The 56,600-nt window shown below is 44.3% G+C and carries 65 protein-coding genes and 2 riboswitches (2 of these 67 running past the window's edge); of the genes, 48 read left to right on the top strand and 17 right to left on the bottom strand.

All coding sequences use genetic code 11. The features are described from left to right. From BAA9072_RS09660 to BAA9072_RS09570, 19 genes are all read left to right on the top strand, one after another. Positions 1-851, top strand: partial view of an L-threonylcarbamoyladenylate synthase gene (locus BAA9072_RS09660; protein WP_230980813.1) — the 3' portion only. The gene continues 190 nt to the left of window position 1, outside the view; only the last 851 of its 1,041 coding nucleotides appear in the window; its start codon lies beyond the left edge, outside the window; the stop codon is at positions 849-851. Between the two features lie 114 nt (positions 852-965). Beyond that, a complete protein-coding gene (locus BAA9072_RS09655) occupies positions 966-1,520 on the top strand; it encodes a manganese efflux pump MntP (RefSeq protein WP_201714475.1) in 555 nt (184 codons plus the stop codon). 489 nt (positions 1,521-2,009) lie between these two features. Then, positions 2,010-2,447: a low molecular weight protein arginine phosphatase gene (locus BAA9072_RS09650; protein WP_201714474.1), complete on the top strand. Its 438-nt coding sequence runs from the start codon at positions 2,010-2,012 to the stop codon at positions 2,445-2,447. 18 nt (positions 2,448-2,465) lie between these two features. Continuing rightward, a complete protein-coding gene (locus BAA9072_RS09645; protein ID WP_201714473.1) occupies positions 2,466-3,755 on the top strand; it encodes a methyl-accepting chemotaxis protein in 1,290 nt (429 codons plus the stop codon). Between the two features lie 115 nt (positions 3,756-3,870). Further along, entirely contained in the window at positions 3,871-4,314 is a 444-nt protein-coding gene (gene rpiB, locus BAA9072_RS09640; RefSeq protein ID WP_201714472.1) for a ribose 5-phosphate isomerase B, read from the top strand. Positions 4,315-4,326: 12 nt separating this feature from the next. Next, entirely contained in the window at positions 4,327-4,869 is a 543-nt protein-coding gene (locus BAA9072_RS09635; protein WP_201714471.1) for a TIGR01440 family protein, read from the top strand. A gap of 418 nt (positions 4,870-5,287) precedes the next feature. After that, positions 5,288-6,529, top strand: coding sequence for a serine hydroxymethyltransferase (locus tag BAA9072_RS09630; RefSeq protein ID WP_201714470.1), 1,242 nt, complete (start codon positions 5,288-5,290; stop codon positions 6,527-6,529). A 407-nt stretch (positions 6,530-6,936) separates the two neighbouring features. Then, entirely contained in the window at positions 6,937-7,566 is a 630-nt protein-coding gene (gene upp / locus BAA9072_RS09625) for a uracil phosphoribosyltransferase (protein ID WP_034765147.1), read from the top strand. A gap of 18 nt (positions 7,567-7,584) precedes the next feature. After that, the gene (gene wecB, locus BAA9072_RS09620) at positions 7,585-8,736 is read left to right on the top strand and encodes a non-hydrolyzing UDP-N-acetylglucosamine 2-epimerase (protein ID WP_201714583.1); all 1,152 of its coding nucleotides are present in this window, start codon (positions 7,585-7,587) and stop codon (positions 8,734-8,736) included. Between the two features lie 943 nt (positions 8,737-9,679). Next, a complete protein-coding gene (locus BAA9072_RS09615; protein ID WP_201714469.1) occupies positions 9,680-9,901 on the top strand; it encodes an AtpZ/AtpI family protein in 222 nt (73 codons plus the stop codon). A 6-nt stretch (positions 9,902-9,907) separates the two neighbouring features. Then, the gene (locus BAA9072_RS09610; RefSeq protein ID WP_201714468.1) at positions 9,908-10,282 is read left to right on the top strand and encodes an ATP synthase subunit I; all 375 of its coding nucleotides are present in this window, start codon (positions 9,908-9,910) and stop codon (positions 10,280-10,282) included. Between the two features lie 22 nt (positions 10,283-10,304). Continuing rightward, the gene (gene atpB, locus BAA9072_RS09605; protein ID WP_201714467.1) at positions 10,305-11,018 is read left to right on the top strand and encodes a F0F1 ATP synthase subunit A; all 714 of its coding nucleotides are present in this window, start codon (positions 10,305-10,307) and stop codon (positions 11,016-11,018) included. 77 nt (positions 11,019-11,095) lie between these two features. Beyond that, positions 11,096-11,308, top strand: coding sequence for a F0F1 ATP synthase subunit C (gene atpE / locus BAA9072_RS09600; protein WP_032086923.1), 213 nt, complete (start codon positions 11,096-11,098; stop codon positions 11,306-11,308). 141 nt (positions 11,309-11,449) lie between these two features. Then, positions 11,450-11,977, top strand: coding sequence for a F0F1 ATP synthase subunit B (gene atpF / locus BAA9072_RS09595; RefSeq protein ID WP_201714466.1), 528 nt, complete (start codon positions 11,450-11,452; stop codon positions 11,975-11,977). After that, complete coding sequence (locus BAA9072_RS09590) at positions 11,974-12,510, top strand: F0F1 ATP synthase subunit delta (RefSeq protein WP_201714465.1); 537 nt, start codon at positions 11,974-11,976, stop codon at positions 12,508-12,510. The genes atpF and BAA9072_RS09590 overlap by 4 nt, the downstream gene beginning before the upstream one ends. A gap of 27 nt (positions 12,511-12,537) precedes the next feature. Next, entirely contained in the window at positions 12,538-14,046 is a 1,509-nt protein-coding gene (gene atpA, locus BAA9072_RS09585; protein ID WP_201714464.1) for a F0F1 ATP synthase subunit alpha, read from the top strand. A gap of 74 nt (positions 14,047-14,120) precedes the next feature. Beyond that, positions 14,121-14,978, top strand: a complete 858-nt coding sequence (locus tag BAA9072_RS09580; protein WP_201714463.1) for a F0F1 ATP synthase subunit gamma — start codon at positions 14,121-14,123, stop codon at positions 14,976-14,978. A 71-nt stretch (positions 14,979-15,049) separates the two neighbouring features. Then, positions 15,050-16,453, top strand: a complete 1,404-nt coding sequence (atpD, locus tag BAA9072_RS09575) for a F0F1 ATP synthase subunit beta (protein WP_201714462.1) — start codon at positions 15,050-15,052, stop codon at positions 16,451-16,453. Positions 16,454-16,475: 22 nt separating this feature from the next. Then, on the top strand, positions 16,476-16,880 hold the full coding sequence (locus tag BAA9072_RS09570) for a F0F1 ATP synthase subunit epsilon (RefSeq protein WP_201714461.1): 405 nt from the start codon (positions 16,476-16,478) through the stop codon (positions 16,878-16,880). A 40-nt stretch (positions 16,881-16,920) separates the two neighbouring features. Here the strand turns inward: BAA9072_RS09570 and BAA9072_RS09565 are convergent, their stop codons facing one another. The 5 genes from BAA9072_RS09565 to BAA9072_RS09545 all read right to left on the bottom strand — a co-directional run bounded on the left by BAA9072_RS09565 (position 16,921) and on the right by BAA9072_RS09545 (position 20,427). Further along, the gene (locus tag BAA9072_RS09565) at positions 16,921-17,592 is read right to left on the bottom strand and encodes a DUF2642 domain-containing protein (protein ID WP_201714460.1); all 672 of its coding nucleotides are present in this window, start codon (positions 17,590-17,592) and stop codon (positions 16,921-16,923) included. Positions 17,593-17,615: 23 nt separating this feature from the next. Continuing rightward, positions 17,616-18,968 carry an arsenic transporter gene (locus BAA9072_RS09560; protein WP_201714459.1) on the bottom strand — a complete coding sequence of 451 codons (1,353 nt, stop codon included), beginning with the start codon at positions 18,966-18,968 and terminating at the stop codon, positions 17,616-17,618. After that, positions 18,958-19,116: a hypothetical protein gene (locus BAA9072_RS09555; protein WP_201714458.1), complete on the bottom strand. Its 159-nt coding sequence runs from the start codon at positions 19,114-19,116 to the stop codon at positions 18,958-18,960. Before BAA9072_RS09555 ends, BAA9072_RS09560 begins: the two co-directional genes overlap by 11 nt. A gap of 161 nt (positions 19,117-19,277) precedes the next feature. Continuing rightward, positions 19,278-19,937 (bottom strand): hypothetical protein, encoded by a 660-nt coding sequence (locus tag BAA9072_RS09550; protein ID WP_201714457.1) that lies wholly within the window; start codon positions 19,935-19,937, stop codon positions 19,278-19,280. A gap of 28 nt (positions 19,938-19,965) precedes the next feature. Beyond that, positions 19,966-20,427 carry a hypothetical protein gene (locus BAA9072_RS09545; RefSeq protein ID WP_201714456.1) on the bottom strand — a complete coding sequence of 154 codons (462 nt, stop codon included), beginning with the start codon at positions 20,425-20,427 and terminating at the stop codon, positions 19,966-19,968. A 285-nt stretch (positions 20,428-20,712) separates the two neighbouring features. On the opposite strand from BAA9072_RS09545, the gene BAA9072_RS09540 reads away from it, so the two are divergent. The 5 genes from BAA9072_RS09540 (at position 20,713) to spoIID (ending at position 25,186) form a co-directional block, all read left to right on the top strand. Next, complete coding sequence (locus BAA9072_RS09540; protein WP_201714455.1) at positions 20,713-20,943, top strand: hypothetical protein; 231 nt, start codon at positions 20,713-20,715, stop codon at positions 20,941-20,943. A 437-nt stretch (positions 20,944-21,380) separates the two neighbouring features. Further along, on the top strand, positions 21,381-21,617 hold the full coding sequence (locus BAA9072_RS09535) for a DUF1146 family protein (protein WP_201714454.1): 237 nt from the start codon (positions 21,381-21,383) through the stop codon (positions 21,615-21,617). 222 nt (positions 21,618-21,839) lie between these two features. Further along, entirely contained in the window at positions 21,840-22,589 is a 750-nt protein-coding gene (locus tag BAA9072_RS09530; RefSeq protein WP_201714453.1) for a YwmB family TATA-box binding protein, read from the top strand. A gap of 32 nt (positions 22,590-22,621) precedes the next feature. Further along, positions 22,622-23,926 (top strand): UDP-N-acetylglucosamine 1-carboxyvinyltransferase, encoded by a 1,305-nt coding sequence (gene murA, locus BAA9072_RS09525; RefSeq protein WP_201714452.1) that lies wholly within the window; start codon positions 22,622-22,624, stop codon positions 23,924-23,926. Positions 23,927-24,172: 246 nt separating this feature from the next. Continuing rightward, on the top strand, positions 24,173-25,186 hold the full coding sequence (gene spoIID / locus BAA9072_RS09520) for a stage II sporulation protein D (RefSeq protein WP_201714451.1): 1,014 nt from the start codon (positions 24,173-24,175) through the stop codon (positions 25,184-25,186). A 33-nt stretch (positions 25,187-25,219) separates the two neighbouring features. Here the strand turns inward: spoIID and BAA9072_RS09515 are convergent, their stop codons facing one another. Beyond that, positions 25,220-25,657 (bottom strand): VanZ family protein, encoded by a 438-nt coding sequence (locus BAA9072_RS09515; protein ID WP_201714450.1) that lies wholly within the window; start codon positions 25,655-25,657, stop codon positions 25,220-25,222. Positions 25,658-25,953: 296 nt separating this feature from the next. Here BAA9072_RS09515 and BAA9072_RS09510 point away from each other — a divergent pair, with 296 nt between their 5' ends. From BAA9072_RS09510 to BAA9072_RS09460, 11 genes are all read left to right on the top strand, one after another. Continuing rightward, positions 25,954-26,868: a M23 family metallopeptidase gene (locus tag BAA9072_RS09510; RefSeq protein ID WP_201714449.1), complete on the top strand. Its 915-nt coding sequence runs from the start codon at positions 25,954-25,956 to the stop codon at positions 26,866-26,868. A 286-nt stretch (positions 26,869-27,154) separates the two neighbouring features. Beyond that, entirely contained in the window at positions 27,155-27,337 is a 183-nt protein-coding gene (locus tag BAA9072_RS09505; protein WP_201714448.1) for a hypothetical protein, read from the top strand. 24 nt (positions 27,338-27,361) lie between these two features. Next, positions 27,362-27,664, top strand: a complete 303-nt coding sequence (locus tag BAA9072_RS09500) for a DUF4212 domain-containing protein (protein WP_201714447.1) — start codon at positions 27,362-27,364, stop codon at positions 27,662-27,664. Positions 27,665-27,702: 38 nt separating this feature from the next. Beyond that, on the top strand, positions 27,703-29,370 hold the full coding sequence (locus tag BAA9072_RS09495) for a sodium:solute symporter family protein (protein WP_201714446.1): 1,668 nt from the start codon (positions 27,703-27,705) through the stop codon (positions 29,368-29,370). Between the two features lie 512 nt (positions 29,371-29,882). Continuing rightward, positions 29,883-30,143, top strand: a complete 261-nt coding sequence (spoIIID, locus tag BAA9072_RS09490; RefSeq protein ID WP_034765200.1) for a sporulation transcriptional regulator SpoIIID — start codon at positions 29,883-29,885, stop codon at positions 30,141-30,143. 544 nt (positions 30,144-30,687) lie between these two features. After that, positions 30,688-31,698 carry a rod shape-determining protein gene (gene mreB / locus BAA9072_RS09485; protein ID WP_098438738.1) on the top strand — a complete coding sequence of 337 codons (1,011 nt, stop codon included), beginning with the start codon at positions 30,688-30,690 and terminating at the stop codon, positions 31,696-31,698. A gap of 56 nt (positions 31,699-31,754) precedes the next feature. Further along, complete coding sequence (locus BAA9072_RS09480; RefSeq protein ID WP_201714445.1) at positions 31,755-32,597, top strand: flagellar hook-basal body protein; 843 nt, start codon at positions 31,755-31,757, stop codon at positions 32,595-32,597. Between the two features lie 56 nt (positions 32,598-32,653). Continuing rightward, positions 32,654-33,496: a flagellar hook-basal body protein gene (locus BAA9072_RS09475; protein WP_201714444.1), complete on the top strand. Its 843-nt coding sequence runs from the start codon at positions 32,654-32,656 to the stop codon at positions 33,494-33,496. 15 nt (positions 33,497-33,511) lie between these two features. Continuing rightward, entirely contained in the window at positions 33,512-33,787 is a 276-nt protein-coding gene (locus BAA9072_RS09470) for a DNA-directed RNA polymerase subunit beta (RefSeq protein ID WP_201714443.1), read from the top strand. Positions 33,788-34,107: 320 nt separating this feature from the next. After that, positions 34,108-34,542 (top strand): 3-hydroxyacyl-ACP dehydratase FabZ, encoded by a 435-nt coding sequence (gene fabZ / locus BAA9072_RS09465; RefSeq protein ID WP_060672841.1) that lies wholly within the window; start codon positions 34,108-34,110, stop codon positions 34,540-34,542. A 184-nt stretch (positions 34,543-34,726) separates the two neighbouring features. Further along, positions 34,727-35,023: a hypothetical protein gene (locus BAA9072_RS09460; protein ID WP_201714442.1), complete on the top strand. Its 297-nt coding sequence runs from the start codon at positions 34,727-34,729 to the stop codon at positions 35,021-35,023. Positions 35,024-35,053: 30 nt separating this feature from the next. On the opposite strand, the gene BAA9072_RS09455 is transcribed toward BAA9072_RS09460, so the two are convergent. Both BAA9072_RS09455 and BAA9072_RS09450 read right to left on the bottom strand, forming a co-directional pair. After that, positions 35,054-35,638 carry a class D sortase gene (locus tag BAA9072_RS09455; protein ID WP_201714582.1) on the bottom strand — a complete coding sequence of 195 codons (585 nt, stop codon included), beginning with the start codon at positions 35,636-35,638 and terminating at the stop codon, positions 35,054-35,056. Next, complete coding sequence (locus BAA9072_RS09450; protein WP_201714441.1) at positions 35,616-35,954, bottom strand: helix-turn-helix domain-containing protein; 339 nt, start codon at positions 35,952-35,954, stop codon at positions 35,616-35,618. The genes BAA9072_RS09455 and BAA9072_RS09450 overlap by 23 nt, the downstream gene beginning before the upstream one ends. A gap of 618 nt (positions 35,955-36,572) precedes the next feature. After that, positions 36,573-36,688, top strand: a riboswitch (cyclic di-GMP riboswitch). 31 nt (positions 36,689-36,719) lie between these two features. On the opposite strand from BAA9072_RS09450, the gene BAA9072_RS09445 reads away from it, so the two are divergent. Further along, a complete protein-coding gene (locus tag BAA9072_RS09445; protein WP_201714440.1) occupies positions 36,720-36,857 on the top strand; it encodes an anti-repressor SinI family protein in 138 nt (45 codons plus the stop codon). 34 nt (positions 36,858-36,891) lie between these two features. Here the strand turns inward: BAA9072_RS09445 and BAA9072_RS09440 are convergent, their stop codons facing one another. Continuing rightward, positions 36,892-37,212: a helix-turn-helix domain-containing protein gene (locus BAA9072_RS09440; protein WP_201714439.1), complete on the bottom strand. Its 321-nt coding sequence runs from the start codon at positions 37,210-37,212 to the stop codon at positions 36,892-36,894. A 118-nt stretch (positions 37,213-37,330) separates the two neighbouring features. Beyond that, positions 37,331-37,771 carry a YwpF-like family protein gene (locus BAA9072_RS09435; protein ID WP_201714438.1) on the bottom strand — a complete coding sequence of 147 codons (441 nt, stop codon included), beginning with the start codon at positions 37,769-37,771 and terminating at the stop codon, positions 37,331-37,333. 268 nt (positions 37,772-38,039) lie between these two features. On the opposite strand from BAA9072_RS09435, the gene BAA9072_RS09430 reads away from it, so the two are divergent. Further along, a complete protein-coding gene (locus BAA9072_RS09430; protein WP_201714437.1) occupies positions 38,040-38,417 on the top strand; it encodes a single-stranded DNA-binding protein in 378 nt (125 codons plus the stop codon). A 23-nt stretch (positions 38,418-38,440) separates the two neighbouring features. Continuing rightward, positions 38,441-38,614, top strand: coding sequence for a hypothetical protein (locus BAA9072_RS09425; protein WP_201714436.1), 174 nt, complete (start codon positions 38,441-38,443; stop codon positions 38,612-38,614). A gap of 596 nt (positions 38,615-39,210) precedes the next feature. On the opposite strand, the gene BAA9072_RS09420 is transcribed toward BAA9072_RS09425, so the two are convergent. The 3 genes from BAA9072_RS09420 to BAA9072_RS09410 all read right to left on the bottom strand — a co-directional run bounded on the left by BAA9072_RS09420 (position 39,211) and on the right by BAA9072_RS09410 (position 45,541). Continuing rightward, positions 39,211-42,036: a DEAD/DEAH box helicase gene (locus tag BAA9072_RS09420; RefSeq protein WP_201714435.1), complete on the bottom strand. Its 2,826-nt coding sequence runs from the start codon at positions 42,034-42,036 to the stop codon at positions 39,211-39,213. Continuing rightward, a complete protein-coding gene (locus BAA9072_RS09415) occupies positions 42,029-43,663 on the bottom strand; it encodes an SWIM zinc finger family protein (RefSeq protein WP_201714434.1) in 1,635 nt (544 codons plus the stop codon). The genes BAA9072_RS09420 and BAA9072_RS09415 overlap by 8 nt, the downstream gene beginning before the upstream one ends. Before the next feature lie 261 nt (positions 43,664-43,924). Beyond that, a complete protein-coding gene (locus tag BAA9072_RS09410) occupies positions 43,925-45,541 on the bottom strand; it encodes an alkaline phosphatase (protein ID WP_201714433.1) in 1,617 nt (538 codons plus the stop codon). A 167-nt stretch (positions 45,542-45,708) separates the two neighbouring features. Here BAA9072_RS09410 and BAA9072_RS09405 point away from each other — a divergent pair, with 167 nt between their 5' ends. Next, positions 45,709-46,215 (top strand): hypothetical protein, encoded by a 507-nt coding sequence (locus BAA9072_RS09405; protein WP_201714432.1) that lies wholly within the window; start codon positions 45,709-45,711, stop codon positions 46,213-46,215. Between the two features lie 60 nt (positions 46,216-46,275). On the opposite strand, the gene BAA9072_RS09400 is transcribed toward BAA9072_RS09405, so the two are convergent. The 3 genes from BAA9072_RS09400 to BAA9072_RS24485 form a co-directional block, all read right to left on the bottom strand. After that, positions 46,276-47,511, bottom strand: a complete 1,236-nt coding sequence (locus BAA9072_RS09400; protein WP_201714431.1) for an efflux RND transporter periplasmic adaptor subunit — start codon at positions 47,509-47,511, stop codon at positions 46,276-46,278. 23 nt (positions 47,512-47,534) lie between these two features. Next, positions 47,535-48,200 (bottom strand): hypothetical protein, encoded by a 666-nt coding sequence (locus BAA9072_RS09395; RefSeq protein ID WP_201714430.1) that lies wholly within the window; start codon positions 48,198-48,200, stop codon positions 47,535-47,537. A gap of 115 nt (positions 48,201-48,315) precedes the next feature. Then, positions 48,316-48,444, bottom strand: coding sequence for a hypothetical protein (locus BAA9072_RS24485; RefSeq protein ID WP_269139937.1), 129 nt, complete (start codon positions 48,442-48,444; stop codon positions 48,316-48,318). A gap of 16 nt (positions 48,445-48,460) precedes the next feature. Next, positions 48,461-48,535, bottom strand: a riboswitch (cyclic di-GMP riboswitch). Between the two features lie 203 nt (positions 48,536-48,738). On the opposite strand from BAA9072_RS24485, the gene BAA9072_RS09390 reads away from it, so the two are divergent. Further along, the gene (locus tag BAA9072_RS09390; RefSeq protein ID WP_201714429.1) at positions 48,739-48,900 is read left to right on the top strand and encodes a hypothetical protein; all 162 of its coding nucleotides are present in this window, start codon (positions 48,739-48,741) and stop codon (positions 48,898-48,900) included. A 151-nt stretch (positions 48,901-49,051) separates the two neighbouring features. Here BAA9072_RS09390 and BAA9072_RS09385 read toward each other — a convergent pair whose 3' ends face one another. Beyond that, positions 49,052-49,465 carry a helix-turn-helix domain-containing protein gene (locus BAA9072_RS09385; RefSeq protein WP_201714428.1) on the bottom strand — a complete coding sequence of 138 codons (414 nt, stop codon included), beginning with the start codon at positions 49,463-49,465 and terminating at the stop codon, positions 49,052-49,054. Between the two features lie 196 nt (positions 49,466-49,661). Here BAA9072_RS09385 and BAA9072_RS09380 point away from each other — a divergent pair, with 196 nt between their 5' ends. The 8 genes from BAA9072_RS09380 to hutG form a co-directional block, all read left to right on the top strand. Continuing rightward, complete coding sequence (locus BAA9072_RS09380) at positions 49,662-49,847, top strand: hypothetical protein (protein ID WP_201714427.1); 186 nt, start codon at positions 49,662-49,664, stop codon at positions 49,845-49,847. A 158-nt stretch (positions 49,848-50,005) separates the two neighbouring features. Further along, on the top strand, positions 50,006-50,578 hold the full coding sequence (locus tag BAA9072_RS09375; protein WP_201714426.1) for an REP-associated tyrosine transposase: 573 nt from the start codon (positions 50,006-50,008) through the stop codon (positions 50,576-50,578). A gap of 100 nt (positions 50,579-50,678) precedes the next feature. Then, the gene (locus BAA9072_RS09370) at positions 50,679-51,161 is read left to right on the top strand and encodes a hypothetical protein (protein ID WP_201714425.1); all 483 of its coding nucleotides are present in this window, start codon (positions 50,679-50,681) and stop codon (positions 51,159-51,161) included. A 226-nt stretch (positions 51,162-51,387) separates the two neighbouring features. After that, complete coding sequence (gene hutP / locus BAA9072_RS09365; protein ID WP_269139936.1) at positions 51,388-51,834, top strand: hut operon transcriptional regulator HutP; 447 nt, start codon at positions 51,388-51,390, stop codon at positions 51,832-51,834. 228 nt (positions 51,835-52,062) lie between these two features. Then, complete coding sequence (gene hutH / locus BAA9072_RS09360) at positions 52,063-53,595, top strand: histidine ammonia-lyase (protein WP_201714424.1); 1,533 nt, start codon at positions 52,063-52,065, stop codon at positions 53,593-53,595. Then, a complete protein-coding gene (hutU, locus tag BAA9072_RS09355; protein WP_201714423.1) occupies positions 53,588-55,258 on the top strand; it encodes a urocanate hydratase in 1,671 nt (556 codons plus the stop codon). The genes hutH and hutU overlap by 8 nt, the downstream gene beginning before the upstream one ends. Position 55,259: 1 nt before the next feature. Further along, positions 55,260-56,543 carry an imidazolonepropionase gene (gene hutI / locus BAA9072_RS09350; RefSeq protein WP_201714422.1) on the top strand — a complete coding sequence of 428 codons (1,284 nt, stop codon included), beginning with the start codon at positions 55,260-55,262 and terminating at the stop codon, positions 56,541-56,543. Beyond that, a protein-coding gene (hutG, locus tag BAA9072_RS09345; protein WP_201714421.1) for a formimidoylglutamase crosses the window boundary here: on the top strand, positions 56,521-56,600 show its 5' portion. The gene runs 868 nt beyond the window's last position; 80 of the gene's 948 nt are visible here — the first part of the coding sequence; the start codon lies at positions 56,521-56,523; the stop codon falls past the right edge of the window. Before hutI ends, hutG begins: the two co-directional genes overlap by 23 nt.

The raw sequence follows: 56,600 nt of genomic DNA, 5'->3' as shown, positions 1-56,600 counted from the left end.
CGGATAATCCACTGATTGTCCACATATCAAATAAAAATCAGTTAGACGGGCTTGTGGCAGGGATTCCATCCGATGCGGCGAAGCTCGTGGATGCGTATTGGCCGGGTCCATTGACGATCATTTTTAAAAATAAGGAAAACGTATTTTCTGAGAAGGTAACGGCTGGATTGCAGACGGTGGGGATACGGATGCCGGACCACCCCGTTGCTCTTTCAATTATTGAGGCTGCTGGAGTGCCGATTGCCGCCCCGAGTGCAAACCGGTCTGGGAAGCCAAGTCCGACAACGGCTCAGCATGTCATGGATGACCTGGATGATAAGATCGCAGGAGTGGTTGATGGGGGCGAGACAGGAGTCGGAGTGGAGTCGACGGTGGTGGATTGTACCGGAGAAATCCCGGTCATATTGCGTCCCGGCGGCGTCACGAAGGAGCAGCTGGAAGAAGTGGTCGGTAAGGTGGAAGTGGATCCCTCTTTAAAAGAAGGCAAGGGTGCCCCGAAGTCTCCTGGTATGAAATATACCCACTATGCTCCGGACGCCCCTGTCTATTTAGTGGACGGAACAAGGGAGTTTTTGCAGAAGTTGGTTGATGAAAAAAGAGGAGAAGGGCTCAAAGTCGGTGTATTAACGACAGAAGAATTCGCGGGAGAGTATCAGGCGGATATCATCCTATCCGTCGGACGGCGGGACGATTTGAAAACGGTGGCCCAGCATCTCTACGATACGCTGCGTGCCTTTAATAGAAGTGACGTGGATATCATTTTTGCCGAGATGTTTCCCGAAGAAGGAGTCGGGCTGGCGATTATGAACCGGCTTCAGAAAGCGGCGGGACACCGCGTAATCAAAGAATGAAGTTTTACCCCTATGGTCTTTAGAGGACGATAGGGGTTTTGTTTTATATTCTAAATCCTTTTGGATGTGCATAAGTTTGTTCTGTAGGCATGTCCGGAGGGGGAAGAAATAAAAATGACAACGATTATTGGCGAACTGATGACCTTGATGTTAATGGCATTTGCTCTTGGGATGGATGCCTTTTCGATCGGAATTGGAATGGGGATGTTTCAACTTAGATTAAAGCAGGTCTTTTATATAGGATTGGTTGTCGGAATCTTTCATGTGTGGATGCCCCTTCTCGGGATGATGACGGGGAAGTTTTTATCGGAAACGTTCGGATCCTTTGCGGCTTACGCTGGTGGCGTCCTGCTCATTGTACTGGGAATCCAGATGTTCATGTCAAGCTTCAAGGAAGAGGAAACGACCCTCATTTCACCCGTTGGCCTTGGTTTGGTCCTCTTTGCGTTGAGTGTGAGCCTGGACAGCTTTTCAGTCGGGTTGACCCTCGGGATCTTCGGAGCACGAACCGCCGTCGCCTTATTCTGTTTCGGGATCGCCGCTACGGTGTTGACGTGGGCGGGATTATTGATAGGGCGGAAATTCCAAGGTGTGCTTGGAACGTATAGCGAGGCTCTTGGGGGGAGTATTTTGTTTGCGTTTGGGGTTAAGTTGCTGCTGCCGATATAAGAAGATGGTTTGAGGTCCGTCCCTTGGGGTGGGCTTTTTTTGGTAAGCTCCGGCGGCTTGGGTCTCGAGGTCATAAGTCAAGCCGGCCAAAAAGGCAAAGGGCGCCTTTTGGTCCGACTCGCCTTATGCTTGTCGTCCCAGAGCGAGCCGCCTTCGCTTTTCTTTTTGTCTAACTCCGGCGGCTTGGGTCTCGAGGTCATAAGTCAAGCCGGCCAAAAAGGCAAAGGGCGCCTTTTGGTCCGACTTGCCTTATGCTTGTCGCCCCAGAGCGAGCCGCCTTCGCTTTTCTTTTTGTCTAGCTCCGGCGGCTTGGGTCTCGAGGTCATAAGTCAAGCCGGCCAAAAAGGCAAAGGGCGCCTTTTGGTCCGACTCGCCTTATGCTTGTCGCCCCAGGTCAAGCCGCCTCCGCTTTTCTTTTTGTATATATTGTGAATGGTCTATGGATGGAATGGAAATTATTTTATAATAGGCTTTAAGGAGGATGACGTGATGAATATTTTGTTTGTTTGCACGGGAAATACGTGCCGAAGTCCTATGGCAGAGGCGGTTTTGAAGCATAAAGGTACAGATACATTTGAAGTGAGGTCTGCTGGAGTTTTTGCTGTAGACGGGAGTGATGCTTCAATTCACGCTAAAGAAGTGCTGAAAGAGAACGATATAATACATAGACACCAATCGAGTTCGCTTTCAAAAGAGAACTTGGACTGGGCTTCCTATATTTTGACGATGACATCGAATCATAAACGGGCGATCGTGGATCAATATCCACATGTGGCGGATAAAATTTTCACGCTGAAGGAGTTTGTCCTTGAAGATCCCGCTGATTTGGATGTGTCGGATCCGTATGGGGGAAGTGTGGACATCTATAGACATACATACAGGGAACTAGATTCACTGATCGAGGAGTTAATTAAAAAGCTTGGCTAAAGACAGGGAGAGAGAAAGATGGGGAAAGTGAAAAGCTACAAATCGGGTCTTAGAAAGAAATTGGTCTTCTTTATCACGCTTCTTGCGGTGGTAACGTATACTACAAGTGCACTTTTTATTTATGTTATTAAACCAGCTTTTGCACCGGATATGGACGAACTGTGGTTTACGATCATGACCCTTGGGATGGGTGTGTTCTGGTCCGCCGTGCTTGCCTTCTTTGCAGCAGGGTTCATCGTCAAACCGCTTCAGCGTTTGGAGCAGGTTGCGTTGAAAGCAGCTGAAGGGGACATCGCGATCGAAGTAGATGTACCGAAGTCAGACGATGAAATCCGTTCACTTGCACTGGCATTCAACCGGATGCTGCATAATCTGCGTGACATGGTATCAAGCATCGATGATAATTTTAACAAGACGAATTCAAATGTCATTGAGCTGTCAAAAGCATCGGAAATTGCCTCGACACAAGCTGACTCGATTTCAAAGACGATCAGCGAAATTTCAGCCGGTGCCGAGAGTTCGGCTACTGCCATTCAAACGACAGCCGAATCAGTTGAAGATGTCATCCGGATTGCCCAGGAAGTTCAGAATCATTCGAAATCATCCGAACATATGTCCAAGAATATGGTTAAGGAGCTTCAAGGCAGTAAAGAAGTCATTCATTCACTTGTTGAAGGCATCAGCCGTCTGGCAAAAGGAAATGCAGATTCATTGGATGCGGTTCGCAGACTGGAAGACAATGCGAAAAAAGTGGAACAGATCATCCAGTTAGTAGGGGATATCGCGAACCAAACCAATCTACTCGCCTTAAATGCTTCCATCGAAGCGGCACGTGCCGGGGAACATGGTAAAGGGTTCGCCGTCGTTGCAGAGGAAGTCCGGAAACTTGCAGACGAAAGTGGAAAAGCGGTTCAAGGCATTTCGGAACTTATCAAGAATATTCAAATAGAGGTCGGAAATGTCGTCGGCCAGATCACAACCCAGGTCGATTCAGCCAATTCCGAAGCTCAAAAAGGGACGCAGACCAATGAAATGATCGAAACCATGACGAAAACGATTCATGAAGTGGCGGATGCGGTTCAAAACATTTCAGTCCTCGTTGATCAGCAGATGGACAGCATTCAACTCACTTCCCAGCAATCCCAGGAAGTTGCTGCCATTGCAGAAGAAACATCAGCCGGGGCAGTGGAAGTATCCACTTCTACAAAAGAACAAGCAGTCGTCATGAATGACGTGGAGAAACTGGCACTTAATCTCAAAGAACAGGCCGAATCACTAAAGAACACGATCACGCGTTTTCATTTATAAAAAAAGCGGGTATGAGGGACGGACCTCATACCCGTTTTTAAATGCTGAAAAGCTTTATATAATGAAGAGTATGTGGCAAAATAAAAGGTATCAAAGGCTTGGGGAGTGGGAGAATATGAAAATTGCAATAGCGTCCGATCACGGCGGAGTGAATATTAGAGAAGAAATCAAATCATTACTGGAAGAATTGGGTCTGGAATATGAAGACTTCGGCTGTGAATGTGGAACCTCCGTCGACTTTCCGGACTATGCCGTTCCTGTTGCGGAAAAAGTGGCACGGGGTGAATTCGATCGCGGCATTCTTATTTGCGGAACAGGAATCGGAATGAGCATCTCTGCCAACAAAGTAAAAGGAATTCGCTGTGCCCTTGTACATGATGTATTCAGTGCAAAAGCGACACGGGAACATAATGACAGTAATATGCTGGCCATGGGTGAGCGCGTAATCGGTGCCGGACTTGCACGGGAAATCGCCAAAACGTGGCTGGAGACGGAATTCGAAGGCGGTCGCCATGCAAATAGAGTAGGGAAGATTACGGCATACGAAGACAAACAATAAGGAGTGGGTTTCATGGAAATCGCTCAATTGAAGAATGAACTGCAGATGATCCTGCAAGATTTCAGCAAGCAAGTTCAGTTGAAAAAGGGACAAGTTTTTGTCGTGGGCTGCTCCACCTCTGAAGTGATCGGGGAGCGGATCGGCACGGCGGGAACCATTGAAGTCGCAGAAATGATTTTTGACGAGTTAAAAGGCTGGGCAGATACGAAAGGGGTTTCCCTGGCGTTTCAATGTTGCGAGCACTTAAACCGTGCCCTAGTTCTTGAGAGGGAAGCAGCAGAAAGAAAAGGACTGGATGAGGTCACGGTCATTCCTGTCCGCCAAGCAGGTGGAGCCATGGCGACGAAAGCTTATCATTCCTTTCAAGACCCTGTCATGGTCGAGCATATCAAAGGCGACGCCGGCATTGACATCGGGGACACCTTCATCGGCATGCACCTGAAACACGTAGCCGTCCCAATCCGGGTAACCCAAAAAAGCCTCGGCGAAGCCCACGTCACCCTCGCCAAAACCAGACCAAAACTCATCGGCGGAACCAGAGCCATTTACGAATAAAACCACGATAAACCAAGGTCCGTTTCTCTCGTATGAGGGACGGACCTTTTTTTAGATTTTGACCAATTAAGAGGTGTCAAAACCGAACGGTAAAGAGGGACAAGGGTCGGATGTTTATGTTCGAGACAAATTGAGGGCAGTTGGGTGATGGGGGGAGGCAAGGAAAAAAATCAGGCAAGTTCTTCCGCTTTCTATAATGCTAGTCAGTAAGCCACTCATAGGCGATTGGCGAAGGTTTGAAATTGATTGTGAATAGAGTCACATGAGGTCCGTCCCTCCAGATAATCTCTAAACACGAACATTACTTTTTGACTGGAGGTTTTTATTTCGCCTTTTGGTGAATCGTGTTAGAATGAGAGTGAATGAATCAATGAGGCACCTAGAGCAGTTTGGGCCTATGAATTAAAGGGGGATATGTATGAGTAAGATTGCCAAGCAAGATCCGGAAATTTATGCAGCGATTCAAGATGAATTAGAGCGTCAACGAACGAAAATCGAGTTAATTGCATCTGAAAACTTTGTCAGTGAAGCCGTCATGGAAGCACAAGGCTCCGTTTTGACAAACAAGTATGCAGAGGGGTACCCAGGTCGTCGCTATTATGGTGGCTGTGAGCATGTGGACGTAGCTGAGAATTTGGCTCGCGATCGTGCGAAAGAACTTTTTGGAGCGGAACATGTCAATGTTCAGCCTCACTCAGGAGCACAAGCCAATATGGCAGTCTACTTCACAATCCTTGAACATGGGGACACGGTTCTGGGAATGAACTTATCTCATGGTGGACATTTGACTCACGGAAGTGCCGTCAACTTCAGTGGAATTCAATATAATTTCGTAGAGTACGGTGTGGATGAAAAAAAGCACCTGATCAACTACGAAGATGTTAGACAAAAAGCGTTAGAACATAAGCCGAAACTGATCGTAGCGGGAGCAAGTGCATATCCAAGAGCGATCGATTTCGCGAAATTCCGTGAAATCGCAGACGAAGTGGGAGCTTACTTAATGGTGGATATGGCTCATATCGCAGGTCTTGTAGCGGCTGGACTTCACCAGAATCCGGTTCCGTATGCAGACTTCGTAACTACCACAACTCACAAAACACTGCGCGGACCTCGGGGCGGAATGATCCTTTGTAAAGAAGAGTTTGCGAAGAAGATAGACAAGTCTATTTTCCCTGGTCTTCAAGGTGGACCACTAATGCACGTCATCTCAGCTAAAGCTGTTTCATTCGGAGAAGCGCTGCAGGATTCGTTCAAGGAATATGCACAGAACATCATCGACAATGCGAAACGTCTGGGAGAAGGTCTTGTGAAGGAAGGAATCGATCTAGTATCCGGCGGTTCTGATAACCACCTATTACTGATCGACACTCGTTCACTTGGCTTGACTGGTAAAGTGGCTGAGAAAGTCCTGGATGAGATCGGAATCACCGTCAATAAAAACACGATTCCATTCGATCCGGAAAGCCCATTCGTTACAAGCGGTGTCCGAATCGGGACAGCAGCTGTAACGTCCAGAGGTTTCGGACTTGAGGACATGGATGAGATTGCTTCGATCATGGCATTGACTCTTAAGAACCACGAAGATGAAGCGAAATTGGAAGAGGCACGCAAACGCGTGTTGGATTTAACAAGCAAATTTGAGTTATATCCTGAAAGATAATAGATGAGGGCCTCTTCATTAGGGACGGACGTTCCTGGTGGGGAGGTTTTTTTGTGGTTATTCCGGAATTTGTTAAAAACGCAAAAATATATTGAAATGACGCAATTAACGGAAAAACGACGCAATAAAAATAAAAATGACGCAATCACAAGCGAAAATGACGCAATAATCATGAAAACGACGCAATCACCTCCGTCCCAGGCCTCATGGTCTTCACTCACCCAGTCAAAATAACAAAAACCTCTTCTCAGGGATTAATTCCACCTCAATCTTCTCAATTCTAACGATTCCATTACACTTCCTAACTCATGTTGCTCTTAAATTGTCTTTTATGTACAATAGTCTGAGGTGTAAATGAAGTGGACATACCATTTTTACATAAAATTGAATTTAAAGGAGAGAGTCGAATGGGCAAAGTATATGTATTTGATCATCCGTTGATCCAACACAAATTGACGTTTATCCGTGATAAAGAAACTGGAACAAAGGAATTTCGTGAGCTTGTAGACGAGGTTGCAACATTAATGGCCTTTGAAATTACCCGTGATTTACCACTGGAGGATATTGACGTTGAAACGCCGGTAAGTAACGCTAAAGCAAAAACCCTTGCAGGAAAAAAATTAGGGATTGTGCCGATTTTACGGGCCGGACTTGGAATGGTCGATGGAATCCTTAAATTGATCCCGGCTGCGAAAGTGGGACATGTTGGGTTATACCGTGACCCTGAGACTCTTAAACCGATTGAATATTACGTGAAGCTTCCGAGTGATGTGGAAGAGCGTGACTTCATCCTGGTTGATCCGATGCTTGCAACGGGCGGATCTGCCGTTGAAGCAATCAACTCATTGAAAAAGCGCGGTGCCGTAAGCATCAAGTTCATGTGCCTCGTGGCTTGTCCTGAAGGGGTAGACGCCATCAAAGAAGCACACCCTGATGTGGATATCTTCATCGCAGCTCTTGATGAGAAGCTGAATGAAAAAGGCTACATCGTTCCTGGTCTAGGGGATGCGGGAGATCGTTTGTACGGAACGAAATAAGAAAGGCAGGGCGAAATGATGAAGAATCCAATCAAGGTAATGACGATTTTTGGAACAAGACCGGAAGCCATCAAGATGGCTCCCCTTGTTCTTGAATTGAAAAAATATCCGGAAAGCTTTGAAACGATTGTGGCAGTAACAGCCCAGCATCGTGAAATGTTGGACCAGGTTTTAAACATCTTTGATATCACACCTGATTATGACCTGAACATCATGAAGGACCGCCAAACATTAATTGATGTAACGACACGTGGATTAGAAGGTCTAGACAAGGTAATGAAAGAAGCGAAGCCGGATATTGTCCTTGTTCATGGTGATACAACGACAACGTTCGTTGCCAGTCTTGCAGCCTATTATAACCAAATCTCAGTTGGTCACGTAGAAGCCGGTTTAAGAACGTGGAACAAATTTTCCCCATTCCCGGAGGAAATGAATCGTCAGCTGACAGGTGTCATGGCGGATCTTCATTTTGCTCCTACTGAAAAATCATCTGAGAATCTTCTGAATGAAAACAAAAAAGAAGAGGGTATTTTCATTACTGGAAATACTGCGATCGATGCCTTAAAAACGACTGTAAAAGACGAGTATCATCATAAAGTATTGGAGCAGCTTGGTGATGATCGGTTAGTTCTATTAACGGCTCATCGACGTGAAAACCTTGGCCAACCCATGCGTAACATGTTCCGTGCGATCAAACGATTAGTAGAAGAACACGATGACATTCAGGTTGTCTATCCGGTTCACTTGAACCCGGCCGTTCGTGAAGTGGCAGATGAAGTACTTGGAGATGACAAGCGCATTCACCTGATCGAACCACTGGATGTCATCGACTTCCATAACTTCGCTTCTCGTGCCCATCTGATTCTGACGGATTCCGGTGGCGTTCAGGAAGAAGCTCCTTCACTGGGTGTTCCCGTCCTGGTTCTGCGTGATACAACGGAGCGTCCAGAAGGAATTGAAGCTGGAACATTGAAGCTTGCAGGTAACGAAGAAGAAAACATTTACAAGCTTGCAAAGGAACTTCTGACAAATCCAAAAGCACACAGCAAAATGTCAAAGGCAACAAATCCATATGGAGATGGACAGGCATCCTACCGAATCACCCAAGCGATCCGCTACCACTTCGGCCACCTGGATGAACGTCCAAAATCCTTCGATCCAAACGAATGAAACTAAGTAAAGGTCCGTCCCTCTTACAATTTATTGAGGGACGGACCTTTGTTTTTTACCAAGAGACTAAGCTAATACAGTTGGAAGTATTTACATTAAATTCAAGGGTTACTCAATAAGGGAATATTCTATATAATGGAGGGGCATGTGAAGTAGGCACTATGTAATTGTTTATATATTTTATGGGTTTGCGGGGTTTCGTGGTCGGGTGTTGGTCAGCTCTTCGGGTTGTCTCCGGCGGGTAGAGGCTCGTGGGCATATGATAAATGGACTAAAAAGGCAAAGGACGCCTTTCCAGTCCATTCATCATATGCTTGTCGGGCCTAGCCAACCCCCCTCCGCTTTTCGACATGTCCAGCTACGCCTCCTAGTCCCTCGAGGTCATAAGCTAAATATGCCAAAAAGGCAAAAAAACGCCTTTCCGGCATATTCATCTTATGCTTGTCGGGCCTGAGCAGTCGGCTCCGCTTTTCGCGATGTCCAGCTCCGGGGGCTTGGGGCTCGAGGTCATAAGTCAAGCCGACCAAAAAGGCAAAGAGCGCCTTTCCGGTCGACTCGCCTTATGCTTGTCGCCCCAGAACGAGCCCCCTCCGCTTTTCGACATGTCCAGCTCCGGCGGTTAGTCCCTCGAGGTCACAACTGAAAAATCCCAAAAGGCAAAGAGCGCCTTTAGGGATTTCCCAGTTGTGCTTGTCGGGTCTAACCAACCCGCCTCCGCTTTTCTTGTAAATGTGTTGAAAATGTGAACAATCTGGAAACGCGTGGATAGGTTGTGAACTTTTTAACTTGAACGCATTGACATAGATTAAGCCCTATTGTATGCTTACAAAGGATGTAAAATGATAAGGTTTTCACAACGGAAAAAGCCTTATGTAATCGGTTTTGCATCATGTCTGAAATGCTTGCCTCGTGTTCAAATTTCGTTTGAATAGGATGGGTTGAAATGGGTCAAAAAAACGAAAGCCCATATAAAGCAATGGCCATTTATTCGGCCATTTTGGCACAGCTTGTTGGGTCTATCTTAATAGGGATTTTCCTGGGAAGATGGATGGATCAGCAGGTTGATTCAGCACCACTCTTTTTAATCATCGGACTTTTCCTCGGTCTCGCCGCAGGAATTTATGCGATGCTTCGAACAGTACGACATTTCTTCTTAGGAGAATAATAAGATATGCCGGAACTCCATCAAATGTTTAATAGACAGCGGAAATACATAATTTATGTGCTTTCTATTTTCGTCCTGGGTTGGGGAGTCACCACCCACAAATCAGTATTCTTAGGGTTAATTTTAGGGACAGTTCTAAGTCTTTATATGCACTGGGGCATGACCAAGCGGGTCTCGAAGTTCGGGGACGCCGTGGTAGAAGGGAAAAAAGTGAGATCACTGGGTACCACTTCCCGTATGGCCGCAGCCGCCCTTGGAGTCATCATTGCCACACGATTTCCAGAAACATTTCATCTCCTAAGTCTTATTATTGGATTAATGACGACCTATATTGTCATTATGATAGATTATTTTTTCAGCAGTTTCAAAACTAATAAATAGCGGGGAAGAGAGGTGAAGTATTTTGAATCATGGAGCACCTACAACCGATTTTCTGGGTTTGACTTTTAACCTTGCGAACGTTTTGATGATCACGGTCGCAACGGCCATAGTGTTTATTATAGCCCTCTTATCTACACGTCGCTTAGCCCTTAAACCGACCGGAATGCAGAATTTTTTCGAGTGGGTGATGGACTTTGTCAAGGGGATCATTAAGAGCAACATGGACTGGAAGACGGGTGGCCGTTTTCATATTTTAGGTCTCACGATTATCATGTATATTTTTGTATCGAATATGCTGGGTCTGCCATTTTCTGTCGTATATGACGGAGAATTATGGTGGAAATCACCGACAGCCGATCCTGCCATCACGATGACCCTGGCGGTTATGGTAGTGGTACTATCCCATTTCTATGGAATCAGATTGAAAGGGTTTGGCGAATACGGGAAAGACTTTTTTAAACCAATGTGGTGGTTATTCCCGCTAAAAATTATAGAAGAGTTCGCAAACACTCTTACATTGGGTCTTCGTCTTTACGGTAACATCTATGCCGGTGAAATCCTGCTTGCGTTACTTGCAGGTCTCGCTGTAAATGGTGGTTTCGGCGGAATGATTGGTGCGATTGCACCTATGCTTGCTTGGCAAGGGTTCTCGGTATTTGTCGGGTCAATCCAAGCATTTATTTTCTGTATGTTAACAATGGTTTATATGGCTCACAAAGTCAGCCACGACCATTAATATATACCTGTTCATTACGGTGGACAAACATATATGTAAAAAATATTTTTCTTATACATTAAAGGAGGAACTTTAGAATGAGTCTTATCGCAGCAGCAATTGCAGTTGGTTTAGCAGCACTAGGAGCAGGTATTGGTAACGGTCTTATCGTAGGTCGTACAGTAGAAGGAATTGCACGTCAACCGGAATTACGTGGTACTTTACAAACAACAATGTTCATTGGTATCGCACTAGTTGAGGCACTTCCTATCATCGGCGTAGTTATCGCTTTCATCGCACTAGGAAGCTAATAAAACGGACAGGTTGAATGGCGAAGTTCGTCTTGACGATTATCTTCGCCATTCCTATGTACTAAAGAATAGATTCTTTGCAAGAACGGTTCATTTATAAAAAATACGATCCAATCGATTCTTGAAGGGAGTGAATCGAGTATGTTAACTAACGCATTCGTTATCGGTGAGGCAGCAGGTCATGGCGGCCTTAACACGGGGGATATCGTTTTCCAGCTAATCATGTTCCTTGTCCTTATGGCGCTACTTAAGAAATTTGCCTGGGGTCCATTAATGGGAATCATGCAGCAGCGTGAAGACCACATCGCCGGTGAAATCACGGCAGCCGAAAAAAGCCGCACTGAAGCTAACAATATTTTAGAAGAGCAAAAGAAACTTCTAAAGGAAGCTCGCCTGGAAGCCCAATCTATGATTGAAAACTCTAAGAAACAGGGTTCTGAACAACGTGAAGAGATTATTACAACTGCTCGTCTAGAGGCAGAGCGTTTGAAAGAATCTGCAAAACGCGAAATCGAAACACAAAAAGAACAAGCTGTTGCGGCACTTCAGAAACAGGTTGCATCTTTATCAGTACTTATTGCTTCTAAGGTCATTGAGAAAGAACTTTCAGCTGATGATCAACAGAAGTTAATTAACGATTATATTCAAGAGGTAGGGGAAGAGCGATGAGCTACTCTACAGTTGCAAAGCGCTATGCGTTAGCTCTTTTCGAAATTGCCCAGGAACATAATCAGCTTGAAGGGATCGAAGAAGAGCTGCGTACAGTGAGAGCGGTTTTCCTGGAAAACATCGAATTAACGGTTCTCTTTGAAAATCCAAAACTTACGTTAGATAAGAAAAAGTCATTGATTCAGGAAGCATTTTCTACGGCTTCCCCGTATGTCTTAAACACATTGATGCTGATGACCGACCGTCACCGTACGGGCGAAATCACAGGATTAGTAGAGGCATTCATCGAATTGACAAACGAAGCACGGGGAATTGCAGATGCGACAGTTTACTCTGTACGTCCTTTAACAGAAGATGAGCAAACAGCATTGTCATCTTCTTTTGCTAAAAAAGTCGGAAAACAATCATTAAGAATTACCAATGTGACAGACGAAGATTTACTTGGCGGCATCAAGGTCCAAATCGGGACACGCATCTATGATGGAAGCCTGCAAGGTAAATTGACTCGTCTTGAGCGTGAACTAATTCGTTAACTTTCGTATAAATGAGGGGTGAAATTCATGAGCATCAAGGCGGAAGAAATCAGCGCGCTGATAAAAAAGCAAATTGAAAACTATCAGTCTGAGATGAAAGTAAGCGACGTAGGTACAGTTATCCAAATCGGTGACGGTATCGCTCGTGCTCATGGCCTCGACAATGTCATGGCTGGAGAGCTTGTTGAATTTTCTAACGGTGTCATGGGTATGGCACAGAACTTAGAAGAAAACAACGTTGGTATCATCATTCTCGGACCATATACTGACATTCGTGAAGGCGATGAGGTTCGTCGTACTGGACGTATCATGGAAGTACCAGTAGGACAAGAACTAGTTGGTCGTGTAGTAAACTCACTTGGACAACCAGTTGATGGGTTAGGTCCAATCGCAACAACAAAAACGCGTCCAATTGAAAGTGGAGCACCTGGTGTTATGGATCGTAAATCTGTACACGAGCCACTTCAAACGGGGATCAAAGCGATTGATGCGTTAGTTCCAATCGGTCGTGGTCAACGTGAATTGATCATCGGTGACCGTCAAACAGGTAAAACATCTGTTGCCATCGATGCAATCTTAAACCAAAAAGACCAGGACATGGTATGTATCTACGTAGCCATCGGTCAAAAAGAATCAACTGTACGTAACGCAGTTGAAACACTGCGTAAGCACGGTGCATTAGATTACACAATCGTTGTAACGGCATCAGCTGCTTCTCCGGCTCCAATGCTATTCTTAGCACCTTACGCTGGAATCACAATGGGAGAAGAATTCATGCATAACGGCAAGCACGTTCTTGTTGTATATGATGATCTTTCTAAGCAGGCTTCTGCTTACCGTGAGCTTTCCCTATTATTACGCCGTCCTCCAGGCCGTGAAGCATTCCCTGGTGACGTATTCTACTTGCACTCTCGTTTACTTGAGCGTGCGGCGAAGCTGAGTGATGCAAAAGGTGGAGGTTCCATCACAGCATTGCCATTCGTTGAAACACAAGCAGGGGATATCTCCGCTTACATTCCAACAAACGTTATCTCCATCACAGACGGACAGATTTTCTTACAATCTGACCTATTCTTCTCCGGTGTACGTCCGGCGATCAATGCAGGTCTTTCCGTATCACGTGTTGGTGGATCCGCTCAAATCAAAGCGATGAAAAAGGTATCCGGTACGCTTCGTCTTGACTTAGCTGCTTACCGTGAGCTTGAAGCATTCGCTCAGTTCGGATCAGATCTTGATAAAGCGACGCAAGCGAAACTGAATCGTGGAGCACGCACAGTAGAAGTACTGAAGCAGGATCTTAACAAACCACTTAAAGTTGAAAAACAAGTTATGATCTTCTATTCACTTACAAAAGGTCATTTAGATGATATTCCAGTAGTAGACATTCGTCGTTTCGAAGGTGAATTCCTAAGCTGGTTAGATCACAACCATACTGAACTGTTAGACCATATTCGTACGACTAAAGGTCTTCCTGAAGACGATGCTATGGCAGCAGCTATCAATGAATTCAAGAAGACGTTCATCAAGTCTGAATAATGAATCATAGAGGAGCTAAGGGCTTTACGCCCCTCTCCCTATGTCTGACAATATGTAAAGGGTGGTGAGAACCAGTGGCATCGTTACGCGATATACAAACTCGTATTACTTCTACCAAAAAGACAAGTCAAATCACCAAAGCAATGGAAATGGTATCGGCTTCTAAATTGAATCGTGCGGAGACGAATGCTAAGTCATTCGTTCCTTACATGAACAAGATCCAGGAAGTGGTGACATCCGTTGCAGCGGGCAGTCAAGGTGTGAGGAATCCGATGCTAGTCTCCCGCCCCGTTAAAAGAACCGGGTATCTGGTCATTACTTCAGATCGCGGTTTGGCGGGGGCATATAACAGCAGTGTAATCCGTGCTGTTAGCAATCGAATTAAAGAGCGTCACAGCTCGAATGATGAATTTGCCATTATTGCTCTGGGCCGTGTCGGTGCTGATTTCTTCCGTAAAAAAGGCTATAATGTCATGGAATCCGTCGTTGGTCTTCCGGATCAACCGAATTTCGCAGACATTAAAGATATCGCAAACAAAGCGGTGAGTATGTTCTCGGCTGAGGCATACGATGAACTGTTCATGTTCTACAACCACTATGTAAGTGCGATTCAACAGGATGTTACGGAGAAAAAAGTATTACCGTTAACGGATCTGACTCCATCCGGAAAGCTTGCTTCGTATGAATTCGAGCCTTCTGCAGAGGAGATCCTTGAGGTGTTGCTTCCTCAATACGCTGAAAGCCTGATTTACGGTGCATTACTTGACGGTAAAGCAAGTGAGCACGCCGCTCGTATGACAGCGATGAGAAACGCAACAGATAATGCGAAGGAAATCATCAGTGACCTTACACTATCATTTAACCGTGCGCGTCAAGCAGCGATCACTCAGGAAATCACTGAGATTGTCGGCGGTGCGGCGGCATTGGAATAGAACTCTAACGGTTGTAAAAACCGTTTATACTTTATAAAGTTTTTGTCAAAAGCTAGTTAGGAGGGAAAGAGATGAACAAAGGACACGTTCTTCAAGTAATGGGTCCAGTTGTTGATGTCAAGTTCGCCAGCGGCCAACTTCCTGATATCTACAACTCTTTAAAGGTCCAAATTGCAGATAGAGCTGAACTTACATTAGAGGTTGCCCTTCACCTAGGTGATGATTCTGTACGTACAATTGCGATGGCTTCTACGGATGGTTTACAACGTGGAGCCGACGTACTTGATACAGGAGCACCAATCTCTGTACCAGTAGGGGATGTAACTTTAGGTCGTGTATTCAACGTTCTGGGTGAATCAATCGATTTAGACGAGCCTCTAGAAGCAGGTATCCGTCGTGATCCAATTCACAGACAAGCACCTACATTCGATCAGCTTTCTACAGAAGTTGAGATTCTTGAAACAGGTATCAAAGTAGTAGACTTACTTGCACCATACATCAAGGGTGGTAAGATCGGTCTATTCGGTGGTGCCGGTGTTGGTAAAACCGTATTAATCCAGGAGCTTATCAACAACATCGCTCAAGAGCACGGTGGTATCTCTGTATTCGCCGGTGTTGGAGAGCGTACTCGTGAAGGAAATGACCTTTACCACGAGATGAGCGACTCTGGCGTAATCAAGAAAACAGCCATGGTATTCGGACAAATGAACGAGCCTCCTGGTGCACGTATGCGTGTTGCCCTGACAGGTCTTACAATGGCTGAATACTTCCGTGATGAGCAAGGTCAAGACGTACTTCTCTTCATCGATAACATCTTCCGTTTCACGCAAGCAGGTTCAGAGGTATCTGCCCTGCTAGGCCGTATGCCATCTGCCGTTGGTTATCAGCCGACACTTGCGACTGAAATGGGTCAACTGCAAGAGCGTATCACGTCAACAAACGTAGGTTCTGTAACATCGATCCAAGCGATCTATGTACCTGCCGATGACTACACGGATCCGGCTCCTGCAACGACTTTCGCTCACTTGGATGCAACAACAAACCTTGAGCGTAAGCTTTCTGAAATGGGTATCTATCCTGCGGTAGATCCATTAGCATCGACTTCCCGTGCTCTTTCTCCTGAGATCGTTGGAGAAGAACACTACAATGTTGCCCGTAACGTTCAACAAACGTTACAGCGCTATAAAGAACTTCAAGATATCATCGCGATCCTTGGTATGGATGAGCTTTCTGATGATGATAAGCTGACGGTACACCGCGCACGTCGTGTACAATTCTTCTTATCTCAAAACTTCCACGTTGCAGAACAGTTCACCGGCCAAAAAGGTTCTTACGTTGAAGTGAAGGACACAGTTAAAGGCTTCGTTGATATTCTTGCAGGTAAATACGACCACATTCCAGAAGATGCATTCCGTCTAGTAGGTCCGATCGAGGACGTACTGGCTGCAGCTAAAGAAATGGGCGTAGAGGTATAATTAGGGACCAGGAGGGAAGAAAATGAAGACATTAAAAGTCAATATTGTCACTCCCGATGGCCCAGTGTACGATTCAGAAGTGGAAATGGTGAGCACGAAAGCTCAAAGCGGTGAGCTTGGAATCTTACCTGGACACATTCCGATGGTTGCTCCACTACAAATCGGTGCGGTTCGCCTGAAAAAAGGTGGCAACACTGAGCTTGTAGCTGTCAGTGGCGGATTCTTAGAAGTACGTCCTGAACAAGTGACAATTCTAGCACAGTCTGCTGAAACAGCAGAAGCTATCGATGTACAACGCGCGAAAGAAGCAAAAGGCCGTGCAGAAGACCGCATGCAGGCACAACGCGAAGATGTAGACTTCCGTCGTGCCGAACTCGCTCTGAAGCGTGCCATGAATAGAATTAACGTTTCCGAACGTAACTTCTAATTATGAAGAAACCACCTTTCCTTGTGAAAGGTGGTTTTTTTTATGGCAAATGGACGGTTTGAACGTGCTGCATATTCAAGTAGAGGGATTCTCCTTTGGCTGTGATCATTTCGATAATATTATCTTCTACTCTTTCGATTTTACCTATTAATTCTTCGTTGACACCAAGATTCAGTACAACCAGATAGCCACATAGTTTTTCGAGCTGAACCTCGAAGCTTCTCGCCAGTGTGATGGAACTTGAAGGGTTGACGGGCAGGTTCTCTTTCGCCAGGCGGTACGGAGAGAGATTGGTTGAGTATGGGACTAGCCATTTTAAATGCTGCAGGGAGATGTACATCGTTTTATAAACAGGGGAATAGAAGGCGAAGTAATTGTTCATGATCCCTGTAATATAGCCATGAATGGGTTGATTGCCCATTGTGTAGATTTCAAGGAAGACTCCCTTGGCTGTTGTAAGGATTTTTCGCAGGGATAATTGATCTTCCTGTTCGAGTTGGGGACTGGTAGAGGGTTCATTGATCCCGATGGATTCTTTCGATACAATCGACATATTTTTAATATGAGAAGAAGAAATATAAATATAGTCGTCTCCGTTATAAACAATCACGACCTCGCTGCCCACCTCGATCAAATATCCATTGATGATTTTCTTCCCAGTCAGTTCGATGATGACCGCTTCTCCGGTAAATATAGAATAAACATTTTTCATTCGCATTGATACTCCTTTCTCATTTAAAATAACCACTCGATCCACAGATACAAACTATATAATCCGATTAATAGACCTATTGGGACCACGATAATGGTCACACGCAAGTATTGGCTCCAGGATATTTTGATTCCATGGGTCTTTAAGATGAACATCCAGATCATCGTGGCAAGGGTTCCCACAGGTGTTAACAAAGCACCAATGTCACTGCCCAACACATTGGCTAAATAGGCAATTTGCAAAATGTGAGGGTCCAGTCCCATTTCAGTAATGGATAAGGTTCCGATCATTACCGCCGGCAGATTGTTAAAGAGATTGGATATCACGGTGAGGAAGATTCCCATAATCAAACTGGCATTTAGAGGTTGACCAACAATATAATCCCTGAATTGATCGACAATAAAGTCGCTTAATCCCACATTTTTCAATCCATAAACCAGCACGTACATATTAAAAGCGAAAAGCAGTACATGCCAAGGTGTCTTTTTGATGATATCCAAGACTCCCATCTTCGTGCGACTATATCGTAGCAGAATCAGGATACCTGCCCCGACAAGACCAATGATTTCAAGTGATATTCCAAACGGAGTAAGGGCAAAAAAGGCTGCCCGGGTCAGAACGACAATTATCAAACAGTATTTAATCAGGGTCCAGTCAATTTCTTTCTCATGTTCATTAGAGGTAAGAGGGTGAGAGTAGGAGTAGGCTTGGGCATCTTTTTTCCATTTGATCGAGACATCCAGGATTTTTTTCGGGATTGATTTCCGGAAGTAGAGGTAGAGCAGATAGGCAATGACGATGATCGCGATCATGGAAGGCACAAACATCATCTGGACGTAGTCCTGCAAGGTGAGGCCGACAATTTTCAGGGCAATCAGGTTTGAAATATTACTGACGGCGATCGGTGCACTGGCTGCGGTTGCAATGAGGGCACCTGATAAAAGGTAAGGGATTTTCTGCTGGTTCTTGAGCTTCAATAAAGATGTCATATGAATGATGATCGGAGTGGTGATAAGGATGCTGCCGTCGTTATTAAAGAACATGGTCATCATAAAACATAAGGTCATCACATAGATATAAAGCCTGAGACCTGAACCCCTCGATCTGTTGACGATATTGATGGCAACGATCCGAAAGAATCCGATACTCTCTAGGACGATGGACATCATGATCGTCGATAAAATCGTTAGGGCTGCTCCGCTCACGATGTCGACGATTTTAAACACATCACTGAAGGGAACAATTCCTAAAAGGAGTACGATTGCCGCCCCGATGGATGTGGGGATGGTTTCGTTGATCCCGAACGGCCGCCATAACATGACGATGATGGTGAGGGAGAAAATGATCGTCATAAACCAAAACATACTATCTGGCATGTGGTTTCGCCTCATTTATAATAGAGGAAGGGGAAGCATCTAAGTGCTGCACGAATGGTTGTTTGTCCACCTTTTTAGAAACAGCGGGTTTAATAAATAGGAGATGAAATATACTTCCTAAAAGGATAAAATAGATGATCAAAAACAAGATAAATCCTCCTTTCAAATCTCTATACACAATTCTTTGTGAATAATCCCAGCATCTTCTTCAAGTGAAAAGTGCCAATCAAGGAAGATGCTGAGATTTTTCATGATTATCAAAGCCTGCTTTATTCATTTTGACCAACTTTTACTCAGATTCTGACGTTTTTACTTAGAGGATGTTTTCTTAGAAGAATTAGATTTTACCCCTTCAAGTTCATCGAAATAAAAGGCAGGCTTTTGTTTTTTATACGTATTTTTTTTGGACGATTTGTTAGAAGATTGGTTTTTAGAACTTTGCTGAGTAGTTGAATCTTTGCTTGTATCCGACGAATCCTGCTTCTGAGAAGAGTCTTGTTTTTGTGAAGAATTGTCTTTATTGGATGAATTGTTTGTATCATCTGAAGTTGTTTTATTGGTCCCATCATAAATGTTTAGAACAGAAGAATGCTTAAGGTAAATCCTGTCTTTCCCTTGGGTCAACACGATGTGGTCTTCTTCCACTGCTGAAAGAACCCCTGAATAGGAAGCTTTTCCTGATCCGTTGATGATAACCCAGCTGAGTAGGCTTTGAGACAATACATCCGACATTTTTTCACCCTTCAGATGATCATCTGTAATGGGCAATGCTTCTGCATATTTAGAGTTCTTCGTTACTGACTGAATTTGTGAAATAGGGTAATACAATGTTTCGTTTTCATTGGAGTAGACGGTCAAGAAATCCGTACTGACCTCCGCTAATTGACCTGACAGCTTTGTGCCGTCATTTAGAGTAATATTGATTAGATGCCCTGTTAACCCTTTTAATGAATCGTTGAAATTACTCATTATTATTCTCCTTTCCTTATAGAGAAGATTACTTCTCTTCTTCCGTTTTCTCTTCTTTTTTGGCTTTCACGCCGTAGCTGATGCTCTTGACATGGAACGCAGCAAGGCGGACTACCTCTTCATTCAATACCAACGTGACAAAATCATCATTGGAATTCTCAAGGATTCCCTCAAGCTTTTCGGGACCACCGCGGTTGATGCTGACCCACTGATATTTCAAGCTGGTGAGTAATGCTCCAAATGTGTCCTCTTTCATAAACTCCAAACCTTCTTCTGAAAGCTCCTCACTTTTAAACGGCAAACCGGACTTGATGTTTTGTGAAATGCTCTTAACATGTGATGAGTTGAAGTAAATCACACCATCCTTTTCAGTTAATAGAGCAAAGTGATCGTCCCCTCCGTACAAAAGCTTTCCGGTACGAGATTCAGGGCCGCCGCGATTCACCTTGACAACCTTCCCGACTAGTGAAGACATTAATTCTTTATTCATACCTGTTCCCTCCAGTTGTATATAAACGTTTTCACTTTATGTATATGTGACATGCCGTGATACCGTACTATTACAGGAGCCCTTTTTGGTGGACTAGTTGCAAAACGGATGCAATAGGGGCAGCAAATTCACAGGTGAAATGTCAGTAATGGCTGGTATGAGAATGAATACAGAAAGAACATATCCCATGCCGATAGTAAAAGGGCTGAAAAATAGGCGGGACAACCCGTACGCTAAACCACCTTGAAACGTAAACTAAAGTAAAGAATAAAAGGAGGATGAAAAATGAGTTCGAAAAGAGGACAGGGGAAAGGCAAAGGTCGGCAGCAATGCAAAGAGTATGGAGAATACCAATGGATGATGGAAGACCAAATGGGACAACAAAATGCTAAAGGCGGTAAAGACAAACAAAAGAACAAAGGTAAAAAAGCAGACTGTAACTGCCAGGGCTACTATTACGAATGCCTGAAACAAAGTCGAAGTGGCAAAGGAAAAGGAAAAGGTAAAGGGAAATAATCCCCAACCCTAATCCCCCGTTAACACCCATCAAATAGAAAACCGCCCATTACAATCCCCTGTAATGGGCGGTTTTATTGAGGGACGGACCTCTTCAATAGAAAGAAGAGATTGTTAAAACATCAGTATTCATCACGATTATCGACGAAAACGGATTGAATTTTGGTTGATTTGGAGGGACGGACCTTTTGAACAGGTTTCTTTTACCCAGAGTGCCAACCTACATATAGTTAAAAAATGCAGACTCTACTTCACCATCATCCCGAAAGAAATGGTATAAAAGAATATACTCATACTACCCTAGGCAACGGGGTAAAATTCCAAGAAATCTCACCACAAAACCTAACTTAAAAATTTTGTAAAATGGATAGGTTGTTACAGAATAATGTGGTAAAATAATCTTTGTGCGTCAAATTGATTTAGGGGGAGTGAGAAGAGTGGTAGAAAGCTTTGGTCAACAGGCCCTGATCAGTATGCTTGTGCATCTGTTTGTATTCGGGATCACGTTTTGGTCGCTGCAAGCCATTCAGCTAGACAAGCTCCTGAAGAAGAATCGAGTCGCTCAAGGTAGACTATTGTATATCCTACTAACGATCGCGATCGGGTCAGCCGTCAGCCGTTTTTTACTGGATTATTACCTTTGGTCTCAGAGTTTGCCTGTTTTCTTTGAATAAATAGAGTTTCTGACAAAAAATAGGTCTTCCTGCATGTTTTCAAGGGACCCTGTTTTGAGTAAGATTAATTTTGTGTTCGTCCCTTTGTGAAAAAGTTTCAAAGTGAAACCCTTTTCATAAGACAACCATGAAAGCCTCAATAATTGTAAAAAGATGACGACAATTTTCAAGTATGTTCTTCTCCTATTCGGACAGACTTTTAGGTAAGGGGAGGAATGGAAAATGAATCGGTATTTTTACATTATGTTAATCTTTTTTGTTGGATTAGGTTTTCTTCCTGTCATTAATGGGAACAACACTATCGAAGCCAAACATTTATTAGACATTGAAAAACTTGATCAAGCCATTGTTCATTCTCAAGGTCAGATAACTGAATGGTCTCTATATGCAAGAGAAAACAAAAAAAGCTTCACGAATAAAGGGTTTGCCAAATATAGTACTACTATGCAGGAAACATTTTCTGATTTTGACTGGGTGACGAAAAAGTCAGCTGAAGGAGTAATGGTTGTGGGACAACGTCAGACGTCTCACGGGGAAGAAACCATTAAATTGCAGCATACCCCCACAAACGAGCATGCAGTATCGTACATTATGTATGAAATGCGCGGAAAACAGAAAACGTTGGGAGAAAAGACGAAGAATTATATCAAGTCTGAATTTATCCCAAATATGGAAATCATTTTTACTGATAAACCTATGATTTTCTCTTGTATAAAAGGCGAATTCAATGATAAGCTTGAGAAAGTTTTGTCGAATCAGGCTGTCGAACTAATGTCGCAATTAGACGCTAATGAACTGGAATCACTTAAAGAAGAAGACTTTTATTCCATTTCAGCCTACTCGGAACAAATGTCACGGACTATACCTACAAAAAATGATGATATGAATATACAACTAGGTCTACGGAAAAGCGGAATGGGCGCTAAGACAACCTTTGTGATTGGCACACCCATCCTAATTATTGAATATTAATATAGAGAAATTGGACGCGGAGGGGAATACTCTTGGAAAAAATTATCGTCCGCGGCGGTCAGCGTTTAAGCGGTACAGTGCAAGTTGAAGGAGCAAAGAATGCCGTTTTACCAGTCATCGCTGCTACATTATTAGCAAGTGAAGGAAAAAGTGTCATAAAAAATGTACCACCACTCTCCGATGTATATACGATTAATGAAGTATTACGTCATTTAAATACAGATGTAGCGTTTAACAATGGTGAAGTCATCGTGAATGCATCAAGAGAGTTGTTTGTTGAAGCACCGTTCGAATATGTACGTAAAATGCGTGCATCCGTTCTTGTAATGGGTTCACTCTTAGGCCGTACAGGGAAAGCGCGTGTCGCACTTCCTGGTGGCTGTGCGATTGGATCAAGACCGATTGACCAACACTTAAAGGGCTTCGAAGCAATGGGAGCAAAAGTGAAGGTAGGGAATGGTTTCATCGAAGCTGAAGTAGACGGAAGACTGAAGGGTGCCAAGGTGTATCTGGACTTCCCGAGCGTTGGGGCAACAGAAAACATTATGATGGCAGCCGTTCTTGCAGAAGGAACAACCATTTTAGAAAACGTAGCAAAAGAGCCTGAAATCGTCGACTTAGCGAACTTCCTGAACAAAATGGGAGGAAGTGTTGTAGGTGCAGGGACCGGCACAATCCGTATCGAAGGTGTAGACCGTCTTTACGGTGTTGAGCACAGCATCATCCCTGACCGTATTGAAGCGGGGACATTCATGGTTGCTGCTGCGATCACTCAAGGGAATGTCCTTGTAAAAGGTGCCATACCTGAACACTTATCTTCATTGGTTGCCAAGATGGAAGAGATGGGCGTAACGATCATCGACGAAGAAGAAGGACTTCGTGTCATTGGACCGGAGAAACTGAAATCCGTTGATATCAAAACGATGCCTCATCCTGGATTCCCGACGGATATGCAATCCCAAATGATGGCATTGCTTCTTGCAGCTGACGGTACCAGCGTCATCACAGAAACTGTTTTCGAAAACCGTTTCATGCATGCAGAAGAATTCCGTCGTATGGGAGCGGACATCAAGATTGAAGGACGCTCTGTCATCATGAACGGGCCAACGTCACTTCAAGGTGCAGAGGTAGCTGCAACGGACCTTCGTGCAGCAGCAGCACTTTCAATCGCTGGTCTTGTGGCAGAAGGGTATACTCGCGTAACAGAACTGAAGCATTTAGATCGTGGATATGTGAACTTCCATCAGAAGCTTGCTGGCCTTGGTGCTGATATCGAGCGTGTGAAAGAAATGGAAGAAACACCTATTTCCGAACAGGGTATGATGAAGGACGCGTAAATAAAATGAAAGGTGAGCTCTTTTAGGAGAGCTTGCCTTTTTTATTTGAAGATTAGTGTGCGAAATTGTTCCGATGTGATCAAGAGTTTATTTCCAAAAACCCCATTCCCTTCACCCAAAACGAACTCTCGAAATTCTCTCCCAAATCTCATTCATAATTGCTTGTCCACTACCATACATATGAAAGAGAGTGGAGAAGTGTGCTAGGACATTCTCCTATTTAATCTTTCATTGGAGGCCGCGAACATGAAGCAGTTAAAACCCGTAGTGATCATCTTCTCAATCTTTATCAGCATCATCTTTATTGTACCCACTTTGCTGGTACTCCCATTTTCATCAGACAAGGAAACGGCAAACCTGGACGAAAAGCTGAAAAGCCCCCCATCCGTTGAAGAATTGGCAAACTCAGTCGAGGTGGCAGTCTATCGTTCCAGTCAGGACTTAATCGAGAAGCTTCCCCTTGAACAGTATGTAGTAGGGGTGGTTGCAGGAGAAATGCCTGCCGACTTTGAAAAAGAAGCCTTGAAAGCACAGGCTCTTGCAGCAAGGACGTATATTGTGAATCAGCTTCTCTCGAAGGATGCATCTGTGCCGAAAGGGGCCGACGTGACGGATACCGTGTCACATCAGGTTTATAAAAATCAAAAGGAACTGGCCACCCAATGGGGCTCTGACTATGACTGGAAGATCAAGAAGATCTCAGAAGCAGTCCTTGAAACCAAGGGGAAAGTGCTGACATATGATAATAAGCCGATTACGGCCGCCTTCTTCTCGACAAGCAACGGCTATACGGAAAACTCCGAGGCCTATTGGACAGATGATATTCCATATTTACGAAGTGTAGAAAGTCATTGGGACAAAGCATCCCCTAAATTTGAAGATCAAAAGATCATTCCGATCAATGAATTCAAACAGAAGCTCGGTGTCACCCTGCCAAAGGATGGATCGGTGGGAACGATCACATCAAGGACTGAAGGCAAGAGGGTGGCTAGTGTTGAAATCAACGGTAAAGAATTCACCGGCCGGGAGATCAGGGATAAATTAGGCCTAAGATCCTCAGATTTCACCTGGTATCTGAAGGACGACCACATCGTCATCGCCACGAAAGGATTCGGCCATGGAGTAGGAATGAGCCAATACGGAGCAAACGGAATGGCGAAGGAAGGCAAGGATTATCAGGACATCGTGACCCATTACTATAAAGATGTCAAAATAACAGAATCCAGCAAACTTCTTCAGAAGGTAACGGCACAAAGATAAGAAAAAGGATTGAGTCCGGTCTAGTGACCAGGCTCAATCCTTTTTTAGATAGTCTTCAAATCTCTTCATCTTTTTAGTCAGCCCGTTATCCGGATTTCGGAAGTACGTGCGGTTCACGATCCAGAACAGGACCGTCACCCCGATCAGATCCTTAGCCGCATCAATCATCGTAGACGAACGATAGGGGACGAAGGATTGATGGATCTCATCCACAAATCCGTAGAAGATGGCAATCAGTGCCACGGTGAAATTCAGTGTGAACCGAAGCTTTCCGTGTGCCAACAGAGCGATCACAAATAATCCATATAGAATCCCGAACTCGACTAAGTGAAGGGACTCCTTGATAAACCGATCCATCCCATCATCAGGAAGCCTTAGCACGGCATCATCGGGATTACTCGACATGATCCAGATCAGAATCATATATAGGAAAGGTGCAGCCGTCAGCACAGAGGTAAGTAATTTTTTCATATCAGGGTCGTCCTTTCTGTTTCTATCATTTTAACATGCAGGGAGATTTCTGGAATGTCATCAATCGATATTTCCGAGGACTGTCACATGTTTTTTATCTTGGTTATTTTAGAAATATCAACCACCACTCGATTCTTAGAGAAACAAAGTTTACGAAAACACCCTTTAAAAATAATTAATTTCAAAAATCATACATATTAATTCTCACTTTGTCGAAACATAAGAAATTAAAATTTTTTTCCGAATGTGTATATATTTTCTGAATTCTGTTCAGAATGATTGCTGAGGTGATGAAAATGAGAGAGGAAGAAAAGAAACAACCTTCTCAAAACTTTTTGAAAAGACGTTGGGCATACCCAGCAATCTATTTAGCAAGTGCAGCAATCATTATCACGGGGATTCTGTGGTACCAAGCAGGAAATGATGTAAATGAGAAAGCCAAGGATTACAGCTATGATGGAGTTCCTACTGACAATGAGTTTAACCAGCCTGCAGAAGAAGTCAATCGTTCATTGGAAAACTTTGTAATGCCTGTTTCAAGTCCTGAGGATACAGTGATCGAAAAACAATTCTACGACACTGAAGCTTCAGCTGAAGAACAGGAAGCAGCCCTAGTCGTTTATGGAAACATGTACTACCCGAACCAGGGAGTCGACATTTCGAAAGATGGGAAAGAATTCGATGTCCTGGCTGCCATGAGCGGTACAGTCACAAAGGTTCAAGAAGATTCTCTACTAGGAAACACGATTGAAATCGAGCACAGTAAAGGTATCGTAACTCGTTATCAATCAGTTAAGGACTTTGAAGTCGCGGTTGGAGATGTAGTCGATCAAGGACAAGCCATTGCGAAAGCAGGAAAGAGCTTATTCAATGAAGAAGCCGGCGTTCACGTACACTTTGAAATCCGTAAAGCGGATGTAGCCGTGAATCCACTGGAATACTTCAATAAGTCTCTTGCCACTCTTCAAGAAGCACAGCTTGAGGACAAGAAAGTTTCAGGTGAAAAACCGGATGCTGAAGCTGCAGAAGAAAATGCTACAGATGAAAACGCTGTAGAAGACCAGGCTAGCGAAAACAAAGCTACTGAGGACCAACCAGCGGAAGACAATGCAGCGGAAGAAGATAAGTCAACGGAAGATAAGCAGGACCAAGCCGGGCAAAAGCCGAAACAGGAAAGCCAAGACAACGCTGACGTAAAAGACGAAGAATAATCAAATAAATGAAGAAAGACTGACTGAAATCCCGGTCAGTCTTTTTGTTGTTCAAAAAAATTTCCTTGGAAATTCGACAGGGTGGAAGGTTTACTGAAAAAGCATTTCGATTGAAGTTATTTATACATAATCTTACTTATCCTTATGTTAGTAAAATGAATTCAAAAAGGTGTCGAGGGGTTGTCGTTTTTTCGTTATTGACCAGGCTTTTTCCAGTAAAGATAATGATGTCATGAATTAAATTTCAGAAAATTAAGTTTTTAATTCGTTGACAGGAGGTGAAACGTTGATCTACTTCATCGCATTTCTTCTTATTACAGGAGGAAGTATCATACTGGCCCTCAAGAAAAAGCGGGCATTCTTTCTGACCATTCCGTTCGTGTCTTTATTCATTTATTTTATTGTTCAGATCGCCATCGTCCCTGTGCCGTTTTTTGAGACCGTGAAATTTATTTTCAGTTTAAAATAATGAGCTTGAAAAGGGGTTACATATATGAAAAAGATTGATAGAGCAAAAGCCGAACAGTATTTTAAAGAAAAAAACCGTTACATGGCCATATACTTGGTCATCTGGCTTCTTTCCTCATTTGGAGTGGTCCTTTTTGCCGAAAGCCTTTCCACCTTTACGATTAACGGATTTCCGTTCCATTACTTCATGGGCGCTCAAGGATCGATCGTTATTTTCATTATCTTGCTTTATGTCAATGCCAGGGTGAGTGATGGGATTGATAGGAAATATGGGATGGATGAAAGCAAAAATGAGCAGATCAGCTATGGAAAAACGCTGGATCATTAATCCAAATAGAGAATAAAGCAAAAAGGGGGAAACGATAAATGGATACTCAATTTTTAGTATCAACGTCTATTATTTTGTTGACGTTTGCTTTATATATCGGAATTGCAGTTTATAACAAAGCGAAAGAGACATCGGATTTCTATGTAGCCGGGCGCGGGGTTCCACCAATCTTTAATGGGATGGCCATCGGGGCAGACTGGATGAGCGCGGCATCATTCATTGGGCTGGCGGGTACCGTCATGATTCTCGGCTATGACGGCCTTGCCTATATTATGGGCTGGACGGGAGGGTATTTGCTATTAACCTTCTTACTGGCACCACAGCTCAGGAAGTATGGACGGTATACGGTACCGGAATTTATCGGGGACCGGTATAACAGTCATACGGCCAGGGTCATTGCCGCCATTTGTACGATTATTATCAGTTTCACGTATTCGATTGGTCAACTCTCCGGTTCGGGTGTAGTCATCGGCCGTTTATTTGAAATCGATGCCAAAGTGGGTACGATGATCGGAGTCGTCCTTATTGCCTTTTATGCAGCGTTCGGCGGGATGAAAGGAATCACGTGGACACAGGTCGCTCAGTATATCGTGTTGATCATTGCGTATTTAATTCCCGTCATTTTCATGTCCCTGCAAATTACGGGGAACCCTGCCCCTTGGATTTCATATGGGGAACTGGTCGGGAAAATCGGTGAGCTTGATCGGGAACTTGGAGTCTCGGAATACTTCGCTCCTTTTACAAACGGGACGAAGTGGCAGTTCATGGCCCTGATGTTTACTTTGATGGCCGGTACTGCCGGACTTCCTCATGTTATCGTCCGTTTCTATACAGTTTCCACGATGAAGGCGGCACGCTGGTCAGGAGCGTGGGCCCTCCTCTTCATCGGTCTCCTTTATCTGTCAGCGCCTGCTTATGCAGCGTTTTCCCGATTTATCTTAATGACCAAAGTAGCGGGAAGCAAAATCAGTAATCTGCCCTCGTGGACGACGTCATGGGTGGATACGGGGAAATTGCAGGTGGCGGATGCGAATGGAGATGGGATTCTTCAATGGAAGGAGATCATCATTTCCAATGATATCGTCGTCATGGCAACACCGGAAATTGCCAACCTTGGGGTATTCGTCATCGGTCTGGTCGCCGCAGGTGCCATGGCAGCGGCATTATCGACTGCAGGTGGGTTGATGATCGCGATTTCGTCGTCTTTTGCCCATGATATTTACTACCGGGTATTCAAGCCGAATGCGACGGAAGGGAATCGTCTGGCGGTTGCACGCTGGTCCATCGTCATCGCGACTATACTGGCCGGAGTAGTCGCGTTGAATCCTCCCGGCGTCATCACGCAAATCGTCGCCTGGGCCTTCGCTCTGGCGTCAGGGACGTTCTTCCCGGCCCTTCTACTTGGAGTCTGGTGGAAGCGCTCCAATGCCCAGGGAGTGATCGCAGGCATGCTCGTGGGGCTAGGGGTGACCCTCACCTATATTTTCCTGGCAAAGTCAGGTGTGACCCTGTTCGGAATCATTGATACAGGAGCAGGTGTGTTTGGTGCAGCGTCAGCGGCCATTGCCAACATCATCGTGTCCCTTATGACGAAAGCACCTTCACAAAAGATTCAGGAAGAAGTAATGGATCTCCGATATCCGGAACAAATGACCTTTAAAGACGGGGAAGTTTGGGTAAATGACGAAGTCGACTTTAAAGCATGACCGATCCAAGCCGTACTGGGGTAGAGCCCAGTACGGCTTATTCTTATTTTCAGAGATAATCAGACACATTTGTTGTTTCATCGACTCATTTCTCAGGAAATAGTACAGGAAAAGAGAATCCATACACATAATGTCGAATAATATATGATCCCTTATCTTTTCACTCACCTTCCATGCGAATTCTCATGTGAAGGTCCGTCCCTCAAAAAAGTTTTTTCAGAAAATTCAAGCGAAACCTTGTCCTTATTGTGTTTTTTGTGCATATAAGTGGGCACAAGCTAATAAAATGAAACAAACCTATCAAAAAAGAGAGTGTTTGAGGTGAGGAATCGTCGTTATACTATTGATCATTAGCTGAATTAGTTGTTTATATGTTGTAACATCAGGGAGCTGCCGACTTAAATAAGGCTTTCTGCCGTTTGCCAGTGTGCAAGGGGTCTATACTATTTCATTGATGCGAAAGCGAGTCTCATTTCACACTTCTCACATCCAATTTAGGGAGGTCGAGTGGTGTGCACGATTACATCAAAGAGAGAACAATCAAGATTGGTAAGTATATCGTGGAGACGAAAAAAACTGTTCGTGTAATTGCGAAGGAGTTTGGCGTGTCCAAAAGTACTGTCCATAAAGATTTAACAGAACGGCTGCCAGAAATCAATCCGGATCTCGCAAATGAAGTCAAAACCATACTTGATTACCATAAATCAATCCGGCATCTACGAGGTGGAGAGGCAACTAAACAAAAATACAAAAAAGAAGAGCTCCACAGCTAACCAAAATACGCCAAGCCCCAGATAGATGGGTCATGCTTGGTGTGTTTTTGTTTTGTAGGGGGAGGTTGGTTGGGTGGTCAAGAAGAGGTTTTGTCTGTTGAATTTTCGTCTGTTTTTAACAGGTAAAAAACCACTTGAATTTGCCTGCCAAATAATCATGATTTTTTAACAGGAGAAATCGAGGCAACTTTCAACCGGCAAATATATATCGACACTCACCGGTTGAATTCCACAGTTAGGTTATTAGCTGTTAACCAACCAAATATCAACCCTCGCAACCTGGCCACACATTTATAAAAACAGATCATTTTCGTTCGATCTTAACACTTCTGTAACATCCTCCTTAAAAATACCTATCTTTTTCCAAATAAATAACAATATCAATACATTTTTTTGACAAATACCATCTTCCTTCGACATATTTATGGTAAAATAATTAATTAGGTGAAAGTTCTGCCTTAACGTTTTTACGTAATGACATCACAATAAAACCATAGATGAATTTTGTTCATGAAATTGTAGAAGAAGAAGGGAGAAACACAAGATGTTCGCGAAAGATATTGGGATTGACCTTGGTACGGCTAATGTATTGATTCATGTTAAAGGAAAAGGGATTGTATTGAATGAGCCATCGGTCGTGGCACTGGATAAGAATACAGGCAAGGTATTGGCTGTTGGAGAAGAAGCACGCCGTATGGTAGGGCGTACTCCTGGTAATATTGTAGCAACACGTCCGTTAAAAGACGGGGTCATCGCCGACTTTGATGTAACAGAAGCGATGCTGAAGCATTTCATTAATAAATTGAATGTGAAAGGATTCCTATCGAAGCCGCGCATCTTGATTTGCTGCCCTACAAACATCACAAGTGTCGAGCAAAAGGCGATCAGAGAAGCAGCTGAAAAGAGTGGCGGGAAGAAGATTTATCTTGAGGAAGAGCCTAAAGTGGCGGCAATCGGTGCCGGAATGGATATCTTCAATCCAACAGGAAACATGGTCGTGGACATCGGTGGAGGAACGACGGATGTAGCGGTTCTTTCCATGGGTGACATCGTGACGAGCCAGTCGATTAAAATGGCCGGGGATAAGTTCGACCATGAAATTCTGAATTATATTAAAAAAGAGTACAAGCTTCTGATTGGGGAGCGTACGGCTGAAGACATCAAGGTGAACATCGGAACGGTATTCTCAGAAACACTTGATGAGGATCGGAAAGAAATGAGCATCCGCGGTCGTGACATGGTATCGGGTCTTCCTCGTACAATCACCGTAACTTCAAAGGAAATCGAAGGAGCCCTTCGTGAGTCAGTTGCTGTCATCGTACAGGCAGCGAAAAACGTCCTTGAGAAGACGCCACCGGAATTATCAGCGGATATCATTGACCGTGGAGTTATTTTAACAGGAGGGGGAGCCCTTCTTCACGGAATGGATACTCTTCTTGCAGAAGAATTGAAAGTACCGGTATTGATCGCGGAGAACCCAATGGATTGTGTCGCCATCGGTACGGGATTGATGCTTGAGAACATTGATAAAATTTCCAGAAGAAGAATCGGGTAATCACGTAAATCATTGCACCATGAAATCCGATATATACGGTTGAGAGGTGAAAATAGATGTTTCGAGGATTTTATACAGTAGCATCAGGTATGCTTTCACAACAACGGAAGACTGAGATGCTGACGAACAATATGTCCAATGCCAACACACCAGGCTATAAAGCGGATCAGGCTTCGATGAGGGCATTTCCGGAAATGCTTATGGACCGTATGGATTCCACATCCGTACCGACTGAAAAAACGCTATCCCTTCCTTTTAACCAAAGAGTAGGAAAACTGAATACGGGTGTATACATGCAGGAAACGATTCCTTCCTTTGTTCAAGGCGATCTCCAGGAAACGGGACGGGGCTTGGATGTGGCGCTTCTGGATGGTTCTATGCCTGTAGACGAAGAAACGGGGATCCGTGGATCGGTGTTTCTGACGGTGGAGGGCCCGGATGGTTCCCCCCGCTATACGCGTAATGGGAATCTGACGGTGAACGGAAACGGATTTCTCACAACGAACAGCGGTTTTTATATTCTGGATGAAAATGGTGACAGAATACAACTCGAAAGTGATCAGTTCTCGGTTGGGGAAAAGGGACAAATTCTTGTAGATGACAATGAGGTGGCTACTTTAGGAGTGGGATATTCAAATAATCCCAACCAGTTAGTCAAGCAGGGAGATGGCCTATTTGCTACTGAAGGCAATGTGGCGCTTCCCGATGCCTATGATGAAGACGATGTGGCCTTTACCACCAAGCAGGGATTCCTGGAGCGGTCCAACGTTGATGCTTCCCGCACGATGACAGACATGATGTCGGCGTACAGGGCGTTTGAAGCCAACCAGAAGGTGCTCCAGGCATATGACCGAAGCATGGAAAAGGCCGCCAATGAAATCGGCCGTGTCAACGGATAGCAAGTATTGTAAATGAATTTCGCCACTGAATACCTTATAATAGGGGAGAACGTGTCATGAATCGAACGATGATTACAGCAACCAACACACTGGGACAATTGCAGAAACAGATGGATATGATTGGTCATAATCTTTCGAATGCAGATACAAATGGATATAAGCGCCGGGATGCTTCATTCTCTGAAATGCTCGTGCAGCAGGTGAAGAACCAGAGAGTAGACAGGTTTGAAACAGGCAGGCTCACCCCTCTTGGAGTCCGGGAAGGGAACGGTGCCAAACTTTCGCAGTCTCAGTTGATACTGAATCAGGGGTCATTAAAGGCAACTGGTCGTTCCCTGGACTTTGCGTTGACGAATGATCGGCAGTTCTTTAAAGTCCTGGCTCAAGATGAGGACTCGAGGGCGGTTCGCTATACGAGAGACGGGGCATTCTTTGTCAGTCCAACCGGGAATGGGGAAGCGATGCTCGTGAACGGAAGCGGACTTCCGATCCTGGACGAGAATGATAACTTTATTACATTCTCTGAAGATGCGTCTGCCTTTGATCTTGGGGATAACGGAGTACTGACAGTCAGGGACTCCCTTGGAGGAGAAGAGCAGTTCAATCTGGGAGTTGTGACCGTTGAAAAGGCTCAATTCCTAGAGCAGTTCGGTGGAAATCTGTTAGGTTTTGCAGACAACCTGGATGAACTGGGCGTCACGGAAGATGAAGTGGTGACCAACGTCACCGGAGGAGCACGATCTGATATTTCAATGGTCCAGAATTCGTTAGAAGGATCGAACGTTGATATCAGTAAAGAAATGACGGACATGCTGAATGTCCAACGATCATATCAATTTCAGGCACGCTCGATCTCTCTTGCAGATCAAATGATGGGCCTTGTAAATGGGATACGCTAAAAGGAGTTAAATGCTATGAGTGAAAAAGAGCTACTGCAGGAAAAGACGACAAGAGAATCAGTAAAAGCAGAAAAAAAGGTAAAGCAAAAGGACGAAACCAAGCCGTCACGCTGGGTGCGTGTTCGCATGCTTCCAATCTGGCTCAGAATCCTTCTGTTTATCCTTCTTCTTGCAGGAAGCCTCGCACTGGGTGCCGTCGTCGGCTTCGCAGGCATCGGCGACGGCAAAGCAGCCGACGTCTTCAAAGCAGAAACCTGGCAGCATATCATCGATATCGTTATTAAAAAATAATTTTTTGAGCATTTGGAGGGACGGACCTCGAATTCTTCAGCTTTTTAAGCAATTAATCCCGTTATATCGGTATTTTATTGTGGATAGAGCATGATATTCGAGGTCCGTCCCTCTTTTCGAACGTCGTCTTGTTGATAGGAAATGGTTGGGAGGGACGGACCTCAAATTTGGTCCCTTTTTGGATCAGGAACGTTGATATACAGGGATCTTTATGAGAAATCGAGCATGTTTTTGAGGTCCGTCCCTCCCACCCTGTTGCTATTCTTAGCCCGGTTTCTGTACAATAAGGTGTACATACATATTGGTAGGAGGAATCATGCATGCTTGATATTAATGAGATTAAAGAGATTATTCCCCATCGTTATCCATTTTTACTGGTGGATCGAATTTTAGAGGTGGAAGAAGGCAAGAAGGCGATTGGGATTAAGAATGTGACGGCGAATGAGGAGTTCTTCAATGGTCATTTCCCAGATTATCCTGTGATGCCTGGTGTGCTGATCGTTGAGGCACTGGCTCAGGTAGGGGCTGTAGCGATGCTGAAGGTGGAAGATAATCGTGGACGTCTGGCATTCTTCACAGGCATTGACAAGTGCCGTTTCAAGCGTCAGGTAAAACCTGGAGATCAGTTAAGACTTGAGGTGGAAATGATTCGCTTTAAAGGACCGATCGGCAAAGGGAAAGGTGTAGCAACGGTGGATGGTGAAGTTGCTTGCGAGTTAGAAATGATGTTTGCTTTAGGGGATAAACAGGAATAGTCCTATTTAAAGGCTGGGTTTGATGTGATCCATTTCACATCAAACCCAGCTTTTTTTTAATGAGATCATATTATAAAAAATCTTTGTTTCCATGCAAGTATATTTAATTTCAGGGAAAGCTAACAAAAGACCAACGTAACGGTCTTACATTACCTAACTTACACACAGAAAGGAGTTATACATCATGAGCAAAAAGTTATTATCGGTCCTTGGTGGATCTGCCCTTGCTGCTTTTCTTCTAGTAGGATGTAACGCTGACCAGGAGCCTCCTCCGGAAGACGAAGCACCGATTGAAGAGAATGACAACATGGATGAGAATGATGATATGAACGACGGCGACATGAACGAAGAGAACAACCTCGAGTCTGAGGATAAGAACAACCAAGGCGACAAGGATGCAACGAAGGATAACAACACTCCTGAAGAGGATGCTGTAGAAGACGATATTGATATGAATGATAAGGATAATAAGGACGAGTAATATTGGGCGCAGAGGCGAAGCTTCTGCGCTTTATTGTATTCTTTTGGCATTGATGATATAACGTTCGGTGGTGCTTGAAAGATACTCGAATGGATAGCAGGTTGAAAGAGTTAAAACCTCTTGAGGAGCGGTAGGTTTCAGCACGGAGAGGTCAGTTTCTTTCACAATAAGTGTTTCATAAATCTCATAAGTGTATGTTCCAGTCTCTAATAGAATAGTTAGTTTGTCTCCTTTTTGGAGTTCACCCATTTTTTTGAATACTGTATCCCGGTGGCCGGCAAGGAAGATTCGATCTTGCTGGCCGGGGAGTTTGGTTGTCGGGTAATGACCAACCCCTTGTTCTAATTCAGATTCATCGGTCCCTTCAATAATCGGCAATTTCTTATTTAATTTAGAAATTTGTAAAATCCCGATAATGTCACCTGGATTAAATGAATAATGGGGCTCAGGAGACTCATATCGATTTTTACCTTCTAAGGAAGAGATTACGGTCTGTGCTTTTGATAATGCTTTTTTTTCATTTAAATTAACAGTAATCAAAAGATAAGAAGAGTAGATAAGTAATGCACTTCCACTTATCAACAGACCAATACTAATGATCTTTAAAACGGTCATCTTCAATATTGTTCACCCTTTTAAATTGAGTAAATTGAATGAATTCTAGAAACTCTTTTTTAGAAACCCCCTCCTCGATAGCCATTTTTACTAATTTCATCCAATCATCATCTAAATCAGTCTTATTACTAAGTACGTGATTTAAGGATACACCAAGTGCATAAGATAATTTATCAAGAATCTGTATACTGGGGTTTTTTTGAATTCCTCTCTCTATGGAACTAAGGTACGATTTTGAAATTCCTGATTTGGTCGAAAGTTCAATAATAGATAGCCCTCTTTTTTCTCGCATCCTTTTTATTTTATCACCTACCATTTTATCTCATTCCTTTGTTCGTTTTATTTCATTATATAGAACAATTTGTTTTTTATAAATAACGAAATACTAAGATATTTAAAGAATATTCAATAAAATGGACAAAAATAATTAATTCGAATGAAATTTTAAGGTTTTACAGGACTTTAGACTTTAGAAATAGAAATATATACTAAATTAAGTGTTCTATAAAAAGAACAAATAGTATATTTTTATCAAAAGGGAGTTAAATGATATGTACAAAAAAATTTGCAACCGCTGTACAAGATCATCGTTTAGTAGTTCTGAGAATGGTGAATGGCTATGCCCTTCTTGCGGAAATAATCTAACTGAATCCCAATTTTACAAGGCAACAATATTACAAAATATAACTCAGAGTGTAACAACTATTCAAAAGATGGAAAAATATAAAAAATACAGATAAAAAGAACCATAAGTTTCGACAAGAATTTTCTAATTGTCAAACTATTTCCGAAAAAAAAGGAGTATTGATTGTGAAAAATGTAAAATAATTGGTTATTTTGTAGTATTTAAGGAGAAAATATTATTTTCAGAAAAGACAAAAAACAACAAGATGTTAAAATTTATAAAAGTATAATAGTGATATAAAGAAGAAATGTCAGATAAAGGCAAACCTATTGAAAGGTAGGGACGCAAAGTCTCAGGTCTAAGGTGAGAGTGTACGCTAGAGTTTGCTCTGAAGCTACTTAAACTATGATGGCTGGATTGCCTGGAATACATACATGTATTTTGGGAGGGGATTTAATGACAAATCGTGAACTTGATATCGAATGGATGGAACTTATTAAACAAGCTTTAGATGCAGGGATTTCCAAAAAGGAAATCAGGGAATTTCTTAACCAACAATCGGAAGAGATGAAAGCTAAGTACGAAGTGATTTAATATAAATAAAGTCTTGCGAAATGTTCGCAAGACTTTATTTATTGTCTAATTTCCACTTATTAAATTCTATGAATTCACGGAACTGTTCTTTTGTAATACCAGAATCCATTGCCTCTTCAGCAATCTTAAGCCATTCATGGTCAATATTTTGGTCTTCCGGTTGGTCATAAAGCAAAGCATCTAAAGGGATTCCAAGAGCACTTGAAACCTTTTCAAGGAATTGAATAGATGGGTTTTGTTGAAGGTTACGCTCAATAGAACTTAAATATGATTTGGCGACCCCTGCTTTTTCAGCCAGTTCCGTCATGGACATTTTCTTTTCTTGTCGATATTTCTTTACTCTTTCTCCAATCACTGAGCACACCTGCCTAAAAAAACTTCGTATTAAAAGAAAATAATAAAGTGATCTAATACATTAATTATAGCAAACAGCTATCCTGGGCTCTATATAAAGTTTACATAATTTCGTATAATTAAACGCTTGGCTTTGCCGTTGCAGAAATTCTTGGCTTAGACACCATCTTCTCGCGGAACTCACGGACCAGTTCTTCCCCTGAATACCCTTTTTGGACTAAGTCATCAAGCAGTATTTCCGCATATTCATTCCGCTGTTTCTTCAATTTCCCTTCAAACATAATGCTGATATGATCATCCATTTCTTTGATACAACGGATGGATGTCATGAAGGCAGCCGGATCATTGGCCTTATGGGAAATGACAACCTGGATTTCCAAAGCATCCTTGCTTTGCTGAGCTTTTTGAAAGAACTCGATGTATTCATTCGACAGATACGTTTCCACAAGCCATGTACTCTGTCCGTCTTCCTTATTGATAATCAGACCATCCACAAGTTCAAAGTCATGCAGTTTTTCGTTATCCACAACTTGTAAAGAAATCACTTTAAAGGTTTTCATGAACGAACATCTCCCATTTAAAGGTTTTATAAAATTATATCACAGGGGGAATTGTTTCCCTAATCTATTGGGCAATGAAAAAAAGGTCGAAAGATGCAATTTTGTGTATTTAACGATGATTTAGATCTAAAATCGTAAAATCTCCCTAGGGGAATATCTGAAATTCAAGCCGATTATCGATTGAATTTCGGATATTCATGATTTTACAAGATTTACAAGTAGGAGGTAAGATGAAAGCACCTTAACAGAAAGGAGGAAATGAATACAATTGATCAACCAAGTAACCCTGGTGGGAAGGCTGACGAAAGATCCCGAAGCAAGAAAAACAACGGAAGGGAGATCAGTACTTAGTGTGACGGTTGCCCTGAACCGGCCATACAAAAACCAGCAAGGTCAGGTCGATACCGACTTTGTACTTTGTACATTGTGGAACCGTGCAGCGGATAATACGGAGAAATATTGCAGGAAAGGATCCGTCGTTGGGGTGACGGGCCGTATCCAAACCCGTTACTATGAGAATGATCAAGGAAAACGGACGTATATAACCGAAGTTGTTGCAGAGAACGTACGGTTCCTGGACAGTAAGCCAACATCAAATGCTACACCTGAACCCGGCAAGAAAGAAACAATCGAATTGCCGTTTTAACTTTTAAGAAAGGAGATGAAGTTGTGGCCACACTGCAAGATCTGGAACAAAGAATTGATCGGATGGAAAAAATAACGGAAGACCTCATTAAAAAAGTAGCAAGAGTCAATGTCGAAAATTTCTACTTATCCCAACGGGTAACCGCCCTTGAACAAGGATACGAATATCCGAACCCGGTATTGAAATCCTCATCTTGATTTTATAACATGCCTCAACGAGAATCCATTCCATACGCGTCATCCAACCTATAAGTACACTGTCTCAAATTCCAATGGTCACCCGTAAGAATCCCCTAATTTGCCTCATTAGACATAAACATGTGTAGCAGTGAATAAAGTAAGTGTTTCATTCCCCTTTTTATCTTCATTTTGAGCTGGTTTCCTTTTGGGGAGGCTGGCGTTTTTTTCGTGGTTTTGGATTTGTGGCAAAACAAAACCTTATTACAATTATATCGGAAAAACCGACCGGGCATAATAGTGAGAGGATTTACGATGAAGTTGTGGCTGGGGTGTTAGAGATATTGATATTATGAGGTGATTGTAAGTAAATTTGGCAAGAAGGTTGGGGGAATGGTGTGTATGACCGGTTTTTGACGTTTGATGGAAGGGAAGATTGGGATGGAGTTATCTTGATTGCGTCATTATTCAATTATTTGCGTCATTTTTTTCATAATTGCGTCATTTCTAAAGGTGATTGCGTCAATATTTAATTTTATGCGTTGTTTACCAAATAAAACCATTTCTCAACTAAAAAAACCCCTCTCCCACGAAAGGAAAGAGGCAAATCAATAAATCTATTCCAACACCAATAACGATTCCAAGTCCTGATCCGACAATTCCGTCACCCACTGGTCACTGCGGATGATTTCATCATTTAGTGCCTGCTTTTTCATAAGCATGGCATCGATTTTTTCTTCCAGGGTGCCTGATGATACGAGCTTATGAACGTGGACGAACCGTTTTTGGCCGATTCTATAGGCACGGTCGGTGGCCTGATTTTCAACTGCCGGGTTCCACCAGCGGTCGTAGTGGACGACATGGTTGGCTGCGGTCAGATTCAGTCCTGTCCCGCCGGCTTTCAATGACAGCAGGAAGACAGGGAACTCGCCATTCTGGAATTTCTCCACCAGCTCATCCCTTTTTCCTTTTGCCATGCTTCCGTTCAAGAATGGGACCCTTACGTCAAACTCTTCCTTCATCACTTCCTGGATCATTTCACCCATGGAAATATACTGGGTGAAGATCAGACAGGCTTCGCCGGATTCGAGAGCGGTTTCCACGATGTCCTTCAGCTTCTGCATTTTTTCGGAGCGTGACAGGATCGACTTAGGATCCGGTTCTTTTAAATAGAGAGCAGGGTGGTTACAAAGCTGCTTAAGCTGATTCAACATTTGCAGGATTAACCCTTTACGCTCAAACCCGCTCAGTGTTTCAATTTTGGCGAGGGTGTCTTTCACCAGCTGCTCATAAAGGGCAGCCTGCTCAGCAGTCAGATGACAATATTCTTTCTGCTCGAGCTTTTCAGGCAAGTTCAACTCCACTTCAGGGTCTTTTTTTGTACGACGCAATAAGAATGGTTTAATCTTGGCCTGAAGCTCTTTGACTTTTTCTTCGTTCTCGTCTTTCTCGATGGGCGCAATATAATTTTTCTGGTATTGGGTGAATCCACCGAGATAGCCGTGGTTAAGGAAATCAAAGATCGACCACAGTTCCGAGAGCCGATTTTCCATCGGGGTTCCCGTTAAGGCAATATGGTGCTTCCCGCTCAGTTTGCGGATCGCACGGGATTGCTTCGTATTGGCATTCTTGATATTTTGTGCCTCATCAAGGGAGATTGATGTCCATTCGACTAGTGATAGCTCGTCATAGTCGATATGGGATAAACCGTATGAGGTGAGAACCACATCGACCCCTTTGATCTCAGCAGCAAAGGCCTCCCTTTTCGCCCGGGCAGGTCCATAATGAAGATGAACCTTCAAGTCCGGTGCGAACTTCTCCAACTCCCGCTGCCAGTTTCCCAGAACTGAGGTAGGGGCAACAATCAGGGAAGGTGTTTCCGGTTTCTCGGTTTCTTTCACATGCTGAAGGTATGTGATCAGCTGAACTGTTTTACCGAGTCCCATGTCATCGGCAAGACAAGCGCCAAAGCTGAACTTTCGTAAAAAGAGCATCCAGCTCATGCCCAGCTGCTGATAGGGACGGAGCTCTCCGATAAACGTATCAGGCGTTTCCGTGAGGGGAATCGATGATACATTCGTCAGTTGATGGATCATTTTTTTCATAGAGCGGTTGAGCTCGAGCTGAATTCTGGCGTATTGATAAGGGTCATGCTCATCGTCATCCGGGTCAAGATCCGATTCATCGGAATCCCGGGGGACAAGCTCCTGTTCCAACATATCCTGAATCGAGATCCCTTCCTGCTTCGCTTTCGTCATCATCTGTTGAATCCTGCGAATCATGGCAGGGTCAAGCTTCATCCACTGACCGCGGATTTTCACCAAACGACGCTGGTTTTCAACGAGTTGGTTGAAGTCCTCTTCGTTCAAATTGACGCCGTTCATGGAAAGACGCCAGTCGAAATCGAGCATGGCATTTAAGCTCACAAAGGATTTACGATAGCTCGTGTCCGTGTTTTTAAGCTTTGCTTTCACGAGCACCTGGGCGTCCTTCATCGCTTCCCACCATGATGGAAGGAGAATTTCAATATCCAGATCGATGAGTTTTTCACTTAGAACAGATAGGAAGTCCCACGCATCGTGCTCACCAAGAGCGGTGCGGAGGGAGCCGTCCGCGTCACGGAGGATCGGCAACATCTTCATCCAGCGTTCCTGTTCATCCGATACGCCCGGCAGATGCTTTTTCCAGGAAGGAGGGACCGTGTCTTCAGCCAGGGAAATGATACGGCTCGTTTTCTTACGGTCTCGTAAAATCGTTTCAAGCTCCCAGGATTCATCTTCATCAAGGGGCTCTGTTATGCGGAGGCCGATTGAGAACGGTAACTCTTCATCTCCCCCTGAAATCCACTCACTCCACCGTCTCTCATCAAAATACGCATCCAGCTCCTCAGACGTAAGCGTACTTTCCTTCAGCTTCTGGATCCGCTTCATCGCACTTGATCCACCGGCCGCCATCGCCTCATTCAACGCACCCTGAAACCAATTTTCGGTGAGATTTTTGAGGGACGGACCTCCATCAGGAATCTCTTCCTCCCAGAACTCATCATTGAAGTTCGACCATACTTCATCGGGGATGTGAAACTGCAGTCCTTTTTCCTGCCATTCCTCAAAGCGCGGCAGCCAGCGTCCGGCTTCCACGGCTTCATAAATGACCGGAGCAATCGCAATGCACGCCTGGCCGGTTTCATCCCAGTCCCATTGGATCATGCTGCTGAAATGCTCGCCTGCAAGCAAGGTCAGGAACTGCCACCTGGTCACGGGAACGCCATCGTTTGATTCTTCTATTAGAGTTCCGTAGTAGCTCTCTTCATGCCAAAGAAACAGCTGACCCTTCCATTCTTTTGGAGGGAGCTGCTCGCCTTCGTCGTTTTCCGCAGTAATGAAGAATCGGTCTTCATATTCAGTTGTGTGGACATTGATTTTAACGGAAGACAGTTTAAGCATCGATTAACTTACCCTTTCTGCACTCTTCTTGGAACGCGCGTAATCGCTTGTATTTATCAAGTATATAGATGAGATACACATCCCACTTTTCGGTTTTCTTCGTTTTTTTATAAATCGTCCGGATTTTCTTCATATAGCGAACGGCCAGCTTGTAGCTGTCACGATTCTTCTGATCGATCGCTGAAATGACGCCGGCATAATAGATGGGGAGTGCGAGCTCGGGTGCTTCCTTCGTGACATCCCTGAGACCCATCCCTTCCATTTCTCCAATACTGTAGCTCATATATTTCTGCAATTCGACCCATTCACGGTAAGCCTTTGCACTGATGAGATACTCATTGTATGAGAAGAAGCTGTACGGAAGCATGGAGAGCAGGAGCTCATTCACAAGGGAACTGTCCTTTTCCATCAGCCAATCCATCGGGAGAATCCGAACGAACCAGCGTACGAATCGGGTCGCTTCATAATAATCCAGGGTTTCAAGATGATCCGGCATCCTGGACAGAATATTCCGGACCAGGAAGAATCCGACTTCGTAACGCTTTCCGACAAAAAATTTGCGTAGCCAGAACTCACTGAAAGCAACGAGCTCTGTCCCAAGTTCATCCACGACTTCGCTTGCTTTATTTAAATCCTCAAGAAGTAAATATTGATGAAGAATCGCGACATTGTAAAAGGTCTGATCATGTCCACCCTGTTCTTCCAGGCGGGCAACCTCTTCACGGCGCCACGACTTTTGCTTGAACAAGTAGTACCATAAGAAACGGTACACTTCAGCCTTCATCATCGTACTGTTCTCAGTAGAATCACTCATTGTGACCGTCTGTTTTTTCAAAAAAGCAATATACGGATCGAAACTGAACGGCATGGCATGAATCGATAACTTCTCTACGGCGTCTTCCATTTCGCCTAACAGGAAATCATACATGCTGTACTGTTCACGGCTCAGTTCGACATTCCTTTTTTGCAAATGCAGGTCGATTTCAATCGAAAGGTAAAGGGTCGCAAACAGTTGATATAGAGGTTTCCATTCCCGTTCGAAGGGAGCATCCTTCATGAATCGCTTCGTTATATTCTGCACGAGGACATCCATTAAATAGGGCTGTCTTTCAAGTAGATCCAAATCTTCCTGTTTAAGAAGAGAATCAAAGAACTGCCACCATTCCTCAGGTGTGTTCCCCCGTGTTTTCCGTTCGTTCAATAGATCACTGGCTTTCTTGAGGGCACCGTGCTTCTTCAATAAATCATCCAGAGACTGTGATGCCTGATTCGCAGGCTGAGACTGACTCCGCCAATTCTGGATCCACTCACTGACCCTTCCAACCTTGTTATAAAGCATAAAAAAGGTCGCCATTTGATGCCGGCACCAACTACCTTTAGGACACGAGCATTTGCTTAGAAGGGGAAATGACAAGTTCAGTTCAAGGGTCACAGGTGTCACATCCTGCACCTCTGCCGTCACCTCTTCATCCCGGACCTTTACGTTCGAAACCTGATTCTGACGGAACAACAGAAGGCCCTTGGACACGATATTCTTGCTCTCGTCCTGATTCGGGTCCAGCTCACCCTGTATCGACTGACTCATGGGAAGTAACTTATCCTTCAGCTCCTGAATACGAATCGACATCAACCAACCTCTCCAATCTATAAAATCGCATTCTTTTATTATAACGCAAAAGGAGTGGGAAAAGGAACATGGGGTAGGAGAAGTGGTGGAAAGGGGGTGTGGAGTTTGTCGAATTGTGTGGAGGAAGTGGGGTTGTGGTGAGGTGTGGCGGGCGGTGTGGCGGTGCCTGGCACAGATGCTGAATTTGGTGCCTGGCACCGGGGGGAGGGCAGTCGCTAATATAAATAAACCAGCGAAATCAATCCCTCCCAAATTAACATCCTACTCCTCTACATGCACATAAAACCTCTCTCCGTCATACACGTTCACGCTCTTCAACCCCACTTTTTCATCATTTCTCCAATAAAAGTTCTTATTCTCCGGAAAACGCAGCACTTCATCTCCACGCTTCACAACCATCACAGGATTTTTCGAGGTCCGTCCCTCAACCTGAACCTTATATCCCTTATCACGGTAAAATGTCACTCCGTCCACATACCAGGAAGCGAAGGGACCGGTTTTAAGTGAAAATCCCATGTATGAAGAGATTACCTTCGGAATAGCTGTGTTTTCGATCAGTCCAACCGGCTTACCTGGCCCATACGCGTATAAAAAGACGTCTTCGCCGGTGTGACCGTGAGTGGTAAAGCCCAGGTTTGCCCGTTTCGCCATCAGTTTCACCATCTCGCTTTCGAGGTCCTCCACACTGTCAGCGCCTTCCATCGCACAATATTCCTTCTTACTCAGGTTTTCTAATCCATAGCTTGATAGGACTTCTTTTACATTCGATCGATCCTTTTTGAGCTGAGAGGTGGCCCCTTTGACGGTAAGCTTTGCCTTCTTCAAGGGCTCAATAAATTTCCCGGCAGGCAGGGTTTTGTAATGACCGTTTGTCCCCTGATTGCCAAGGGTCAAACCGCTATTTCCGTGATCCGTCACGGCAACTACCATGGTATTCCCGTCCTTCCGGGCAAAATCGAGTGCCTCTCGGGCAGCATCGTCAAAGCTCAGAACCTCACTGATCATTCCTACTGGATCGTTTTTATGGGCCGCCCAGTCTACTTTGCTGCCTTCGACCATGAGAAAGAATCCTTTCTCACCTTGAGAAAGTCGATCAATAGCTGTTCTGGTCATCTCTGCAAGGGATGGCTCCTCGGGTTTTAATGTCTTCCGGTCCAATTCATAAGAAATGTCTTCATCGGCGAATACTCCCCAGAGCTTAGGGGACGTGGGTGGCCGTTTTAGAAGTCCGTCCCTCTTCAGAACCATGTCATATTTTGAAGAATTGATTTCCTTCACCAGGTTTTCTCCATCTTCACGGCTGACCTGCTTGGTTTTCAGCATGCCGTCGTCGTCTTTGGTATGGTCCTTGGCTTGGGGCTTTAACCACGCAGCCCCTCCCCCTAACACGACGTCGAGACCTTGATACACCTGCTGTTCCCCGATATCCCCGAATTCATCCCGGTTCAAGGCGTGGGAGGTGAAGGCAGCGGGCGTGGCGTGCTGGATGGGCGAGGTGGACACGATTCCGGTCTTGTATCCGGACAGCCTGGCTCCTTCAAGGACCGTCAATACGGGTCTGCCGTCAGGGTTCATGCCTATGTAATCAGCCTTCGTCTTCATACCCGAGGCCATGGCGGACCCTGCAGCAGCGGAGTCGGTGATCGCTGACTGGGCAGAATAGGTCCGGACTCCGCCTACCAGAATTTTATCCAATTGGAGGTCCGTCCCTCGGTACCAGCGGGACAGGGTGAGGATGTCGGAGTTGGTGCCGTCCATGATCATGAGGATGACGTTTTTTGGTGGTGGTGGCGCGGCGAGCAGGCAGGAGGTGGGGAGTGAGAAGGAGAGTAGGGATAAGAGGATCGTCAGGGTGATAAGGCGTTTGAGTGTTTTCATGGTGGGTAATCGCTCCTTTTGTTCGTGTTGATTGTTAGTATTTGTTGCAGGGGGAGGAGTATGTATAGTTTATGGGAGAAAACAGTAATCGATCATGTTGTCCACTTATCAGGTGTTATACAATGAAATAAAAAGGTTTGTGATCATACATGATGAAAGGGAATGTTATGTTCATTTTTTCAATGTTGGTTTTTATCACTATTTTACTCGTCTCTCATACACCAATAGAGGTCATGGCATTACTGGGACTGCTGCTTGTTATCTTTTTGGTTCCAGCCATTAGAGAAGGGATATGGAAAGATGGTTACAGGAAAATCAAAGTCGCTTTTTATACCTCCATCTGTTTCACGGCAGGCTTATTTATTTTCTATTTCGCTATGTCCGTGTTAAAAGGGGATTCCTATCGTGTAGATGGTGAGTTTTCTCTATTTATATTATTGGTGCTGTTGTTTAGTATGGGCGGGAATTTTTTATTTGGCATACCCGTTTCACTAATGGCTGAGTATATTTCTATGAAGGTTTCTTCTATGCGGCTTTGGATTTCTGGACTCATACATATTGGAATGGGGGCGTTCACTTATTTTATCTTCCCAGGTGTCTTACCAGGAGCCATGTGCTGCGCAGTCATTTTCTTTTTAATCGATGAGAGGATGAGGGGGAATGATGAAGGATGACTATTTTAAAAAAAGCGCCCTTTCTCCGTTGAAAGGACGCTTTCCATATACTGCGTAATGTTATTTCCGTTCCAGGATCCCCAACAACACATTTTCAAGAATCGTCGGACGATCGAATTTCTTCAAGTCTCTCAGCTTCACTTTATCCCAATCAAGGGCCGTAATGAACGTAGCTCCGTGTTGTAATGCAGGGATATCACCAGGATATACGATATAGTATTCTCCCTCTTTCACCCCGGACTTGATTTGCTGCTGCCCATCAACTGCAAGGCCGGTTTCAACTTTACGTTTTTCAACGCTGCCTTTTGAAGTTAGAACCCAAATGTATGTTGAATGTTGATCTTTTTCAATCGCCGTCACAGGGACCACGAATGCCCCCTTTATTTCTTCCGTTATAACGGATAAGAAGACGTGATGACCTGGAAGCAGTTCGTTCTCGGGGTCCTGAAGTTTTACTTCTATTGGGTACAGGCTATCCGTTTGAATATGCGGATCGTTTTTTGGCAGGGTTGCCACTTTGGTGACGGTCCCCTTTTGTGTTTTTTTCTCAATATCCGATTGAACGGTTGCGTTCATGTTTTCATCTACCGTCGTGATTTCTTTTTCTGTAAGGTCCGCCGTAACAACGGTTGCCTGCGATGCAATCGTGATCAATGGATTGTCGATGGCATGGGATAGATCCTTGATGGTTCCTTCCACGCTGCTTTGGACGGTAAGGGTTGTTTCGTAGGATTCGATATCCTTGATTTGGCGCTCCAGATTATCAATTTGACTCTCTAAGCGGTCGATTTCCAGCTCTTTAGCGGCAATCTCTTTTTTTAAATCATATTCCGATTGAAGGGCACTGGCGTCAATCGGAATTTCTTTGTCGTCAGTCGACCCTGATGGGAGGGAAGACTCCAGTCGTTTAAGATCAGAAATGTTGTCTTCGATATTGTCGATCTCGTCTTCCAGTTGATCGGCCTCTGATTCCAGGACGCTCTTTTGCTGGGATTGATCGGTTACTTCATATTCATAAAGGGGGGTACCGGATTTGATCTGGTCCCCTTCTTTGACGAGAAACTTTTTGAATGAACCGAATTCGTCATTGAAATAGATGTAGTTTTCTTCTTCGGAAGCAACGACACCCGGTTTTGGCAATTCTTTTACCAGATCCCCTTTGTTGACAGGTTCCCATTCAGCGACACGGACTTCCCGGTCAACCTTGCTGTCCGCCTTTTCAATGAGATATGTATTGGCACCTATAAAAAGGAGCGACACAGTGAGGGTAGTATAGAAAATGGTCCTTTTTTTCATAAATGTTCACAGCCTTTTGATAGTTAGAGTAGAGTTGAAATACTTAGATAAGCCAATAAGGCATTTAAAGACCAGATGAAAAGGTTAGTAAGGAAGATCACCAACCAGATAATCCAATTTTTCTGACCGGTTAATCGTTTGAGTCCTTTATATTGAATGAAAAATACCCAAGCCTTAAAGAGTGAAAAGCTTCCCATTAAATAAATTATATATGTATTGGAGGTAGCATACTGGGTTATGACTCCGAGCGATAATGGGGAAGAATACCATTCAAGTGAAAAAAAGAGCGACAAGGGTATATAGGTAAGTTGTTCCAGTAGTAAAATAATTAAGACTACACCTTGCGTCATAACGAGTTTTCGATATTCGCCTTCATCTGAAATGGTCCAAAATATAAGGGAACAGAAAAAGAGGATAATGGCAGCATAAAGCAAACCTGCTAATAACCTCCCCAAGAAAAATAAGAACTTTTCTAATTCATAAGTGATTGGTGAGAGCGTTGTAATATCTTTTGAAAGAGGATCCATACCGATCCCGAAAGATGAAATGAGGCCAAAGACAAAAATAGACAGCCATAAGAGATGAAATATTTTTTTCCTATATCCTGTTACGACTTCCATGTCTTTGAGTTGATAAAAGAAGAATGATGGTTTGGATAAACCTCTGAAAAGTCTGACTTCTTTATGCATAAAGTATAGTCCCCCAACTAGAATAGATTCCATCTACTATTCTATCGGAATTTATCGAACTTTTCCATAAATTGTAGAATGTCATTTGAACTAAAAAAAGCGCCGGATGGACGCTTTACATCTGGTACGTAAGAATCGTCGTACCTGCAATGAGGATGATCGTAAACAAAAACAGCCCTGCATACATCCACTTTTTCTTTGCTTTCTTTCTAATATATATTTCTTCTGGTGTTAAAAACGACAATTACAATCCCTCCCGGTTTGGTAGCTGGCTGGCCTGATTAGCCCCTTTAGCTTTGCGTCATCACCTTTCGATGATTTTGCCATTTATTCAGAACCCTACTTTTAGTGTATCGACATATTACTACAAAGCGTAATAGGTATTTCATCCTTATTTATTGGAAAAAATTTTAAAAAATGATGATGATTATTGGATTATTTGGTAAAATTATTAATGAAAGAAGTTTATTGAAGGAAAATTAGTGTAATAGAATGAATAAAGTAATAAAAGTGTAATTTTTTGTAGGAGGTTGTCTATTTGAAGGGGCAGGTTAATGATGAGCAGTATGTACTTTCTGTTCTGCAAAAAGCATTTGACAAGGGTCAACAAGGACACATGGACACAGATACAATGATCCATTGGTTAAAACAGGAATTACAATTAGGCTACACTACAAATCAGAGTGAAAAGGCGCTTTAGAATCCACCATGTGGAATCTAAGCGTTTTTTTTGTTGGAATTGTTTCGATAAGTGAGGGACGGACCTCACTTAGTAAGGAAGGACGGAGAAGAAAACCTGATTTATTCATGGTTTCACTTTTAATTCAGAGGTCCGTCCCTCCCGAAAGATTCTACCAATCTTTCATCGTCTGGTAGAGGTGGTTTACGTGGTTGATGAATTTTTCTTTGCGCTTTTCTGTGAAGTAGGAGAGGGAGGACAGGGTTCGTTTGAATTTTGGGTGCTGCTGAAGGGTTTTTAGAATTTCTTTCGTTTCATCGTCTTCAAAGTTTTCTCTCAGGATCATGGGATCGTGGCTGTGTCCTAGAACCCTGCTTTCTTCGCCGAACATGATTCGGTTCATTTCATGGGTAGGGATTTTATATACTTCTTTAAAGGTAAGGAGCATCTTGTACGGGATGTCCCTTGTGCCATTTTCATAGTTTGATAACGCGCTCTGGCTGATATTTAAACGAAGGGAGGCTTCTCTCTGGGTAAGTTCTAATATGTCATTGCGATAACGTTGTAGCTCTACATGTAAATCCATTGTTCTCACCGACTATCCCTTTTTTCTTCAAGATAAAGGTTTTGTGTGCAGGTATAGGAAAATTACACGTTTTGAAATACTTATTTTGATTACAAATGAACATAAAATGTAAAAAATATACAAAATTACAGTAAAACGTATTAAAATGTAAATATAATTGTGATTTTGTCGAATAGTGGATAAAGGTGGGGATGGAATGGGGGAAATAATGAAGGGCAAATTAAAACAAGAGGGAGTAAAAGGAAGAATCAGGTGGATTCGATTGAAATCAGATTCAAACCTGATATTAAGCACCAAGCACCACAGAACAGGACGGATAATCTACTACTCTCAAGAAAGCATCACCAATCACGTTCATCACCGAAACGGAAAAGATAGATAGAGATCATTTGAGGGACGGACCTCTACCCGGTCAATTTACTTAGGTTGTATCATGAATAAACAGGTCCGTCCCTCATAAAAAAAGAGGATTTTTGGAAGTTGTGTCGAATAGATTTAGTGTACGATTACGAAACGAAACTTTAGAGAAGGAGTGATGTTATGGTTCGAGCGCCTCGGGATTGGAGTCCGGGAACTACTTACCATGTTACCGCGAGAGGAAACCGGAAGCAGGATTTGTTCCATGATTATGAAGACCGCAGGAAGTATTTAACGTATTTGCAGGATACGAAAGACAAGTACCCTACTACCATCCACGCCTACTGTTTGATGTCCAACCACATTCATTTGCTGATTGAAACCCATCATGTTCCACTAGAAAAGATCATCCGCACTCTTCATACCCGCTACGCCGTATACTTCAATAAGAAATATGACTATGTCGGTCATGTTTTCCAAAGAAGATATGGATCCACCAAAATCGATACCCCATCGTACTTTATCAAAGTCAGCAGGTATATCCACTACAATCCCGTTGAAGCAAAACTCACCGTTCACCCCGAGAAATACCCCTGGAGCAGTTATCCGTTTTATATCAATGCCATTGATAATCCTCTTCTTTCAAAAGAGCGCACCCTCAACTATTTTCCGGCACCAAAGGTAAAACGATATAAGGATTATGTAGATAAGGAAGTCCAAGACGAGGGACTGCATCAAATTACAATTAAAAAATGAAAAGACTAAAATAATTTGGAAAATTTTAGAGGATTATAAATAAATATGTCGAAATTCATAATCTGTAGGAAAAAATAACTATTTTCAAGAGGAGGAAAATATGAAAAAAGAGTTTATTTTAGTATTCGAGGATTTTCACGTTTCCAAAAGAAGTGTCAAGAAATCAAAGAAACATTTAGTCGTTTTTCAAGGTCAGCATTATTCCAATACGCTAGTCGTTGTAAACCAACCACCGGGATTTTCACATGCCCTGGAAAGCATCATGTACTCTGACAAGATTCTCGAAACTGTCGGGTTCACCACATTGTTTGCGGTTCCCATCGATCGAAACCATTCCATCCCCTTCAAGTTTGTCCGTATTAATGACAGCGCCCCAAAGGAGTGCAAGATTGTACTGGAAAAGCGGAAGGGAGTGGAGCAACTGAATATTTTGCCCCTTTACCCTGTGGATGGCAGGCTTTCTCATGAAGACAAACAAGATATTCTATCTTACTTAAGCCTGAAATCCGATAATGGAACCGTGACCTACCTCATGAACAATCCCCAAGTATTCAAAGGAAAAGGAAAAAAACAAGAAGAGTAAAGGAGGAATGAGGCGAACCTAACTCGAATAGGTACGTCTTTTTTTGAGGGACGGACCTTCACATGTTATCTTCTGTTACCCTCTGAAAACCCTTTACCACGCTACCAAACTACCTCTCTAAGTTTCTAAAATCACCATTATTTTCGTTGACCTCTTCTGAATCAGACCATACAATGAAAGTAGTTATTAGTATTTTTAGAATTTTCACGTAAGGTGCGAATGCCACTTGGATAAGACAGATCATACTCGTATCGGAAAGAACGCCATGCTTCTTCTCCTCGTAGACAGGGAAGAGGAAGAGTGGAATCGTCATTTCAATGAACTGAATTGGAGCTACTGCACTGGAAAAATCGGATCTATGGACAGTCAGAAAATCGTGGCTGCGATCGAAACGGCAGCGAAGAGGAGTGACCTGGTCCGGGAAGATTTGTACCGGGAGATGCACGCCTTGTACCACGCGATCATGGAAGCTTTGACAGGGGTCACCCGGGGTCATGCCCAATTAGGTGAGATCCTTCGTACGGTTGGATTGCGCTTTTCGGTTGTGAGAGGTACTCCATATGCAAGTGAAGAGGAAGGCGAATGGATCGCTGTAGCGTTATATGGGACGATTGGTGCCCCCATTAAGGGATTAGAGCACGAAACGATCGGACTTGGAATCAATCATATTTAAAGTATAGAGCCTAGAGATATTAGTTGAAAGGAGGCTCGACCAAAGGCAGAAGTCTGTCTTTGGTCGAGCCTCCTTTTTGTGAGTTTAAAGGGTCCGTCCCGCAGTGATTTAAAGCATTAAAGCGGAAATTCCGGTAATAACGGTGTTTATGGACGGGACATACAGCAATAACGGGGATTTTTAGAGGTCCGTCCCTAAAGGTTTGAAAAATATAAAGAGGTGATCAGAATGGTTGAGTTAACGGGTTGTAGTTTAACGTTGGAGGAAGCGAAGAGGATTATTTATGGGAAGGAGCTTGTGGAGCTTTCGCCGCTTAGTATGGAGCGTGTGCGGAAGAGTCGTGAAGCGGTTGAGAAGATTGTGAAGGAGAAGCGTGTGGTGTATGGGATCAATACGGGCTTCGGCAAGTTCAGTGATGTGTTGATCGATGCTGATGATGTAGAGGAGCTTCAGCTGAACTTAATTCATTCTCATGCTTGCGGAGTAGGTGATCCGTTTCCGGAGAACGTTTCACGTGCGATGCTTCTGCTAAGATGTAACGCTCTGTTAAAAGGATATTCCGGTGTTAGGCCGGTCATTGTCGAGAGATTAGCAGAATTCCTCAACAAAGGAATCCACCCAGTGATCCCACAGCAAGGCTCACTGGGAGCAAGCGGAGACTTAGCACCTCTATCCCATTTAGCTCTGGCCCTGATGGGTGAAGGAGAAGTCCATCATCAGGGTGAAGTCCATCAAACCCTGCCGGTGCTATCAAAAGAGAATATCTTCCCGATCCAGCTTCAAGCAAAAGAAGGATTGGCACTCATCAATGGAACCCAGGCGATGACGGCAATGGGTATCATCGGGTATCTGGAAGCAGAGGAACTTGCCTTCCAAAGTGAAATGATCGCGAGTCTGACCATGGAGGGCCTTAGAGGAATCATGGATGCTTTCGACGAAGATATTCATGTAGTAAGGGGCTATCCTCAACAAGTCGCAACGGCAGAACGGATCAGGAACTACTTACAGGACAGCAAGCTCACGACAAAGCAAGGGGAGCTGAGAGTCCAGGACGCGTACTCCTTAAGATGCATCCCGCAGGTACATGGAGCATCGTGGCAGGCACTTGATTACGTGAAAGAAAAGCTCGAGATCGAAATGAATGCGGCAACGGATAATCCGCTTATATTTGATGACGGGGAAAAGGTCATTTCAGGCGGGAATTTCCACGGTCAGCCGATTGCCTTTGCCATGGATTTTATGAAAATCGCCATAGCAGAACTTGCCAACATCTCTGAAAGACGAATCGAGCGATTGGTGAACCCGCAACTTAATGATCTGCCGCCGTTCCTGAGTCCACAGCCGGGACTGCAGTCAGGCGCCATGATCATGCAATACTGTGCGGCATCACTCGTCTCAGAAAACAAAACACTGGCACATCCGGCGAGCGTCGACTCGATCCCGTCATCAGCGAACCAGGAAGACCATGTCAGCATGGGGACCATCGGATCACGTCACGCCTACCAGATCCTTCAGAACACGAGAAGAGTCCTCTCAGTCGAGCTCATCTGCAACCTGCAGGCAGCAGAACACCGAGGGACGGACCTCATGGCAAGCAGGACGCGACAATTTTACGAAGAAGCGAGAAAGGTCATTCCTTCCATCACCAAGGACCGGATTTTCTCGAAAGACATAGAAAAAGCCAATCAGTGGCTGCAACAAACAACGCTAAGCACACTCATCAAACCAACCAAAACAAAGGAGGAAACGACAAATGGTTAAGGCAGACAAACGAATCGTACATGTAAAAAGAGGGACGGACCTTGAATGTAAAGGGTGGGAGCAGGAAGCGGTCCTTCGCATGCTCTACAACAATCTTGATCCCGAGGTAGCGGAAATTCCTGAAGAGCTCGTCGTATACGGCGGAATCGGGAAAGCGGCACGAAACTGGGAGTCCTTCGACGCAATCGTCCACACACTCAGAAATCTGGAAAACGATGAAACCATGCTCGTTCAATCCGGTAAACCGGTTGGTGTGTTCAAAACTCATAAAGCGGCGCCAAGAGTACTGTTGTCCAACTCAGTCCTTGTACCAAAATGGGCCAATTGGGAGCACTTCCACGAGCTTGATCAACAAGGCTTGATGATGTACGGCCAAATGACGGCGGGAAGCTGGATTTATATAGGAACACAAGGGATACTGCAAGGGACATACGAAACGTTCGCAGCACTCGCGAAGAAGCACTTCAATAACTCTCTTAAAGGGACGATCACCCTCACAGCCGGGTTAGGCGGAATGGGTGGAGCGCAGCCACTCGCCGTCACGATGAACGGTGGAGTCATGATTGCAGTCGATGTCGACGCTGAGCGAATCCAAAAGCGCCTGGACACAAAATATTGTGACGTGAAGACAGATTCCATCGATGAAGCATTAATGATGGCGTATGAAGCACGGGATCAAGGTAAGCCTCTGTCTATTGCCCTACTTGGAAATGCTGCCGAGGTGCATCATGAACTCCTTAAGCGTGACGTTAAAATCGATATCGTAACCGACCAAACATCTGCTCATGATCCGCTAAACGGCTATGTACCAGAAGGTTATTCACTAGAAGCAGCAACAGAACTGCGCAAGCAGGATCCGAAAGCCTACACGACGCTATCACAAAAAAGCATGGCCAAACACGTCGAAGCGATGCTTGAATTCCAACACAGAGGATCCATCGTATTCGACTACGGTAACAATATCCGTCAGGTAGCGAAGGATGAAGGGGTAGACAATGCTTTCGACTTCCCTGGATTCGTACCGGCATACATCCGCCCACTATTCTGTGAAGGAAAAGGGCCATTCCGCTGGGCGGCACTATCTGGAGATCCTGAAGATATCTACAGAACGGACCGACTGATCAAAGAGCTTTTCCCTGAAAACGAAGCTTTGAATCGCTGGATCGATATGGCACAGGAACAAGTGGCATTCCAGGGACTTCCTTCCCGTATCTGCTGGCTGGGTTACGGCGAACGTGTGAAGATGGGGCTTGCCATCAATGAATTAGTCCGAAACGGCGAACTGAAAGCACCGGTCGTCATCGGACGTGACCACCTGGATTGTGGATCCGTTGCTTCACCGAACCGTGAAACGGAAAGCATGAAGGACGGAAGTGACGCAGTGGGTGACTGGGCAATCCTGAATGCCCTCATCAACACAGCGGCAGGCGGTTCCTGGATCTCTTTCCACCACGGTGGCGGAGTAGGAATGGGCTATTCATTACACGCTGGAATGGTCGTGGTGGCAGACGGGACGGACCTTGCACAAGAACGTCTAGAGCGAGTACTGACAACAGATCCTGGTATGGGTGTCATCCGTCACGTGGATGCGGGCTACGACATTGCAGAAAAAACAGCTGAAAAAAACAACATCCACATCCCAATGAACAAAGGAGGAGAATAAGATGACCGCAACACATTTCGACACGATCATTGACAACATCGGCCAGCTCCTGACGATGGATCATGGGGACGGACCTTTGAAAGGGGAGGCAATGAGCAGCCTCCCTGTACTCGAGAATTCGGCCATTGCCATCAAAGACGGCCTTGTCGCCTGGATCGGCACGCACGAAGAAGCGAAAACCCTCAAAGCGACGGAACGAATCGACGCAGAAGGGAAGCTCGTCTCACCAGGTCTCGTCGATCCACACACGCACCTGGTCTTCGGTGGCTCACGTGAACATGAAATGGCCCTCAAGCAGCAGGGAGTCCCGTACTTAGAGATCTTGAAACGAGGTGGCGGCATCCTATCAACAGTGGGAGCCACCCGGGAAGCATCGGAAGAGGAGCTCCTAACGAAAGCACGCTTCCACCTAAACAGGATGATTTCATACGGAGTCACCACAGTAGAAGCGAAAAGTGGCTACGGCCTTGACCGTCCGACAGAACTGAAACAGCTGAGAGTGTCAAAAAAGCTCAACGATTCCCACCCGGCTGAAATCGTCTCAACATTCCTGGGAGCACACGCTATCCCACCGGAATTCAAAGGCCGCTCCGATGAATTCCTACAGGAAATGCTCGACCTGCTAAACGACATTGAAAAAGGACAACTCGCCGAATTCGTCGATATCTTCTGCGAAACCGGGGTATTCACCGTCGAACAGTCCCGGCAGTTCCTGAAAAAAGCGAAAGAAAAAGGCTTCTCCGTCAAAATCCACGCCGACGAAATCGATCCACTCGGCGGCACGGAAATGGCAACGGAAATCGGCGCCACGAGCGGAGACCACTTAGTAGGAGCTTCCGATAAAGGCATCCAGGCATTAGGCAAAACCGACACCATCGCTGTCCTCCTGCCAGGCACGTCCTTCTACCTGAATAAAGGGAAGTTCGCCAACGCAAGAGGCATGCTGGAAGCGGGAGCGGCTATCGCCCTTTCCACGGACTTCAACCCGGGAAGCTCGCCGACGGAGAACCTGCAGTTCATCATGAACCTGGCTTCTCTACAGCTGAAAATGACACCGGAAGAAATCTGGAACGCCGTCACCGTCAACTCAGCATATGCCATCAACAGGGGAGACTCGGCAGGAAAACTAGTAACCGGAAGAAAAGCCGACATCGTCCTGTGGGATGTCCCGAATTATCACTACGTTCCTTATCATTACGGGGTGAATCACACCCATACAGTCATGAAAGACGGCCGCATCATCTACCGCAAGGAGAAGCTTCATGAACACATTTCAACACATTAAGCCGGCGGGAAAAGCACAATTCAAAGACCGTTACACAACCAAAGCAGCAGAACTCCT

It is taken from the genome of Rossellomorea arthrocnemi (assembly GCF_904424705.1).
GTDB lineage: Bacteria > Bacillota > Bacilli > Bacillales > Bacillaceae_B > Rossellomorea > Rossellomorea arthrocnemi.
Note: the sequence above shows the minus strand (reverse complement) of the source record. Positions and strands in the feature narration are given on the sequence as shown.

What these genes read in the sequence shown, in the direction of transcription:
- BAA9072_RS09370 (WP_201714425.1), top strand. Translation starts at nt 50,679, where the DNA reads ATGAAAAAAGAGTTTATTTTAGTATTCGAGGATTTTCACGTTTCCAAA.
- BAA9072_RS09630 (WP_201714470.1), top strand. Translation starts at nt 5,288, where the DNA reads ATGAGTAAGATTGCCAAGCAAGATCCGGAAATTTATGCAGCGATTCAA.
- BAA9072_RS09615 (WP_201714469.1), top strand. Translation starts at nt 9,680, where the DNA reads ATGGGTCAAAAAAACGAAAGCCCATATAAAGCAATGGCCATTTATTCG.
- BAA9072_RS09380 (WP_201714427.1), top strand. Translation starts at nt 49,662, where the DNA reads ATGGGGGAAATAATGAAGGGCAAATTAAAACAAGAGGGAGTAAAAGGA.
- atpD (WP_201714462.1), top strand. Translation starts at nt 15,050, where the DNA reads ATGAACAAAGGACACGTTCTTCAAGTAATGGGTCCAGTTGTTGATGTC.
- BAA9072_RS09385 (WP_201714428.1), bottom strand. Translation starts at nt 49,465, where the DNA reads ATGGATTTACATGTAGAGCTACAACGTTATCGCAATGACATATTAGAA.
- BAA9072_RS09650 (WP_201714474.1), top strand. Translation starts at nt 2,010, where the DNA reads ATGAATATTTTGTTTGTTTGCACGGGAAATACGTGCCGAAGTCCTATG.
- BAA9072_RS09470 (WP_201714443.1), top strand. Translation starts at nt 33,512, where the DNA reads ATGAGTGAAAAAGAGCTACTGCAGGAAAAGACGACAAGAGAATCAGTA.
- BAA9072_RS09515 (WP_201714450.1), bottom strand. Translation starts at nt 25,657, where the DNA reads ATGAAAAAATTACTTACCTCTGTGCTGACGGCTGCACCTTTCCTATAT.
- BAA9072_RS09655 (WP_201714475.1), top strand. Translation starts at nt 966, where the DNA reads ATGACAACGATTATTGGCGAACTGATGACCTTGATGTTAATGGCATTT.
- hutI (WP_201714422.1), top strand. Translation starts at nt 55,260, where the DNA reads ATGACCGCAACACATTTCGACACGATCATTGACAACATCGGCCAGCTC.
- atpE (WP_032086923.1), top strand. Translation starts at nt 11,096, where the DNA reads ATGAGTCTTATCGCAGCAGCAATTGCAGTTGGTTTAGCAGCACTAGGA.
- BAA9072_RS09450 (WP_201714441.1), bottom strand. Translation starts at nt 35,954, where the DNA reads ATGGTAGGTGATAAAATAAAAAGGATGCGAGAAAAAAGAGGGCTATCT.
- BAA9072_RS09500 (WP_201714447.1), top strand. Translation starts at nt 27,362, where the DNA reads ATGAAAAAGATTGATAGAGCAAAAGCCGAACAGTATTTTAAAGAAAAA.
- rpiB (WP_201714472.1), top strand. Translation starts at nt 3,871, where the DNA reads ATGAAAATTGCAATAGCGTCCGATCACGGCGGAGTGAATATTAGAGAA.
- BAA9072_RS09590 (WP_201714465.1), top strand. Translation starts at nt 11,974, where the DNA reads ATGAGCTACTCTACAGTTGCAAAGCGCTATGCGTTAGCTCTTTTCGAA.
- BAA9072_RS09530 (WP_201714453.1), top strand. Translation starts at nt 21,840, where the DNA reads ATGAATCGGTATTTTTACATTATGTTAATCTTTTTTGTTGGATTAGGT.
- upp (WP_034765147.1), top strand. Translation starts at nt 6,937, where the DNA reads ATGGGCAAAGTATATGTATTTGATCATCCGTTGATCCAACACAAATTG.
- BAA9072_RS09395 (WP_201714430.1), bottom strand. Translation starts at nt 48,200, where the DNA reads ATGCATAAAGAAGTCAGACTTTTCAGAGGTTTATCCAAACCATCATTC.
- wecB (WP_201714583.1), top strand. Translation starts at nt 7,585, where the DNA reads ATGAAGAATCCAATCAAGGTAATGACGATTTTTGGAACAAGACCGGAA.
- BAA9072_RS09610 (WP_201714468.1), top strand. Translation starts at nt 9,908, where the DNA reads ATGCCGGAACTCCATCAAATGTTTAATAGACAGCGGAAATACATAATT.
- BAA9072_RS09495 (WP_201714446.1), top strand. Translation starts at nt 27,703, where the DNA reads ATGGATACTCAATTTTTAGTATCAACGTCTATTATTTTGTTGACGTTT.
- BAA9072_RS09635 (WP_201714471.1), top strand. Translation starts at nt 4,327, where the DNA reads ATGGAAATCGCTCAATTGAAGAATGAACTGCAGATGATCCTGCAAGAT.
- BAA9072_RS09435 (WP_201714438.1), bottom strand. Translation starts at nt 37,771, where the DNA reads ATGAAAACCTTTAAAGTGATTTCTTTACAAGTTGTGGATAACGAAAAA.
- fabZ (WP_060672841.1), top strand. Translation starts at nt 34,108, where the DNA reads ATGCTTGATATTAATGAGATTAAAGAGATTATTCCCCATCGTTATCCA.
- BAA9072_RS09475 (WP_201714444.1), top strand. Translation starts at nt 32,654, where the DNA reads ATGAATCGAACGATGATTACAGCAACCAACACACTGGGACAATTGCAG.
- BAA9072_RS09410 (WP_201714433.1), bottom strand. Translation starts at nt 45,541, where the DNA reads ATGAAAACACTCAAACGCCTTATCACCCTGACGATCCTCTTATCCCTA.
- BAA9072_RS09405 (WP_201714432.1), top strand. Translation starts at nt 45,709, where the DNA reads ATGTTCATTTTTTCAATGTTGGTTTTTATCACTATTTTACTCGTCTCT.
- BAA9072_RS09645 (WP_201714473.1), top strand. Translation starts at nt 2,466, where the DNA reads ATGGGGAAAGTGAAAAGCTACAAATCGGGTCTTAGAAAGAAATTGGTC.
- spoIID (WP_201714451.1), top strand. Translation starts at nt 24,173, where the DNA reads ATGAAGCAGTTAAAACCCGTAGTGATCATCTTCTCAATCTTTATCAGC.
- BAA9072_RS09510 (WP_201714449.1), top strand. Translation starts at nt 25,954, where the DNA reads ATGAGAGAGGAAGAAAAGAAACAACCTTCTCAAAACTTTTTGAAAAGA.
- mreB (WP_098438738.1), top strand. Translation starts at nt 30,688, where the DNA reads ATGTTCGCGAAAGATATTGGGATTGACCTTGGTACGGCTAATGTATTG.
- BAA9072_RS09545 (WP_201714456.1), bottom strand. Translation starts at nt 20,427, where the DNA reads ATGAATAAAGAATTAATGTCTTCACTAGTCGGGAAGGTTGTCAAGGTG.
- BAA9072_RS09445 (WP_201714440.1), top strand. Translation starts at nt 36,720, where the DNA reads ATGACAAATCGTGAACTTGATATCGAATGGATGGAACTTATTAAACAA.
- BAA9072_RS09560 (WP_201714459.1), bottom strand. Translation starts at nt 18,968, where the DNA reads ATGCCAGATAGTATGTTTTGGTTTATGACGATCATTTTCTCCCTCACC.
- BAA9072_RS09480 (WP_201714445.1), top strand. Translation starts at nt 31,755, where the DNA reads ATGTTTCGAGGATTTTATACAGTAGCATCAGGTATGCTTTCACAACAA.
- BAA9072_RS09375 (WP_201714426.1), top strand. Translation starts at nt 50,006, where the DNA reads ATGGTTCGAGCGCCTCGGGATTGGAGTCCGGGAACTACTTACCATGTT.
- BAA9072_RS09415 (WP_201714434.1), bottom strand. Translation starts at nt 43,663, where the DNA reads ATGTCGATTCGTATTCAGGAGCTGAAGGATAAGTTACTTCCCATGAGT.
- BAA9072_RS09460 (WP_201714442.1), top strand. Translation starts at nt 34,727, where the DNA reads ATGAGCAAAAAGTTATTATCGGTCCTTGGTGGATCTGCCCTTGCTGCT.
- BAA9072_RS09400 (WP_201714431.1), bottom strand. Translation starts at nt 47,511, where the DNA reads ATGAAAAAAAGGACCATTTTCTATACTACCCTCACTGTGTCGCTCCTT.
- atpF (WP_201714466.1), top strand. Translation starts at nt 11,450, where the DNA reads ATGTTAACTAACGCATTCGTTATCGGTGAGGCAGCAGGTCATGGCGGC.
- BAA9072_RS09540 (WP_201714455.1), top strand. Translation starts at nt 20,713, where the DNA reads ATGAGTTCGAAAAGAGGACAGGGGAAAGGCAAAGGTCGGCAGCAATGC.
- hutH (WP_201714424.1), top strand. Translation starts at nt 52,063, where the DNA reads ATGGTTGAGTTAACGGGTTGTAGTTTAACGTTGGAGGAAGCGAAGAGG.
- BAA9072_RS09550 (WP_201714457.1), bottom strand. Translation starts at nt 19,937, where the DNA reads ATGAGTAATTTCAACGATTCATTAAAAGGGTTAACAGGGCATCTAATC.
- atpA (WP_201714464.1), top strand. Translation starts at nt 12,538, where the DNA reads ATGAGCATCAAGGCGGAAGAAATCAGCGCGCTGATAAAAAAGCAAATT.
- BAA9072_RS09455 (WP_201714582.1), bottom strand. Translation starts at nt 35,638, where the DNA reads ATGACCGTTTTAAAGATCATTAGTATTGGTCTGTTGATAAGTGGAAGT.
- BAA9072_RS09420 (WP_201714435.1), bottom strand. Translation starts at nt 42,036, where the DNA reads ATGCTTAAACTGTCTTCCGTTAAAATCAATGTCCACACAACTGAATAT.
- hutU (WP_201714423.1), top strand. Translation starts at nt 53,588, where the DNA reads ATGGTTAAGGCAGACAAACGAATCGTACATGTAAAAAGAGGGACGGAC.
- BAA9072_RS09570 (WP_201714461.1), top strand. Translation starts at nt 16,476, where the DNA reads ATGAAGACATTAAAAGTCAATATTGTCACTCCCGATGGCCCAGTGTAC.
- BAA9072_RS09565 (WP_201714460.1), bottom strand. Translation starts at nt 17,592, where the DNA reads ATGAAAAATGTTTATTCTATATTTACCGGAGAAGCGGTCATCATCGAA.